This window comes from Rhodococcus sp. WS3 (genome assembly GCF_003797085.1).
Taxonomy (GTDB): domain Bacteria; phylum Actinomycetota; class Actinomycetes; order Mycobacteriales; family Mycobacteriaceae; genus Rhodococcus_F; species Rhodococcus_F globerula.
Genome location: NZ_RKMA01000001.1, coordinates 1261103 through 1317590, shown reverse-complemented (window position 1 = coordinate 1317590; position 56488 = coordinate 1261103). Strand labels below are relative to the sequence as shown.

At 62.9% G+C, this 56488-nt stretch carries 58 protein-coding genes (2 of these 58 cut by a window edge); 40 read left to right on the top strand and 18 right to left on the bottom strand.

Annotated features, from left to right (window positions below; all coding sequences use genetic code 11):
• Window positions 1–395: the beginning of a 13E12 repeat family protein gene (locus tag EEB13_RS06030; RefSeq protein ID WP_261984450.1), read on the bottom strand. The gene continues 769 nt to the left of window position 1, outside the view; 395 of the gene's 1164 nt are visible here — the first part of the coding sequence; its start codon is at window positions 393–395; the stop codon falls past the left edge of the window.
• 79 nt (window positions 396–474) lie between these two features.
• On the bottom strand, window positions 475–1245 hold the full coding sequence (locus EEB13_RS06025) for a DUF2993 domain-containing protein (protein WP_033235524.1): 771 nt from the start codon (window positions 1243–1245) through the stop codon (window positions 475–477).
• Between the two features lie 126 nt (window positions 1246–1371).
• On the opposite strand from EEB13_RS06025, the gene EEB13_RS06020 reads away from it, so the two are divergent.
• From EEB13_RS06020 to EEB13_RS06010, 3 genes are all read left to right on the top strand, one after another.
• Window positions 1372–1950: a hypothetical protein gene (locus EEB13_RS06020; RefSeq protein ID WP_045063905.1), complete on the top strand. Its 579-nt coding sequence runs from the start codon at window positions 1372–1374 to the stop codon at window positions 1948–1950.
• 147 nt (window positions 1951–2097) lie between these two features.
• Window positions 2098–3537 carry an Ig-like domain-containing protein gene (locus EEB13_RS06015; RefSeq protein WP_045063902.1) on the top strand — a complete coding sequence of 480 codons (1440 nt, stop codon included), beginning with the start codon at window positions 2098–2100 and terminating at the stop codon, window positions 3535–3537.
• An 83-nt stretch (window positions 3538–3620) separates the two neighbouring features.
• Complete coding sequence (locus EEB13_RS06010; RefSeq protein ID WP_141484837.1) at window positions 3621–5648, top strand: Ig-like domain-containing protein; 2028 nt, start codon at window positions 3621–3623, stop codon at window positions 5646–5648.
• A 72-nt stretch (window positions 5649–5720) separates the two neighbouring features.
• Here EEB13_RS06010 and EEB13_RS06005 read toward each other — a convergent pair whose 3' ends face one another.
• The 3 genes from EEB13_RS06005 to EEB13_RS05995 are packed head-to-tail and all read right to left on the bottom strand — an operon-like array spanning window position 5721 to window position 7574.
• Complete coding sequence (locus EEB13_RS06005; protein WP_033235520.1) at window positions 5721–6509, bottom strand: hypothetical protein; 789 nt, start codon at window positions 6507–6509, stop codon at window positions 5721–5723.
• 6 nt (window positions 6510–6515) lie between these two features.
• On the bottom strand, window positions 6516–7016 hold the full coding sequence (locus EEB13_RS06000; RefSeq protein ID WP_045063896.1) for a DUF2505 domain-containing protein: 501 nt from the start codon (window positions 7014–7016) through the stop codon (window positions 6516–6518).
• A gap of 60 nt (window positions 7017–7076) precedes the next feature.
• Complete coding sequence (locus EEB13_RS05995) at window positions 7077–7574, bottom strand: DUF2505 domain-containing protein (protein ID WP_033235518.1); 498 nt, start codon at window positions 7572–7574, stop codon at window positions 7077–7079.
• A gap of 74 nt (window positions 7575–7648) precedes the next feature.
• Between EEB13_RS05995 and EEB13_RS05990 the strand changes: the two genes are divergently transcribed.
• From EEB13_RS05990 to EEB13_RS05975, 4 genes are all read left to right on the top strand, one after another.
• Complete coding sequence (locus EEB13_RS05990; RefSeq protein ID WP_141484836.1) at window positions 7649–8692, top strand: UDP-N-acetylmuramate dehydrogenase; 1044 nt, start codon at window positions 7649–7651, stop codon at window positions 8690–8692.
• A 33-nt stretch (window positions 8693–8725) separates the two neighbouring features.
• A complete protein-coding gene (locus EEB13_RS05985) occupies window positions 8726–9922 on the top strand; it encodes an Ig-like domain-containing protein (protein ID WP_033235517.1) in 1197 nt (398 codons plus the stop codon).
• Between the two features lie 86 nt (window positions 9923–10008).
• Window positions 10009–11517, top strand: coding sequence for a hypothetical protein (locus EEB13_RS05980; RefSeq protein ID WP_141484835.1), 1509 nt, complete (start codon window positions 10009–10011; stop codon window positions 11515–11517).
• A 50-nt stretch (window positions 11518–11567) separates the two neighbouring features.
• Window positions 11568–12284, top strand: coding sequence for an ESX secretion-associated protein EspG (locus EEB13_RS05975; RefSeq protein ID WP_261984534.1), 717 nt, complete (start codon window positions 11568–11570; stop codon window positions 12282–12284).
• Window positions 12285–12299: 15 nt separating this feature from the next.
• Here EEB13_RS05975 and EEB13_RS05970 read toward each other — a convergent pair whose 3' ends face one another.
• Together EEB13_RS05970 and EEB13_RS05965 are read right to left on the bottom strand one after the other, a co-directional pair.
• Window positions 12300–13049 (bottom strand): SDR family NAD(P)-dependent oxidoreductase, encoded by a 750-nt coding sequence (locus tag EEB13_RS05970; protein WP_033235516.1) that lies wholly within the window; start codon window positions 13047–13049, stop codon window positions 12300–12302.
• 15 nt (window positions 13050–13064) lie between these two features.
• Complete coding sequence (locus EEB13_RS05965) at window positions 13065–15386, bottom strand: arylsulfatase (protein WP_141484833.1); 2322 nt, start codon at window positions 15384–15386, stop codon at window positions 13065–13067.
• A gap of 317 nt (window positions 15387–15703) precedes the next feature.
• Between EEB13_RS05965 and EEB13_RS05960 the strand changes: the two genes are divergently transcribed.
• Window positions 15704–16966, top strand: coding sequence for an ROK family protein (locus tag EEB13_RS05960; protein WP_033235783.1), 1263 nt, complete (start codon window positions 15704–15706; stop codon window positions 16964–16966).
• Between the two features lie 15 nt (window positions 16967–16981).
• Here the strand turns inward: EEB13_RS05960 and EEB13_RS05955 are convergent, their stop codons facing one another.
• Window positions 16982–17341 carry a YybH family protein gene (locus EEB13_RS05955; protein WP_033235515.1) on the bottom strand — a complete coding sequence of 120 codons (360 nt, stop codon included), beginning with the start codon at window positions 17339–17341 and terminating at the stop codon, window positions 16982–16984.
• 70 nt (window positions 17342–17411) lie between these two features.
• Here EEB13_RS05955 and EEB13_RS05950 point away from each other — a divergent pair, with 70 nt between their 5' ends.
• Window positions 17412–18281 (top strand): LysR family transcriptional regulator, encoded by an 870-nt coding sequence (locus EEB13_RS05950; protein ID WP_033235514.1) that lies wholly within the window; start codon window positions 17412–17414, stop codon window positions 18279–18281.
• On the opposite strand, the gene EEB13_RS05945 is transcribed toward EEB13_RS05950, so the two are convergent.
• The 3 genes from EEB13_RS05945 to EEB13_RS05935 are packed head-to-tail and all read right to left on the bottom strand — an operon-like array spanning window position 18247 to window position 20459.
• Window positions 18247–19251 carry a tocopherol cyclase family protein gene (locus tag EEB13_RS05945; protein ID WP_033235513.1) on the bottom strand — a complete coding sequence of 335 codons (1005 nt, stop codon included), beginning with the start codon at window positions 19249–19251 and terminating at the stop codon, window positions 18247–18249. The two genes, EEB13_RS05950 and EEB13_RS05945, sit on opposite strands and share 35 nt — an antisense overlap.
• Complete coding sequence (locus EEB13_RS05940) at window positions 19248–19640, bottom strand: PaaI family thioesterase (RefSeq protein ID WP_033235512.1); 393 nt, start codon at window positions 19638–19640, stop codon at window positions 19248–19250. Before EEB13_RS05940 ends, EEB13_RS05945 begins: the two co-directional genes overlap by 4 nt.
• Before the next feature lie 45 nt (window positions 19641–19685).
• Entirely contained in the window at window positions 19686–20459 is a 774-nt protein-coding gene (locus EEB13_RS05935) for a PIG-L family deacetylase (RefSeq protein ID WP_033235511.1), read from the bottom strand.
• 101 nt (window positions 20460–20560) lie between these two features.
• On the opposite strand from EEB13_RS05935, the gene EEB13_RS05930 reads away from it, so the two are divergent.
• The 8 genes from EEB13_RS05930 to EEB13_RS05895 all read left to right on the top strand — a co-directional run bounded on the left by EEB13_RS05930 (window position 20561) and on the right by EEB13_RS05895 (window position 29083).
• Window positions 20561–21787: an MFS transporter gene (locus tag EEB13_RS05930; protein ID WP_095886744.1), complete on the top strand. Its 1227-nt coding sequence runs from the start codon at window positions 20561–20563 to the stop codon at window positions 21785–21787.
• Window positions 21733–22560, top strand: coding sequence for an alpha/beta fold hydrolase (locus EEB13_RS05925; protein ID WP_045063884.1), 828 nt, complete (start codon window positions 21733–21735; stop codon window positions 22558–22560). Before EEB13_RS05930 ends, EEB13_RS05925 begins: the two co-directional genes overlap by 55 nt.
• Before the next feature lie 12 nt (window positions 22561–22572).
• Window positions 22573–23931, top strand: a complete 1359-nt coding sequence (gene mshA / locus EEB13_RS05920) for a D-inositol-3-phosphate glycosyltransferase (RefSeq protein WP_187328498.1) — start codon at window positions 22573–22575, stop codon at window positions 23929–23931.
• Window positions 23928–24461: a YbjN domain-containing protein gene (locus tag EEB13_RS05915; protein ID WP_051730615.1), complete on the top strand. Its 534-nt coding sequence runs from the start codon at window positions 23928–23930 to the stop codon at window positions 24459–24461. Before mshA ends, EEB13_RS05915 begins: the two co-directional genes overlap by 4 nt.
• A 134-nt stretch (window positions 24462–24595) precedes the next feature.
• Entirely contained in the window at window positions 24596–26197 is a 1602-nt protein-coding gene (locus EEB13_RS05910; protein ID WP_141484831.1) for an AMP-binding protein, read from the top strand.
• Window positions 26198–26243: 46 nt separating this feature from the next.
• Window positions 26244–26999 (top strand): phosphoglyceromutase, encoded by a 756-nt coding sequence (locus EEB13_RS05905; RefSeq protein WP_172936322.1) that lies wholly within the window; start codon window positions 26244–26246, stop codon window positions 26997–26999.
• A gap of 162 nt (window positions 27000–27161) precedes the next feature.
• The gene (locus tag EEB13_RS05900; RefSeq protein ID WP_141484830.1) at window positions 27162–28397 is read left to right on the top strand and encodes a sensor histidine kinase; all 1236 of its coding nucleotides are present in this window, start codon (window positions 27162–27164) and stop codon (window positions 28395–28397) included.
• A complete protein-coding gene (locus EEB13_RS05895) occupies window positions 28394–29083 on the top strand; it encodes a response regulator transcription factor (RefSeq protein WP_033235505.1) in 690 nt (229 codons plus the stop codon). The genes EEB13_RS05900 and EEB13_RS05895 overlap by 4 nt, the downstream gene beginning before the upstream one ends.
• Before the next feature lie 58 nt (window positions 29084–29141).
• Here the strand turns inward: EEB13_RS05895 and EEB13_RS05890 are convergent, their stop codons facing one another.
• On the bottom strand, window positions 29142–29927 hold the full coding sequence (locus EEB13_RS05890) for a hypothetical protein (RefSeq protein ID WP_033235504.1): 786 nt from the start codon (window positions 29925–29927) through the stop codon (window positions 29142–29144).
• A 66-nt stretch (window positions 29928–29993) separates the two neighbouring features.
• Here EEB13_RS05890 and EEB13_RS05885 point away from each other — a divergent pair, with 66 nt between their 5' ends.
• The 3 genes from EEB13_RS05885 to EEB13_RS05875 are packed head-to-tail and all read left to right on the top strand — an operon-like array spanning window position 29994 to window position 32900.
• On the top strand, window positions 29994–30944 hold the full coding sequence (locus EEB13_RS05885) for a Ppx/GppA phosphatase family protein (protein WP_033235503.1): 951 nt from the start codon (window positions 29994–29996) through the stop codon (window positions 30942–30944).
• Window positions 30944–32062 (top strand): hypothetical protein, encoded by a 1119-nt coding sequence (locus tag EEB13_RS05880; RefSeq protein ID WP_141484829.1) that lies wholly within the window; start codon window positions 30944–30946, stop codon window positions 32060–32062. The genes EEB13_RS05885 and EEB13_RS05880 overlap by 1 nt, the downstream gene beginning before the upstream one ends.
• A gap of 7 nt (window positions 32063–32069) precedes the next feature.
• On the top strand, window positions 32070–32900 hold the full coding sequence (locus EEB13_RS05875) for a sugar phosphate isomerase/epimerase family protein (protein ID WP_033235501.1): 831 nt from the start codon (window positions 32070–32072) through the stop codon (window positions 32898–32900).
• 14 nt (window positions 32901–32914) lie between these two features.
• Here the strand turns inward: EEB13_RS05875 and EEB13_RS05870 are convergent, their stop codons facing one another.
• The 4 genes from EEB13_RS05870 to EEB13_RS05855 all read right to left on the bottom strand — a co-directional run bounded on the left by EEB13_RS05870 (window position 32915) and on the right by EEB13_RS05855 (window position 38903).
• On the bottom strand, window positions 32915–34348 hold the full coding sequence (locus EEB13_RS05870) for an HAD-IB family hydrolase (RefSeq protein WP_141484828.1): 1434 nt from the start codon (window positions 34346–34348) through the stop codon (window positions 32915–32917).
• A complete protein-coding gene (locus tag EEB13_RS05865) occupies window positions 34345–36657 on the bottom strand; it encodes a glycerol-3-phosphate 1-O-acyltransferase (RefSeq protein WP_141484827.1) in 2313 nt (770 codons plus the stop codon). The genes EEB13_RS05870 and EEB13_RS05865 overlap by 4 nt, the downstream gene beginning before the upstream one ends.
• A 3-nt stretch (window positions 36658–36660) precedes the next feature.
• A complete protein-coding gene (locus EEB13_RS05860; RefSeq protein ID WP_141484826.1) occupies window positions 36661–38127 on the bottom strand; it encodes a wax ester/triacylglycerol synthase domain-containing protein in 1467 nt (488 codons plus the stop codon).
• Between the two features lie 128 nt (window positions 38128–38255).
• Complete coding sequence (locus tag EEB13_RS05855) at window positions 38256–38903, bottom strand: TetR/AcrR family transcriptional regulator (RefSeq protein WP_051730614.1); 648 nt, start codon at window positions 38901–38903, stop codon at window positions 38256–38258.
• 135 nt (window positions 38904–39038) lie between these two features.
• On the opposite strand from EEB13_RS05855, the gene EEB13_RS05850 reads away from it, so the two are divergent.
• The 7 genes from EEB13_RS05850 to EEB13_RS05820 all read left to right on the top strand — a co-directional run bounded on the left by EEB13_RS05850 (window position 39039) and on the right by EEB13_RS05820 (window position 44511).
• Window positions 39039–39683 (top strand): MerR family transcriptional regulator, encoded by a 645-nt coding sequence (locus EEB13_RS05850; protein ID WP_141484825.1) that lies wholly within the window; start codon window positions 39039–39041, stop codon window positions 39681–39683.
• Entirely contained in the window at window positions 39683–40528 is an 846-nt protein-coding gene (locus tag EEB13_RS05845) for a thioesterase family protein (RefSeq protein WP_141484824.1), read from the top strand. The genes EEB13_RS05850 and EEB13_RS05845 overlap by 1 nt, the downstream gene beginning before the upstream one ends.
• Window positions 40529–40562: 34 nt before the next feature.
• Window positions 40563–41378, top strand: a complete 816-nt coding sequence (gene proC / locus EEB13_RS05840) for a pyrroline-5-carboxylate reductase (protein ID WP_033235495.1) — start codon at window positions 40563–40565, stop codon at window positions 41376–41378.
• A gap of 127 nt (window positions 41379–41505) precedes the next feature.
• Window positions 41506–41742, top strand: a complete 237-nt coding sequence (locus tag EEB13_RS05835; protein ID WP_003941845.1) for a helix-turn-helix domain-containing protein — start codon at window positions 41506–41508, stop codon at window positions 41740–41742.
• Between the two features lie 244 nt (window positions 41743–41986).
• Window positions 41987–42088 carry a 30S ribosomal protein bS22 gene (locus tag EEB13_RS05830; protein ID WP_003402602.1) on the top strand — a complete coding sequence of 34 codons (102 nt, stop codon included), beginning with the start codon at window positions 41987–41989 and terminating at the stop codon, window positions 42086–42088.
• Window positions 42089–42397: 309 nt separating this feature from the next.
• A complete protein-coding gene (locus EEB13_RS05825; protein WP_141484823.1) occupies window positions 42398–43489 on the top strand; it encodes an NAD-dependent epimerase/dehydratase family protein in 1092 nt (363 codons plus the stop codon).
• Window positions 43486–44511, top strand: a complete 1026-nt coding sequence (locus EEB13_RS05820; protein ID WP_141484822.1) for a lysophospholipid acyltransferase family protein — start codon at window positions 43486–43488, stop codon at window positions 44509–44511. The genes EEB13_RS05825 and EEB13_RS05820 overlap by 4 nt, the downstream gene beginning before the upstream one ends.
• A gap of 76 nt (window positions 44512–44587) precedes the next feature.
• Here the strand turns inward: EEB13_RS05820 and EEB13_RS05815 are convergent, their stop codons facing one another.
• On the bottom strand, window positions 44588–45583 hold the full coding sequence (locus EEB13_RS05815) for an HAD family hydrolase (RefSeq protein ID WP_033235493.1): 996 nt from the start codon (window positions 45581–45583) through the stop codon (window positions 44588–44590).
• 201 nt (window positions 45584–45784) lie between these two features.
• Between EEB13_RS05815 and EEB13_RS05810 the strand changes: the two genes are divergently transcribed.
• The 11 genes from EEB13_RS05810 (at window position 45785) to EEB13_RS05760 (ending at window position 54531) form a co-directional block, all read left to right on the top strand.
• On the top strand, window positions 45785–46045 hold the full coding sequence (locus tag EEB13_RS05810; RefSeq protein ID WP_033235492.1) for a glutaredoxin family protein: 261 nt from the start codon (window positions 45785–45787) through the stop codon (window positions 46043–46045).
• Between the two features lie 141 nt (window positions 46046–46186).
• Complete coding sequence (locus tag EEB13_RS05805; RefSeq protein WP_141484821.1) at window positions 46187–47080, top strand: redox-sensing transcriptional repressor Rex; 894 nt, start codon at window positions 46187–46189, stop codon at window positions 47078–47080.
• Window positions 47077–48438, top strand: coding sequence for a glutamyl-tRNA reductase (locus tag EEB13_RS05800; protein WP_033235490.1), 1362 nt, complete (start codon window positions 47077–47079; stop codon window positions 48436–48438). Before EEB13_RS05805 ends, EEB13_RS05800 begins: the two co-directional genes overlap by 4 nt.
• Window positions 48435–49409, top strand: a complete 975-nt coding sequence (gene hemC, locus EEB13_RS05795) for a hydroxymethylbilane synthase (protein ID WP_141484820.1) — start codon at window positions 48435–48437, stop codon at window positions 49407–49409. The genes EEB13_RS05800 and hemC overlap by 4 nt, the downstream gene beginning before the upstream one ends.
• Before the next feature lie 60 nt (window positions 49410–49469).
• The gene (locus EEB13_RS05790) at window positions 49470–51032 is read left to right on the top strand and encodes a uroporphyrinogen-III synthase (RefSeq protein WP_033235488.1); all 1563 of its coding nucleotides are present in this window, start codon (window positions 49470–49472) and stop codon (window positions 51030–51032) included.
• 77 nt (window positions 51033–51109) lie between these two features.
• Window positions 51110–52084 carry a porphobilinogen synthase gene (gene hemB, locus EEB13_RS05785; RefSeq protein WP_033235487.1) on the top strand — a complete coding sequence of 325 codons (975 nt, stop codon included), beginning with the start codon at window positions 51110–51112 and terminating at the stop codon, window positions 52082–52084.
• A 51-nt stretch (window positions 52085–52135) separates the two neighbouring features.
• Window positions 52136–52786, top strand: a complete 651-nt coding sequence (locus tag EEB13_RS05780) for a hypothetical protein (protein WP_033235486.1) — start codon at window positions 52136–52138, stop codon at window positions 52784–52786.
• Between the two features lie 206 nt (window positions 52787–52992).
• The gene (locus EEB13_RS05775) at window positions 52993–53454 is read left to right on the top strand and encodes a hypothetical protein (protein WP_230590253.1); all 462 of its coding nucleotides are present in this window, start codon (window positions 52993–52995) and stop codon (window positions 53452–53454) included.
• A complete protein-coding gene (locus EEB13_RS05770) occupies window positions 53447–53968 on the top strand; it encodes a hypothetical protein (RefSeq protein ID WP_045063842.1) in 522 nt (173 codons plus the stop codon). The genes EEB13_RS05775 and EEB13_RS05770 overlap by 8 nt, the downstream gene beginning before the upstream one ends.
• A complete protein-coding gene (locus tag EEB13_RS05765; protein WP_033235484.1) occupies window positions 53961–54218 on the top strand; it encodes a hypothetical protein in 258 nt (85 codons plus the stop codon). The genes EEB13_RS05770 and EEB13_RS05765 overlap by 8 nt, the downstream gene beginning before the upstream one ends.
• A 31-nt stretch (window positions 54219–54249) precedes the next feature.
• Entirely contained in the window at window positions 54250–54531 is a 282-nt protein-coding gene (locus EEB13_RS05760) for a metal-sensitive transcriptional regulator (protein WP_033235483.1), read from the top strand.
• A gap of 13 nt (window positions 54532–54544) precedes the next feature.
• Here EEB13_RS05760 and EEB13_RS05755 read toward each other — a convergent pair whose 3' ends face one another.
• On the bottom strand, window positions 54545–55156 hold the full coding sequence (locus EEB13_RS05755) for a TetR/AcrR family transcriptional regulator (RefSeq protein WP_033235777.1): 612 nt from the start codon (window positions 55154–55156) through the stop codon (window positions 54545–54547).
• A gap of 254 nt (window positions 55157–55410) precedes the next feature.
• Between EEB13_RS05755 and EEB13_RS05750 the strand changes: the two genes are divergently transcribed.
• Window positions 55411–56157, top strand: coding sequence for a 3'(2'),5'-bisphosphate nucleotidase CysQ (locus tag EEB13_RS05750; RefSeq protein WP_033235482.1), 747 nt, complete (start codon window positions 55411–55413; stop codon window positions 56155–56157).
• Window positions 56154–56488 carry the 5' portion of a sulfate adenylyltransferase subunit CysD gene (gene cysD / locus EEB13_RS05745; protein WP_045063838.1) on the top strand. Its footprint extends 571 nt past the window's final position, so 335 of the gene's 906 nt are visible here — the first part of the coding sequence; it begins with the start codon at window positions 56154–56156; its stop codon lies beyond the right edge, outside the window. Before EEB13_RS05750 ends, cysD begins: the two co-directional genes overlap by 4 nt.

Below are 56488 nucleotides of genomic sequence, written 5' to 3'. Positions count from 1 at the left end.
ATCAGCTCGTCACCGACATTCGCGGTCGCGGACTCGATCAGCCCGACCCGGTAGAAGTCGAGTTCGCCGCGGGCCATCGCGGCCCGTGTGCGATGCAACCGCGTCTTCAACGCAAACCCCAAACCGATGAGCTTCCCGGCCGCAGCCCGTCCCATCGTCAAGACCGCGCCGACCTCGGATTCGGCCAACTCGTGCGCCGACGACGTCCACGTTCCGCCGTCGACATGCTCAGCGCTGCGGCGGGTGAAGAACTCCGCCACCACAGCCAGTTTCCGCTCGACCAGCATAGCTTCACACGAATGCAACTCGGCCATCAAATCAACGAGGGCGCAATCGGTTTCGGTACCACTCAGCTGTGCTGAGATACCGAAACTTCCCACCCCCGGATCGAACATTCCCCAACCGTAATCGAAATCCTGTTCGAATAGAACGGTTATTCGAAATCAGTCGGAAAAGTCCGATAACAGGTAGAGATCAGGTGAGAATTCCGCAGCTGTCAGGGACTGCCGATGCATTCTGGGCCGAGGCATTGGCAACGGGCATCGCGTAGGCGCCGCCCTCGAGTGAAATCTCGATCGCGTCATCGGTAACGGTGAGCTCGGTGGGCTTCATGTCCAACGGGTAGGTCTGCAGGCTGTCGGTCAGAGTCTGGACGATGCCGTCGACCAGGTCGGTCGGAAGTCCGAATCCCAGGATCTCAGCGCCGACGGTTTGTACGTCGACAACTCCGTTCGAGATAGTCGGCTTGACCGTGAGCTTCGCGAGACCTGCCGGTCCGACGTCGAAGGCCAAAGTTCCCGCGGCGGAATCAGCCGTGACACCGGTGACAAGTCCGCCGAAGGTCTGTTCCTGGAGGGTGGCCAGGATTCCGGCAGTGGACCAGGTGACATCGGCGCTCGAGCTTCCGATGGTTCCGCTGTTTCCGTCGGACGGTTGGAGATTGATGTCGTTGACCTTTGCGTGGACCTGCATTCCCGTTGCCGGCCCGAATGACGAATCGTCACTGTCGATGGTGATGTACGGGACCTTCTTGTCGATGGCCTGAAGCAGGACAGGCTTCCAGCTCAAGCCCACGTCTACCTGCGAGCCGAGTTCACTCTGAAACTGGTCGGCCATGCAGCTTTTGACTTGATTGCGAACGTAGAGTTCTCCGCCGACAAGCGCTGCGACCAGTACAGCGATCACGACGAGCAGGATGATGAGCACACGATTGCGCGGGGGCGCGTTGTTTGCTGCGACAGTCATCTCAGGGATTCTTCCCGACGACTCTGAACGAACTCTGTGAATACGCGCCCATCCGATACTGTGATCTGAAACACAGAATGCCGTAGCCTGGCGGAAAAGCGCTCCAGACGGTCACCGGAGGTGGTCATGGCTCCAGACTATGAAGCACTCGAATCGTTGGCACTGCGCCAATGTGGGTTTGTTGCGACTGATCAGGCCGCCGCCCTGGGTTTTTCCGGCAGTGACTGGGACTGGCTCTTGGAATCCGGAACCTGGATTTCGGAGTGTCCGGGGCTGTTCCGGCTGGATCGGGTGCGCCGCACCGCGATGGACGAGTTTGCCAAATGGTGTACGTGGTTTGCCGGCCGAGCAACCGTTTCGCACTACAGCGCTGCCGAACTTCACGGTCTCGGCCACTTACAACCACGGTTCCTGCACTTGTCCGTCGGAGTGCCCGTTTCGGCGCCGACTCGTCAGCTTGCTCTGCACCGATGCTTGCTCGCGGAATCGGAATGCGAGCAGTTCGGAGCCATTCGAATTACGACGCCGGTGCGTACTGTCCTCGACATTGCGTCGGGTGGCATTTCCCAGGACCTGCTCAACGAAGTGGTGTCCGACGGCGTCGCGATCGGTCGACTCGACGCCCATGAGTTGTACCGCTCGTGCGAGAACGCCGCCGTCGACGTGGCTGTTCGCGTGGAATTGGCACTCACCGCAAGCCTGTAGTGGTAACCGACCTTGTGCCAAATGCACCAATTTGGCGAAAAGGGTAGTTGCGTTACAGGCAAAGGGATAACGTCACGGCATCAAAGCAGATGGACACTTGTCCTAGACACCTGTACTGGACGCCTGTCTGCTCCGTCGTCGAGAGGGATGTCTGTGAGTGGTGTTCGCCGTGTTGTCGGTGGTCTGAGTGTGTTTGCTGTTGCTGCGGGTTTCGTGGCGGTTGCGGGTGTCGGGGTTGCGGGGGCTGCTCCGGTGACGGCTGAGTTCAATTCGAGTGGTTACAAAATCACTCGAACAATCAGTGACGGGACGCCGTCCGAAGGTGATGTGATCACCTCCACCACGGTATTCAAGCGGACCGACTTTGTGGTCAATTATCTGTACGCGGTTCGGGATTTTCATCCGTCGTGCATGACGTATGTCGCGGGTTCGGCGAAGGTGAACGGGAAGGCGTACGCGCCGGAGACTCCGGTGAGCACTGACTCGGTGCGCGTGAGCGCGAGCATCACCGATTGGCCGTTGTATCAGAACAATACGAAGTCGTTCGAATTTCAGTATCGGGTCGGCGCAGGGTGTGAGCGCGGTAATGATTTGGCGAGCACAGTGCATTTCGACGGTTCGGCTTGGGTGAATGACACGACAAGCGGTCGTGGTCCGTCGATCAATGTTCGGAAGAACGTCTCGACGACCACCGTGTCGCCGGTCAGCAGTGCCCAGGTGGGGCAACCGGTGACGTTGAGCGCGACGGTGACCGGTGGCGCCGACGGTGATCCGGTGGAGTTCTTCGACGCCGGTTCCAAGATCGGCGCCGGCACGCTCGCCAATGGTGTTGCCACACTTGACTGGACACCGACCACTCGTGGGAATCACTCGATTACCGCGAAGTTCGCCGGCACCGCGAGAGCTGTCGAGTCGACATCGGCGGCGCTGAACGTGAACGTCTCGCAGGCTGATTCTCCGTCGACTACCGCGCTGGCACCGATCTCGGGCGCTCAGGTGGGTAAGTCGACCACCCTCAAGGCGACGGTGTCTGCGCCGGGAACGGGTGGGACGGTGACATTCAAGGTCGGCGCCACGGTTCTGGCTTCGGTGCCGGTCGCAGGCAATGGCGAAGCCACTTACGCCTGGGTTCCGACGGTTGCGGGCGCGCAGACGGTTGAAGCTGTGTTCGCGGGCCGATCCGGTGTCACCGGGTCGAGCGCCACAGCGAGTACGACAGTTGCCGAGCAACCAGTCGGAACGACAAATTCCACAACAGTTCTCAGCGCCGGAGCGGGTCAAGTCGGTGTTGCGCAGACCGTTTCGGCTCAGATCAACCCGGCAAACGCCGGTGGCACAGTCACCTTCAAGGACGGTGAGTCGGTCATCGGCACTGCAACGGTCGATTCTTCCGGTAAGGCCGGCATTTCGTGGACGCCGGCAACTCAGGGCCAGCGCGTCGTAACGGCCGAGTACTCGGGCGCCGGAACAGTGACGGCTTCGGCCGATCAGGTCTCCGTTCAGATCGCAGCACCCGTCGACGGCGGAGGGCCCGGTACCGGCGGAACAGGTTCGCTCGGCAACCTCGGAAACATCTTCGGCTCCTAAGGCATTCGACACCTGGTGATGCCCCGTCCGCGTGAAGCGGTGGGGCATCACCCATATCGCTCGATTCTCGAGAAGGAAAATCTATGTCTGTTGGTTTTGCACGCCGTGTTGTCGGTGGTGTGAGTGTGTTTGCTGTTGCTGCGGGCTTCGTCGCGGCTGCGGGTGTCAGTGTCGCGGGTGCTGCTCCGGTGACGGCGGAGGGAAATGTGCACGGTTACCAGGTTGTGCGCACTATTTCGAACGGAACGCCCAGTGTGGGTGAGACGATTACCGTGAAATCGGTACTGACTCGAACTGGTTCCCTCGAATACTTGCAGCAGGTCAAGGATGTTCATCCGGATTGTCTTACCTATGTGACGGATTCGGCCAAGGTTGACGGTTCGGCGATCGGCCGTGACAAGGTCGAGGTTGCTGCCGACTACGCGAAGATCTCTGGCAGTTGGGCGGTTTACTGGGATGGTGGTCTGATCAATCCGAAGTACCGAACGGTTGAGTTCAGTTATACGGTCGGTGCGGGTTGTGCTCGTGGTGTGGATTTGACGACTGAGTTGCATGTGAGTGGGACTTTGGGGTCGGGGCAGCTCAAGGGTGTCGGTCCGTCGATCAGCGTCGCGAAGAACGTGTCGACGACGACGTTGTCCCCGGCCAATGGCGTGCAGTTGGGGCAGTCAGTTCCGCTGAAGGCGACGGTTACCGGTGGCGCCGACGGTGATTCGGTGGAGTTCCTGGACGGTGGCACCACGATCGGCGCCGGCACGCTGGCCAATGGTGTTGCCACACTTACCTGGACACCGACCGGCGTCCGCACACACACCGTGACGGCCAAGTACCTCGGCAACACGAAGGTGGCAACCTCGACGTCGTCGGCAGTCGACGTCGTTGTGTCCGAAGCGGACAAGTCCACGGCAACCACGATCACCGGCCCAACGACTGCGGACGCAGGTGAGTCCGTGACTCTCGAGGCTTCGGTCTCGCCTGTTCCGGTGGGCGGCACGGTGCAGTTCAAGGACGGCACAACCGATCTCGGTCGCGCAACGACCGTCGACGCCAACGGCAAGGCCTCGCTGACGGATTCCTATGCAGCCGGTGAGCATTCGATCGTGGCGGTGTACTCCGGTTCCGGTCTTTACCAGACCTCGACGTCGACGCCGCATACCTTGACGGTCGCTCCCGTCGTGGTCGAGCAGAGCACCACGACCACCCTCGTCGGTCCGTCGAGCGCTTCGACAGGAGAGGAATTGTCGTTTACTGCCACGGTGTCGACCGGCGCTGCGGGCGGCACGGTGCAGTTCAGGGAAGGGGCCAGAGATATGAGCTCGCCGATTCCCGTAGACGCCTTGGGTAAAGCCACGATCACACCGACGTTCAACGACGCCGGTGAATACAACATCACCGCAGTGTTCTCCGGTTCGGGGAACTTCCTGGGTTCGACCTCGAGCGTTCAGACTGTGAAGGTCGCCGCGCCGGCTCCCGTCGATCAGCAGACCCAGACGGTCTTGACTGTTCCCGCGAACGCAAAAACCGGTACGGCAGTGGGTCTTTCCGTGACGGTCACGCCGGCTCCGTCAGGTGGCACGGTGCAGTTCAAGGATGGTTCGGGCACTCTCGGCTTGCCCGTGGGGGTTGTCGACGGCAAGGCGTCGATGATGCATGAGTTCGGCAGCGTCGGTACTCACGACATCACGGCGGTGTACTCGGGTGCGAGCGGATTCCTCACCTCTACCTCGGCCGTGCAAGCGATTTCGGTCACGGCTCCGGCCGCGGAAGATCAGGAAACGTCCATCACCGTGAGCGCTCCGGCGTCCGCCACGAAGGGCGCAAAGGTAGATCTGGCTGCTGCCGTTGTACCCACGCTCAACGGCGGGACGGTTCAGTTCATGGACGGCGCCACCCCGATCGGCGGACCGGTTGCGGTAGTGAACGGTAAGGCGACACTCTCGCATGTCTTCACCGAGGTCGGCGATCGTCGGATCACCGCGGTGTTCAGCGGAACTGACGGATACCTCGGTTCCGAGACGCAGACCGGCGTCACTGTCAAAGTAACGGCAGAGCCTGGCACCGGCGCTCCGACCGGTTCGCTCGGAGACCTGGGCGCCATCTTCGGTTCCTAGCTCGAAGCAGCATTGACGAAAGGCCCCGCCGCGGAGAACACCTCCGCGGCGGGGCGATTCGTGTCTGTGAGATCAGGGGTTCGGGGCGACAACGTGCCAGGGCACGGTCAGGATGCAGTCACGCACGCGTCGCCGCGCCGGTTGAACCGGAATGCCCTGACCACGAAGTATTTCCAGTGCCGCAGCCCAGCGGTGTCTGGGGCCGAACGACGCATGGGGCGCCGCAGTGGCCCACGCGCGATCCGCGGCCGTGAGTAGCGCGTGAATCGGTTCTCCCGGAACATTGCGGTGAATGAGGGCCTTGGGCAACCGTTCTGCGATGTCCGACGGTTTCTCGATGTCGAAGGGATCCCACGCCAAGGTGAGGGTCAGGGGTCGGTGCGCATCGAGCAGCACCCAGGCGCACCGACGCCCCAGCTCGTCGCACGTCCCGTCGAGGATCAAACCGCCAGGCGCCAAACCGGACTGAATGTGCGACCACGCCGATTCCACCGCGTCTTCGGGGTACTGGCGCAAAACGTTGAAAGCGCGAACGAAAATCGGTGACAAGCCGGCCAATTCGAACCCGCCGCGCGCGAAACTGACTCCGTTGCGGCTTTCCACCACGCGGGCGGGGTCGATTTCGAGTCCGATGACCCGGCGGTCGCGTCGTACCGCGGTGAGGCGGTCGGCCATCTCGAACGTCGTGTCGGGGCGGGCGCCGTAGCCGAGGTCGACGATCAGTGGGTCGGCAGCGTCGTGCAGTGCCCGTTGAACGGCCCGGTTGTGCACGAGCCAGCGGTCGCTGCGCCGCAGACGGTTGATGCCGGTTGTGCCGCGTGTGATGACACCCTCGATCTTCGGGGGTGGAGCAGTCCTCACCGGGGGTCAGCGAGCGGCGAGCCAGGTCGCGGTGACCTGAGCTTCGGTGCGGAACAGGTCGACAAGATTGGTGAGCATCAGCTCTTCCAACTTTCCGCCGACAAAGGGGATGTGCACTTTGGCTTCCGACGACGTCCGCAAGGTGCAGCCTGTTTCGGTGCCGAACAGTTCCATGGTTCCGGTGAGACTGCCCGGTCCGGCCGGGATGGAGGCCTCGTAGGTTCCGGTTACCGTGTCACCGAACGGGCTGTAGGACTCGGTGCGCGTGATGATCAGGTCGTTGCGCATGACGGTCTGCGCGATATCGGGCAGATCGGTGCGGGGTAGGACGTGGTGCAGGACGAGTTCGATTCCGGAATCGCTGACCTCGAAATGTTCCACCCGATTTTCGGAATGCTTGCGCATCTCCTCGACCCGGGCGTCCCAGTATCCGCGATCGGTCAGTGCTTCGTAGACCTGTTCGGGGGAGTGCTGGTAGCGGGCGGAGTAGTCGATGCGTCGAGCCATGATCGCAAACGATACCGGCTACCTGCTGTTACAGAAAAAACCTACCCCGCCCGCAATGCCCTATTTTGCGATCCAGTCCCGCGTGAAGTCCTGCTCCGCCTCGATCAGACGGGTGACCTCGTCGACGATCGCGCTTTCGATCTTGCCGCCGAAAATCGGGATCTTGACCTCGACCTCACCGGTGGCACTCAAGGTGCAACCCGTGTCGTCTCCACTGAGCACCTGGGTGCCCTCGATGCGGGCAGGGACGCCGTCGACGTGCGCCGAGAAGGTTCCCGTCGCGGTTCCGCCGTTGAGCGGTGCGATGGTCTCGCTGCGCTTGATGACGATGTCACCCTTGATGAAGTTGGAGACCATGGAGGGAAGGTGCTCGGCTGGAATGACCTGCGACATGGTGACTGCGACGGTTTCATCCCGGACAGTCAGTTCGTCGATGGTGGCGCCAGGGCCACCTACTGCGGCGATACGGTCACGCCAGTACTGCTCCGACGTCACCGCCTCATGGACCTTGGCGACGGGGACGGTGTACTTCGATGAATGCTCGATGCGACGGCTCACGATTGTGGAGGCTACCGTTTACCGATGTGTGGGACGTAACCATTGGCCAACGCGTCGTAGATTCCGGCGCTTTCGTGTCCGAGAACATTGACCTGTCCGGATTGACGACGCTCCGGGTAGGAGGACCTGCGCGGCTGCTCGCGGAATGCCCGACGACGCAGTCTCTGGTCGACGTCGTTCGGCTTCTCGATCGTGAAAACGTGCCGACGCTGATCTTGGCGGGCGGGTCGAATCTCGTCATTTCGGACGAGGGTTTCGACGGAGTTGTGGTTCGTGTGGCGAACACCACGGTGACCCTCGACACGGATCGTGTTGTCGCAGAGGCCGGCGCCGTGTGGGACGAGGTCGTCGGCCAATCCGTTGCCGCGGAATTGGGCGGACTCGAAGCCCTGTCGGGAATCCCTGGTTCGACGGGCGCAACCCCCGTGCAGAATGTCGGCGCATACGGCGTCGAGGTGGGCTCGCGACTTCGGCGGGTCCAGTTGCTCGATCGCCGCACCGGAGAGGTGTCCTGGGTCGATCCGTCGACTCTGCAACTCGGCTACCGCTCGAGCGTCCTCAAGCATTCGGACGAAGCGCTGGTTCTGGCGGTCGAACTCGACGCGACAACGGATGGACTGAGCGCGCCCCTGGCTTACCGGGAACTGTTCACGGCACTCGATGCTCAGGAAGGTGATCGATTGCCGTCGTCGCAGGTCCGCGAAGCTGTTCTGGGTTTGCGCGCCGGTAAGGCGATGGTGCTCGACCCTTACGATCACGACACGTGGAGCGCGGGTTCCTTCTTCACCAATCCGGTTGTGCCCGAGGATCGGTTGCCCGCAGTTCTTTCCGCTATTACGACGCAGCTCGGGGATGTGACTGTCCCGCAGTATCCGGGGGTCGGCGGAACCAAGCTGTCGGCGGGGTGGCTGATCGAACGAGCCGGCTTTTCCAAGGGATACCCGGGCGAGGACGCGCCGGCTCGGTTGTCGACTCGTCACACACTCGCCCTGACAAACCGCGGCGACGCGAAGTGCTCGGACATCGTGGCTCTCGCCCGCACCGTGCGAGACGGCGTGGACGCCGCGTTCGGTGTGCGTCTCGAGCCGGAACCGGTCACCGTGGGTTGCCGGATATGAGCTGACAATCGTTAGCGCGGGTAGCCTGTTGAGGTGCATCAGCTGGGTATTCGGAGAAAACGTTCGCGTCTTGCTGCTTTGGTAGCTGTTCTGCTTGCGGCGATGCTCGCTGTTGCGGGATGCACCATCGGTGGCGCCGAGACGGCCGGCGAGGCATCACCAGCTGACAAGGCACCCGTTGCGCAGGTTGTCGAGACGCCGGTTGTCGGTGCCAGGGACGTCAGCCCGATCGCCCCGGTATCCGTCACAGTCACCGGCGGCACTCTCGACGAGGTTGCGCTGAACAACTCGGCGGGTACCCCCGTCGCAGGTCAGCTGTCTGCGGACCGGACGTCTTACGTCGTCAGCGAGGCTCTCGGGTACGCGGCCACGTATTCGTGGTCTGGTTCCGCCACCGGCACGGACGGAAAAACCGTTCCTGTCGAGGGCAGTTTCACAACGTTGGCACCCGATTCGCAGACCGGCGGCACCCTCAACATCGCCGACGGTCAGGAAGTCGGAATAGCAGCGCCGATCACCCTCCAGTTCGACAACTCCGTCGTCGACAAAGCAGCAGTGGAGAAGGCGCTTGTTGTCACGAGCGTTCCGGCGACCGCAGGTTCATGGGCGTGGCTGCCGGACGATAACGGGGGCTCGCGCGCGCATTGGCGTCCCGCCGAGTACTGGGTCCCGGGAACCGTCGTTCATCTGGACGCGAAGCTGTACGGACTGAACTACGGCGGCGGCGCGTACGGCGATCAGGACCTCACTCTCGATTTCACTATCGGTCGTAGTCAGATCGTGAAGGCAAACGCGCCCAGCCACCGTATGCAGGTCGTCCGCGACGGCCAGACGATCATGGACATCCCCGTCAGCTACGGCGAAGGCAACGAGGCCCGCAACGTCACGCGCAGCGGCATCCACATGGTGACCGAGAAGTACGAAGATTTCCTCATGTCCAATCCGCCGTTCTACGAGAACGTTCGCGAACGGTGGGCCGTTCGCATTTCCAACAACGGTGAGTTCATCCACGCAAACCCGCAAACCACGGGAGTTCAAGGTTCGTCGAACGTCACCAACGGATGTATCAATCTCTCGATGTCGGATGCGCAGGAGTATTTCGGAACCGCGCTGTACGGCGACCCCGTCGAGGTGACCGGGACGTCGATCGACCTCTCCGCCGCCGACGGCGACATCTACGACTGGGCGATCGATCTCCCGACCTGGAAGTCCATGTCCGCGCTCGCCTGAGCCGCAAGAATCTTTTCTGTCGGCGGAACCCCTGGCATCACCGATGCGTCTATCCAGGTAGACACGGATGAATTCGGGGGATAGTCGTGAGTCTTCATGATGTTGTGGCGGATGGTCTCGCCCTTGTGGCATCGGTGCCCGGTCGTGTCGCCGATGTGGCATTGGCCCCGACCGCTGTGCTCCAACATTTCACCGACGATCGCGGCGAGTTCGACGACACAATCGCCGAAGCATCGAAGGTCGCCGACCTGGAACGCGAAGTGAACTGGGCAATCCGCGATGCACTGACTCCGCGGGCGACGGCGTTGGAGTACAGCGAACACGCCATTCTTGAAGACGATCCCTTCGACGCGATGTCTCATGCTCAGATTTTTGCGCATGTCGACGAGATGAAGCCCGACATTCTTGTCGCGATCGGTAAGGCCTGGACCGAGATATCGGAGCGGGTTGTGAATGGAATCTCGGCCTTCAACCTCGCCGTCGGATCGGCAATCGGTGACGGCTGGCAGGGCAAGGGTGGATCTGTGGCCTTGGAGGCTGTTCTTGCGTACTCAGCTGACGGCCAGGAACTTCAGACACGAGTGCAACTGGTAGCCAACAAAGTCGAAGAAGCAAAGATCGCACTGGGACAGGCAAAACAGTCGATACCGCGTCCAAGCGACGCATCGCTTGGGGAACAGCTCATCAGCATGATTCCAGGGGAGTCGTGGCGTCAGGCGCAACATGAAGCCGAAGAAGCGGAGCGACTGGCGCGCCAGGTCATGAAGGAGATGTACCTGCCGTACATGAAGCGCGCCGATGATCAGGTTCCCGTCCTGCCGCCCGCATTCAATCCCATCACCTCCGGCGGCGGAACCTCCGGTGGCCGTAGTCCGTTCCAGACCGGTACCGATCAGATGTCGTACGAGCAAGCGGCATCCGCTGCGGGCAACTACCAAACATCTGGCGGTGGTAGCGGATTGGAACAGCGCACAGCTGATTCGCCAGGTGGCGCCGGGACTGACCCGGCGGTCGGCGGCGCGGGTAACGGTGCTTCGGCTGGTGGATCAGGTGCGACGCCAGGCGCCGCGGTCGGCGACAGCGGACGGGTATCCGGGTCGGGAATCGGCCAGGGAGAAAGTGGTTCCGGGCCGGCGACTACCTCGGCGGCGTCCGCTGTGCCGCAGTCTGTCGCCGGTGGAACCATCCCTGGTGTCGGACATGGCGCCGGACTTGGTGGAGGTACCGGTCTCACCGGCGGACCTGGGAGTGGCGGATTTGGCGGTGGCGGATCTGCAGGTGGGGCAGGAGGCGGCATCGCGGGCGGTGGATCAGGCGCCAATGGATTGGGCGGCAGTGGTTTGGGTGGCAGTGTGGCAGGCGGCGGCCTGGGCAGTGCCGGCGGCAGCGGTGCCCGCGGCGGTGCGCCAGGCAGTCTCGGAGCAGCCGGTAGCCGGGGCATGATGGCCGGCGGAATGGGAGGCATGGCAGGCGGCCGCGGACAAGGCGACGACGACAAGATGCACGAGACGCCGGGCTACCTCATCACTCTCGACAACGGAAACGAACTGATCGGGGACCTGCCGATGGTCACGCCGCCGGTGCTGGGGCAGTGAACACTGGTGCCGAAGCAGTGAACACACAGTCACAGTGGCGCTTCACCGGAATGGAATTCCAGATTCTATGGGAAGCCGTAGGTCGGGACAGATTGCCGTACCCATTGAAATTCCGTCCGGCGGCCGAAACCATGACCGAACTGACTATGCAGCGGAAAAACGCGGCACTGCGGATCCGGCAGATTCTCGACGAGAGTATGACCGACGCGTTGCAGATACTGGCGGAGCCCACTGTACGCATCGAAGTGTCAGGATTTCACGGCGCCCGGATGAACATGGTGACACGGCTGCACGGTGCGATCGCCGGCGAGTGGGGAGTGCTGGTTCAGCAGTTGCCCGGTGCGGCAGCTGATTCCGGCTCCGATGTTGTTCTTTCGGTGCAACGGGCATCGGTGCTGGTGTCCGCGATGGTGACGCACCTGCCGCAATGCCCGGCGGGGAAGGTTCGGGTCGCGTCGACTCGGAACACGAAACATATTCCGGGAGAGTCGATCCTGAGTCGAGCCGACGATCCGCGACCAGCGCAGGAGTTGGTGAGGTTCTTTCGTCGGCCGCGCACGTCGATCGGTGAAATCACTATCTCGTCGGGCAGTGCCATAGACAGCAGACCGAACCGGGGCGACGTTGTCTTTCAATGGAACGACTTTGCCGACGACGGTAGGTACATCGTGAGAGGTGGTGAAACGCTCAGCGCTGTTGCGGCTTCCGCCCTCGACGTGGAAACGGCGATCATGGCCGCCGTTTCCACGAAGAGGCAACAACGCTAGGTGGTTGGGCTTGTGCTAGGTCGTAGTGCGGTGGAAGCGTCCAGCACCTGCCTGATCGCGAGGACGCACGACGATCTGATCCAGGTTCACATGTGACGGACGTGCCGCGACAAAGCCGATGATCTCGGCGATGTCCTGAGCCACAAGCGGAGTGATGCCTTCGTACACCTTGTCGGCCTTCTCCTGATCGCCCTCGAAACGGACCAGGGAGAATTCGGTTTCGACGGCGCCGGGAGCGATCTCCGTCAACCGAACGGGCTTGCCCAACAATTCGCCGCGCAGGGTCCGATGCAGAACGGCCTGAGCATGTTTGGCGGTGGTGTACCCGGAACCGTTGTCGTATGCCTCGAGTGCGGCGATCGAGGTGATGGTGACCACCAAACCGTCGCCGGAGTCGATGAGCTTGGGCAGCAACGCTTTTGTGACCCGCAAAGTGCCCAGCACATTGGTTTCCCACATCCAGCGCCAGTCGTCGAGATCGGCCTCCATGACTGTCGCCAGGCCCTTGGCACCGCCCGCATTGTTCACCAGGACGTCGACGCGGGGCAGGACCGCGGCAAATGCGTCGACGGAATCCTCGTCGGTGACGTCGAGTTCGAGCGCAGTGCCGCCGATCTCCTCGGCGATCTTCTCGAGGCGATCGAGGCGCCGGGCCCCGATCACCACGTGAAATCCCTGATCGGCAAGCGTGCGGGCAGTGGCCTCGCCGATTCCGGAGCTGGCTCCGGTGACAACAGCGACGCGGGCATCGGAAGAAATGGTCATGACGCAATCGTAGGGCTAGTCGGCCGCGTACTCTGCCTCCCGCTCGATGGATTCGATGTGACGGGCCGGGACCTGGACGGTTCCCGGGGTGTACGTGACGGCTCGGAGCGCGCCGCTGTAGCGGAAGCTGCCGCGTCGACTGTGCAGGTCCCAGGACACCGGTCCACGCGCATCGACGCCGACCGAGATGCCGGTCCACGGCGCCATGCCCACAAGTTGGACCTGATCGCGGAGGTGGCCGGCCGGAACGCCGTCGACGCTGACGTCGAGGTTCCAGCGCAGGCGCGGCGCGACTCTCACCGCAACGTCGATGCGGGTGCTGCCCACCGCGAGCGGCCCGGTGTCGATGCTTCGGTAGTCCCCGAACGCGTTGTATCCGAGATGGAGATGGCCGTCTTCGACGTACAGGATGTACCCGCCTTGGGGGTCGCCGTGCGCTACGAGGACGCCGGAGTCGTCGCCCTGGTAGCCGCTCAGTTCTACGGTGATGTCGAAGTCGCGGAAGGCGATGAGCCGAGACGATCGGTATCGCTCGAGGGTTGGGGTTCCTGCCAGGATTCGCACCGGCCGCGACAGCACTTGTTCCTCGGGCCGACGCACCGCTCCGACGCCGTTGCCCAACAGCGGGAAGACGGTGTTCGCCCACGCCGAGTTGTCCCAGGCGTCGGCAAGTTCGCGGACCTTGTCCGGGTACTGCGCGGCGAGATTGTTCAGTTCGGTGGGGTCTGCGGTGACGTCGAACAGTTGCCAGTCGGGTTCGTCGATGTTGTCGGGTGCCAGCGCCAGCAGTTTCCAGCCGTCCTTGTAGTACCCGCGGTTGCCGGTCATTTCGGTGTATTGCTCGGTGTGGGAGCTCGGTGCCACCGGTGAATGTAGAACGTGGGCAGCCGAGACTCCGTCGAACTCCTTGGCGGGAAGGCCATGACGCACGGTCGGAACGTCGATGCCCGCAAGATCGAGGAGGGTGGGGGTCAGATCGGTGACGTAGGCAAACTGGTCTCGAATGCCGTTGTCGGCCGCAGCCGGTTTGATACCGGCCGGCCAGGACAGGACAAACGGCACTCGGACGCCACCGGCAAACGATTGGCCCTTGTAGAACCGGAACGGGGTGTTGGACGTCTGTCCCCATCCGCGAGGGTAGTGAACCCCCAACTGCGGACCACCGATCAACGATTCGTCGTGCGGGACATCGCCCACCCACTCGGGATCCTGCACGTGCGCGAACTGCGCGAAGTAGCTGCGCGTGCCGTCCGAACCACCCTCGGCCGTGCCACCGTTGTCGGAGGTGAAGACGATGATGGTGTTGTCCAACTCTCCGAGTTCTTCGAGCGTCTCGACAATGCGGCCAACGCTTTGATCAACCGAATCCACCATGCCTGCATAGACTTCCATGTAACGGGCAAACCGCGACTGTTGCTCCGATGTCAGGGAATCCCATTCGGGAACGTCGAAGCCAGGCTCGGAATTACGCGGTGCTTGCCGCGTACCTTCGGGGAACAGTCCCGCCGCGAGCTGAGCAGCAAAGCGGGATTCACGGATTCGGTCCCAGCCTTCGTTGTAGCGGCCCCGGTACTTGGCTTGATCTTCGGGTTTGGCTTGCAACGGCCCGTGCATGGCGACGTGCGCAAAGTAGAGGAAGAACGGCTTCTCCGCATCGTGTGCCCGAAGGTCCTTGATGTAGCTGACAGCTTTGTCGGTGAGATCGTCTGTCAGATAGTAATTCTCGGGATACTCGTCGACGTCGACGACGGAGTTGTCGGAGATCAATTGATTGGGGTAGTAGAAGGAATTGAGGCCTTCGAGTGATCCGTAGTAGCGGTCGAATCCGCGCTGCGTCGGCCAGGAGTCGCGGCTGCGACCCGGCGCGAGGTTGGCATCACGCACGAGGTGCCATTTACCGACGGCGTATGTGGCGTAACCGGATTCGCGAAGGATCTCAGGCAGGGTCAGGATGTCGTCACCAAGCTCGAGCCGTAAGCCCGGGTAGCCGGGGTCGGCGTTTGCCACGAACCCGTATCCCGCGCGATGTGGATTGACTCCGGTCAGGAGCGCTGCCCGAGAGGGTGAGCACAGCGGCGTCGTGTGATAGTTGGTGAGCCGAACACCTTGTGCAGCAAGTCGGTCCAGGGTCGGTGTCTCGATCTCCGATCCGAACGGGCCGATGTCGCTGTATCCCATGTCGTCGATCAAGACGACCACGATGTTGGGGGCATCCGACGCCGGTGACGCTGTCGACGGCCAAGACGGGATCGAGTCGGCTGCGGTACGGCCGATCCGGCCACCGAACCCCTCGTAGCCGCGTGCGTGTGGTGGGGGAGTGGTGTCTGCGCCGGTCATGTCAGCACTAAAACAGCTGTATTTGCGGTTGGCCATAGTTGCATTCACTGTGATCGTTACCGCACCCGATTTGTGAAACTGGGCAGAGCTGCTATTTTTGGATCTATGTCGACCGACCAGCCTGCCGCTTTGCGCGTCACCTATGTGACCGCTGCGTTGGGGTCGCGTCTGCCTCTGGCACGCGAACTGTGTTGTTGCCGCCGTTCTTTCTGCAGCTAATTTTCTGCGCCGCTCTCCACCCTTTCTTCCTTGACCAGCATTGATGCCGGTCCGAGGGCTGAAGTGTGCGCTTTCTCCTCCTTCTGCAAGGGACTGCCATGTCGACCCCCACACTTACTGCCCCGCAGCTTCGATCACGAACCGTCCTCTCCGGACCGCGGCCTCAGGTTGTTGCACCTGAGCTGCGCATCGCCGACGGACCGGCGGCTACGGTCCTCCGCATCGCTCGGCTGCGAGGCCCGATTTCGCGGGACACTGCTGCCAAGGCCTCCGGGTTGAGCATTGCAACCGTCAATCGGCAGGTCACGAGCCTGCTCGACCTCGGAGTGGTCCGTGAGCGAGCAGATCTGATTGCCTCAGGTGCCATCGGTCGCCCCAAGGTTCCGTTCGAGGTGAATCACGAGCCGTATCTGACGGTCGGCATCCACATCGGTGCAGCCGTCACCAGCATCATTGCCAGCGATATTCGGGGCCGGGTGCTCGGCGCCGTCGAAATCCCGACGCCCACCACCAATTCATCTGTTGCACTCGCGACCATCGCGCGTTCGGCAAAATCGTTCACATCCCGGTGGCACAAACGTCGACCGCTGGCTGTCGGCGTTGCGATCGGTGGACGCGTCGACTCTGCTACCGGCGTGGTCGACCACCCCCGATTGGGATGGAAGGGAGCAAAGGTCGGCGCCGTCATCGGAGCCGGATTGGGCTTGCCGGTTTCGGTTGCCGCGCACGTCGAGGCCATGGCCGCATCGGAATTGCTGCTGAGCGCCGATCGCACCGAGACACCGGCTACCGGGACCACTGCGCTGTACTTCTATGCGCGCGAAACATCAGGCATTGCGATCACTTTCGAGGGTCGCGTGCACACCCCGTCCAGCGGACCGGGCTCGATCGCGCACCTGCCGACGGGGTCGTCGGCCCGGTGCGCCTGCGGTTCCGTGGGGTGCTTGGAAGCGACCATCAGCGATCGAGCGATTGTGACGCAGGCGCTGTCGAGCGGCGCGGTGATTCAGGGTAGCGAGCGCATCACCATCGCCGACGTGTACGCGGCGGCCTCTGCCGGTTCGGCTGCGGCACATGAACTCCTGGTCGAACGAGCACGGGTGCTGGGTCGCACGGTGGCGCTGTTGCGTGATCTGTTCAACCCGGATCGTGTGATCCTCGGTGGCCAGGCTTTCACCGACTACCCGGCCGGCGCGCCGTATGTCGCCGAGGCTTTCTCGACGACATCGTCCCTGGAGCGTAAGGACATTCGGATCACCGGCTTCGGGAATCGGGTGCAGGAATATGCGTCGACCGTGGTGTCGCTGAGCTCGCTGTTCGCTGATCCGGCCGCAGCGATGCGCCGGGCCGCCGTAATCTGACTTCGTCTGTGCCGGTTACAGCTCCGGCCGGTCGAGTACCCGCAACCACCGTCCGTCGGGCTGGCGGCGCGCAACCTGAGTGCGTCCGCCGGTACCGTCGGCCGGCGCAGTGGAGGTCATCGCGAGATCACCGCTGACGACCGTCGGCAGCGCCTTCTCGACGGTGAACGTGGGTGCGGCAGCGAGCATCTGTGCGATCACGTCGCGGATGGCAGAACGCCCGACGGTAAGTGAACCGGGCGGAAATGCCATCACGGCGCCCTCTTCGTAGAGTCCCGCTACTGCGTCGGCGTCACCGGCGTTGGCGAACTCGACAAAGAGGCGAGCGAGGTCTTCCGGGGTCCGGGCTTCTCGAGTTGTGTCTGTTGTTGTCATGCCTCCATCGTGCTGCGATGCTGATGATAAGTCCAAGATCTGGTTTGTCTCGTAGCTAGAATCAAAAGTTATGGAACTTCGGCAACTCGAGTACTTCGTCGCAGTGGTCGACGAAGCGAATTTCACCCGCGCGGCCGAGCGTCTACACGTCGCTCAACCAGGTGTGAGTGCGCAGATCAAACGCCTCGAGCGGGAGTTGGGGCAGGAACTGCTCGATCGAAGCAGCCGGACCGTACGTCCCACCGAAGCGGGGCGCGCTGTGCTGCCCCACGCTCGCGCTGCCCTGGCCTCCGTGGACAGCGTCCGCGACGTCGTGGACGCGCTGAAAGGATTGGTCCGAGGCTCGGTTTCCGTCGGGATGGTGACGGCCTGTGCTTCGGCTGACCTGACAGATCTCCTGGCTCGGCTGCACCTCCGACATCCGGGTCTGGATATCTCTCTGGCCGAAGATGATTCACGCAACCTTCTTGCCGGTGTCGCGGACGGAACCTTCGACATAGCGGTTGTCGGGGTGGCGGGGGAGCTGCCCGAGGGCCTCGAATCCCGCGTGATCACCGATGAGCGACTGGTGGCGGGAGTGGCCGCGAATCATCCACTTGCCGAACGGGATACTCTGCCGTTCGCGGAACTCGGGACGCGGTCCGTGATCTGCCTTCCGTCGGGAACCGGTATCAGGACGTGCCTCGACGCGGCCTGCGCGGCGGTAGGCGTCGCCCCCACAGTTGCGCTCGAGGCCAGCAATCTCGGGATTATCGTCTCACTGGCAGCGCAGGGGTTGGGGATGGCGGTAATCCCGGAATCCGCAGTGGGACAGTTGCATCGGATCAACCTCGAACCTGAGGCCCGGTCCCGCTTGGAACTGGTGTGGCGCGCCTGCGGCGGCAAGAATCCGGCGGCGTCGGCGCTCATAGATCTGGCGCGATCTGCTCCCGTCTCGTGACTTCCGATTGGGCGCGGTCCAACCCGCCGTGCTCGAGGGCCGCGAGGTGAGAAGTGTCGGTCCAGTACACAGCGCCTCGCCGACGTACGGTCACAGTCAACGTGGCACCCAGATGTTCCAGTGCGCCAGGAACGTTGCGGCGCTGCGCGGGAAGAGGTACCGGGAGGATATGGGCGTCCGACAGGGGAGCGCTGCCCTCGATCTCGACACTCCAGAGGTGATTGCGGCCGCGTAGTGTCCAGCGGTCGTCGGCAACCACTGTGGTCACGGGCGAGGTGACCGGGTTTCCCAGCCGGAATACGGTTCCGTCGGGCAGTGCGACAACAACGGCGGTGACTTCGGTGCGAAGCGGCCCCGCGCTGATCTGCCCGCCTGCGAAGGCGATACATGCATTCGGGTCGGTGAACCCCTGAGCCTGGCCCCACCACCAGGATTCGGGGAAACCACCCTTGCCCCAGTTCTTCTCGCCGTACACCTGTGCTCCGGTGAGATCCCAGGTCTCGCCGTCGATGATCGCGGCGCCCTCGGCTCTGCCACCGAGAAGCCACGGATGCCAGTACTGATTGAGAGCGGGAACAGACTGGAAATAGCTGGAACCGCCGAAGCGTCGACGCGGCCAGAATCGCTGGTTCGAGATGCGAACGTCCAGACGCGCGGTCTCGAGATCGGCGTGTACCTGATCCGTCGTGCCGCGAAAAGCGTTGTCCGCATAGGCCCCTAGCCGGTCAGGATCGGCATATCCGCCGGGATGCTCTGTGTCGCTGAGGAAACCGCCGGGATGCGCGGCTATCGCGAGCGTCGACCAATGGCCGTCGGCCGCTCGATTGATTCCGGCCAGTGCAATGACAACGCGGCCGCTTTCCGGCAGCGTGAACCGCCAGAAATAGCCTTCCATCGCAACATCGTGCGAGGCAAGTAGATTGCCGTACGGCGCGGTGGCGCCGGATGACCGGTACCCGGGAAGGTTCACGGCCCCAACACTGCCTGGGATGCCGTGACCTGAGCGACCAGACGGCCCTCGTCGTCCCGGAGTTCGGTGACTATCGCGATGGTGCTGCGGCCGGCATGCAGTGGCCGGGCAGTTGCAGTGACGGTGCCCTTGCGGACACCCCGAGTGAAGACCGTCGACGAACTGGTAGTCGAGGTGCCGGCGCCGGGTGGCAGGTTGAGGAATGCACAGACGGCGCCGACGCTGTCTGCCAGCGTCATCAAGGCGCCGCCGTGCATTCCGTTACCGGCGGTGGTGCGGTGGTTGTCCCAATCGAGGTGCCCGACAACCTCTTCGGAGGTCGCACTGTCCAACTGCACTCCGGTATGAACGGCAAAAGGCATGCTCGCGACAAGCTGTTCGAGGTCCATGCCTACCGATGCTAACCAGAAGTCGAAGCCGATGTGGAGCTTCGGCTACAGCGGAAGCGCAGTTTCCGACAGGCCGTCCGGGGCGTTGCGTCGACGGAACCACTCGGTACCGAATGCCGCGGTGAGCTGCTCGGTGGGCATTTCGAGGAACGGCCCGAAATCCCCGACCTGTGTGGCGTGCGCGTACATGGCCGCGCGCTTCGAGCTGATCACCGAACTGACGTCGACGGCCGTGGTGAGCTGTTCGGCTGGAAGGCCGAACGTCTCGATGTCCGGTGGCTGTGCTTCTTCCGTCCACTCCGGGTTGGCAAGCATCAGCATCTTCATGTGATCGCGGTTGGTGGACGCCTCGTAGACGAGCGGTGTGCCCGCGAGCTCAGCCGCCCGAATGCCGACGTAGTGCACCTGAATGTGGTCCGGGTGTCCGTAACCACCATTGGCGTCGTAGATCGTCAGGATGTCGGCGTTCTCCTCGCGAAGAACTTCTGCCAGACGCTCGGCCGCCTCGTCGACTTCGGCATTGCAGAAAGCGTCGGGATTCTCGTTCTCGGGGGTGCCGACCATTCCGGAATCCGGATAGTGCAGCGACACGACACGGCTGGCACCGAGGGCATCGGTGGACGCCTCGAGTTCGCGGCTGCGACGCTCCGCCAATGATTCGTGCTCGTCCAACAGGCCGTCGGGATACTCACCCAGCGCACCGTCGGTGGCCGTGACGACAACAACGCGATGACCCGCGTCGGCAGCCATTCTCATGACGCCACCCGTGATGAATACTTCGTCGTCGGGATGGGCGTGGAAACACACCAGGACACTCATTCGCGCAATCGTAGGGCAAGCTACCGACAGGTCAACTCGAGCCGGGATTTGTGGTGGCTGCACATATTCTGTGAACCTTGTGGGGTGCACGAGAATCAGTCATGACCAGTTCCGACGATAAAGGCCTGATGGGGGCATATCGCGAAATATTCGCCGCCCCTGGCGCCATTGCCTTCTCCGCCGCCGGTTTCATCGCGCGGTTGCCGATCGCGATGATCGGCATCGGAATCGTGACGATGATCTCGCAACTTCGTGGTGACTACGGGCTGGCCGGCGCGCTCGCAGCAGTATTTGCGCTGTCCTGCGCCGTCATAGCGCCGTTGGTGTCCCGCACGGTGGATCGATTCGGGCAGCGCGCGGTTCTGCCCCTGGCCGCTGCGGTCAGCGCCATCTCGATCGGTGCGCTGCTGCTGTCCGTGAGATTCGAAGCGCCGGACTGGCTGCTGTTCGCTCTGGTGATCCCGGCCGGTGCGACCCCGACGATCGGTGCGATGGTTCGCGCCAGGTGGGTTGCGATCTACGTCGGAAAACCTGAGTTGCGCACAGCTTTTGCGTTCGAATCCGTCGTCGACGAACTCTGTTTCGTGGTGGGGCCGGTGCTCTCGGTCGGTCTGAGCATCGGGTTGTTTCCCGAAGCCGGTCCGCTCGCGGGAGTAATTCTTCTTGTGGTCGGCACGCTCCTACTGGTGGCGCAGCGATCGACGGAACCCAAGATTCATCCGCGCATACCGGGCCGGGGACGCTCGGTTCTCGCGAACCCGGCGATGTGGATCGTCATCATCGTGATGGTGATGCTGGGAACCATGTTCGGCGTCATCGACGTCGGTGCCATCGCGTTCACCCAGGAACAGAACTCGCCCGGGTCGGCGACCGTCGTCCTCGCCCTGTTTGCCGGCGGATCGGGAATCGTGGGCTTGGTGTTCGGGTCCCGGCACCCGACGCGCTCGCTACGCGGACAGCTGATGATCGCGTCCATTGCCGTCACCGTGCTGAGCATTCCGCTCCTGCTGGTCGGCAACGTCGCGGGACTGGCAGCGGCCTACATCCTGGCCGGCGCGACAATCGCGCCGACGCTCATCATCGCCACAGCTCTTGTCGAGCAGATCGTCCCACCCGAGAAACTCACCGAAGGTATGACGCTGACGGTGACCGGCCTGGGCGTCGGCGTGGCGCTCGGATCCGCGCTGGCGGGGCAGCTGATCGACCGCTACGGAGTCTCGTCGGCGTACACGCTTGCCGTCGGCGCAGCGGTCACAGCCTCTATCGTGACGGCATGTCTATTCGTGAAGCCGTCAGCGTCGACGGCACGTCCATCGTCTACCGAGTAACCGGAAACCCGGAAGCAACCCCGCTGGTCCTGCTGCACGGCTGGGCACAGTCCTCGCAGTGCTGGGGTGAGCAGGTTCTGAGCGAACTGGCATCCTCGCACCGGTTGATCGCCGTTGATCTACGCGGCCACGGATACTCCGACGCCCCCGAAGACGGTTACGACAACAGCGCGAACTGGGCCGGCGATGTTGCCGCTGTCCTGGCAGCCGAGGGCATCACCGAGAAAGCCGTGTTGCTCGGGTGGTCGTACGGCGGGCTCGTGATCTGCGATTACCTGGCAGCGCACGGAACGCACGCTGTGGCCGGCGTTGTCCTGGTCGGCGCGATCACGAGCATCGGACGCGGTGAGAAGGGCGGCAAGGTGGGTGCGGCAATGCGCAGCGCTGTTCCCGGTGCCATGTCGGAAGATCCCCGCGAGGCGATTCGGGCACTCGGCGCGTTCGGCAACGCGCTCACCGGCCCGCCGGAAGGCAAAGGGGCCCAGTCGCAGGCCCTGTTCGGTGCGAGCCTCGCGACCCGCCCGCGAGTGCGGGCGGCACTGTTCAACCGTGCGGTCGGTCACGACGAACTGCTCCGTTCCCTCGACATCCCGGCGCTGGTTCTGCACGGCACCGAAGACTCCGTTGTCGACGTGAGTGCAGGTAAGCACGCCGAAGAGCTGATTCCGAAGTCGCAGGCGTCGTACTGGGACGGCTGCGATCACGGGCCGTTCGTGGAGGATCCGACCCGATTCGTGTCCGAAGTGAGAACGTTCGTCTCCAGCCTCGGTTAGAGTTCGCGCCCGGTGAGGGGGCACTATGGAGTCGTGACACCCACGCACACTTCGCGCCCTCGCCGGGTGGCCGTACTGTCGGTCCACACCTCGCCCTTGGCGCAACCAGGCACCGGTGATGCAGGTGGGATGAACGTCTACGTCCTGCAATCCGCGATTCAGTTGGCAAAACGTGGTGTCGAGGTGGAGATTTTCACCCGCGCGACGTCATCGGCAGACGCTCCCGTCGTCGAAGCCGCACCGGGGGTTCGGGTGCGCAACGTCGCCGCCGGTCCGTTCGAGGGCCTCGACAAGGCAGATCTCCCGACGCAACTCTGCGCGTTTGTCGCCGGAGTCCTGCGAGAGGAAGCGCGTCGTGAACCGGGCTATTACAGCCTGATTCACTCGCACTACTGGCTGTCCGGGCAGGTCGGCTGGTTGGCTCGGGACCGCTGGGGCGTTCCGCTCGTCCACACCGCGCACACTCTTGCCGCCGTCAAGAACCTGTCGATGGCAGAGGGGGACACGCCCGAACCCGCCGCTCGACAGATCGGTGAGCAACAGGTTGTGGCCGAGTCCGATCGACTTGTTGCCAACACCACCGACGAAGCCAAGGCTCTCCACGAGTTGTACGGGGCCGACCCGACGCGCATCGACGTCGTCGCGCCTGGCGCGGATCTGACGCTCTATCGTCCGGGCGATCGTGATCGGGCCAGGGCGTCGTTCGGCCTGAATCCCAACGAAGTGATCGTGACGTTTGTCGGTCGCATTCAACCCCTCAAGGCGCCGGACGTCCTTCTGCGTGCAGCTGCGGAAGTCATCAGCCGCCATCCCGGATTGCCGCTACGCATCCTGGTCGTCGGTGGTCCCTCCGGCACCGGGTTGGCTCAGCCGGACGTCTTGATCGAACTGGCGCGCACCCTCGGCATCACGGCGCAGGTGACCTTCCTGCCGCCGCAAGCGCCGACGCGCCTGGCCGATGTGTATCGGGCGTCGGATCTTGTTGCGGTGCCGAGCTATTCGGAATCATTCGGCCTGGTGGCCATCGAGGCTCAAGCCTGTGGGACTCCCGTGATCGCCGCTGACGTCGGTGGTTTGGGTGTTGCCGTTCGCAACGGTGAGACGGGCCTACTGGTGCAGGGGCACAAGACTCAGGATTGGGCAGGCGCTCTCGAAGCGCTGGTCACCGAACCCGCGCGTCTGGAAACTCTTGCCGAGCGCGCTCCGCGTCACGCGGAGAACTTCTCGTGGGAACACACCGCGGACGGACTTCTCGAGAGCTACCGCAAAGCCGCCGTCAACTACAACAACGGAACCGGTCCCAGCGACTTCTCGCCCCGCCGCGCGCGGGGACTGTGGCGTCTGCGGCGGACCGGAGGAGTGCGTACATGAGCAGTGTTTCCGACATCATCGAGCAGGCCCTCACCGAGCGTGAACTCGAATTCACGAAGCGCGACGGCACCCATTTCATCGTCGAACTTCCCGGTGAGCACAAACTCAAGACGTCGACTTTGCTGACCGTCGGGAACCACGGTGTGCGGGTCGAAGCCTTTGTGTGCCGCAAGGTCGACGAGAACTTCGAGGGTGTCTACAAGTTCCTGCTCAAGCGGAACCGTCGCCTGTACGGGGTGGCGTACACGCTCGACAAGGTCGGGGACATCTACCTCGTCGGCAAGATCTCCGAACATGCGGTGACCGGTGACGAACTCGATCGAGTTCTCGGCCAGGTCCTCGAGGCTGCGGACGGCGATTTCAACGTCATCCTCGAACTCGGATTCTTCTCGTCCATCAAGCGTGAATGGGCATGGCGCGTCTCGCGTGGGGAGTCGCTGGCGAACCTGCAACCGTTCAAGCATCTGATCGAAGAAGCGGACGGCGAGAAAGCGGACGCTGAAGAATTGGACACTGCCGCCGAGAAGTGATGCGTGAGACATATCGGCGATGTGTCCCGTAGGGTGTTCTTTACTTTGTGACTACCATCACGGAATAATGCTGTTTCCGTAAGTCACAGTAAATTGTTCGTCACCTTGCCGCGCAACCTTCACGAGGAGCACCGTTGAGCTTCAAGAGTCCGTTCCCCGACGTCGACATCCCCAACGTCAGTGTCTACGACTTCCTGTTCGGAAACATCGAACCCGCTGATCTCGACAAGACTGCGTTTGTCGAGGGCGCTTCGGGCACCGTCACCACGTACGCCTCGCTGATCGCGCAGATCAACGGCGTCGCTGGAGCCCTCGCCGCGCGCGGACTCGCTGTGGGGGATGTCGTCGCTCTGCATTCACCGAACGTCCCGGCGTTCGGATCCGTCTTCCACGGCATCTTGCGTGCCGGTGGCGTTGCGACCACCATCAACGCTCTCTACACCGCCGAGGACATCGCCAAGCAACTCACCGACTCGAAGGCCACGTTCCTCTTCACGGTCTCGCCGCTGCTTCCGCAAGCCGAGGCGGCGGCCGACGAGGTCGGCATCCCGGCCGAGAACGTGATCGTCCTCGACGGCGCCGAAGGCCACCTCTCGCTGCGCGATCTGCTCGGTGAAGGTGCGACGCCGCCCGAGGTTTCCTTCGATCCGGCCACCCAACTCGCGGTGCTGCCGTACTCGTCAGGCACTACCGGTCGACCCAAGGGGGTCATGCTCACCCATCGCAACCTGGTCGCGAATGTCTGCCAGATCATGCCGCGGATGGGCATCGGCTCCGACGACAAGATTCTCGCAGTCCTGCCGTTCTTCCACATCTACGGCATGACGGTGCTGCTCAACGCCGCGCTCTTCGCCCGCGCGAGCCTGATTACGATGCCGAAGTTCGATCTCGTCGAATTTCTGCGGATCCTCGCCGAGCAGAAATCGACATACATCTTCGTCGCGCCGCCCGTCGCGGTCGCGTTGGCGAAACATCCACTGGTCGACCAGTACGACCTGTCGAGTGTGCACACGATTTTCTCCGGCGCCGCCCCGCTCGATGCCGCCCTCGGCAAGGCCGTCGCCGATCGCCTGAACTGCCGGGTCCGTCAGGGCTACGGCATGTCCGAGATGAGCCCGGTCAGCCATGCAATTCCGTTCGACCGGGACGACATGCCGCTCGACTCGTGCGGCCCGACCATCGCGAACATGGAATGCAAGCTCGTCGATCCGGGCACCGGTGAAGAGGTTGCATACCCCGCGGCCGGTTCCGGCGAGGTCAGTTCGCCCGGTGAGCTGTGGTGCAAGGGCCCGAACATCATGGCCGGGTACCTCGGGAACGAGCAGGCAACCAAAGACACCCTCGACGCCGACGGTTACCTGCGTACCGGCGACATTGCGACCGTCGACGACGAAGGTGTCGTCACCATCGTCGACCGTCTCAAGGAACTGATCAAGTACAAGGGCTACCAGGTTCCGCCGGCCGAACTCGAAGCGTTGCTGCTCACCCACCCGCAGATCGCCGACGCCGCCGTCATCGGAGTGCTCGACGAGGAGGGCGAGGAAGTGCCGAAGGCGTTTGTCGTCCTGCAGGACGGTGCCGCGTTGTCCGAGGCCGACGTCATCGCTTTTGTCGCCGAGCGCGTCTCACCGCACAAGAAGGTTCGCCAGGTCGCCTTCATCAGCACGGTCCCCAAGTCCGCGGCCGGAAAGATTCTCCGTAAGGATCTGCGCACCGCAGAAGCAGCGCAAAGCTGATTTCGCGGCAGGGTTGATCAAGACGTGTTCCGGTACTCATGCCAGGATGAACGGCATGAGTATCGGAACACTGGTCCTGCTTCGCCACGGCGAGAGCGAATGGAATGCACTCAATCTGTTCACCGGCTGGGTGGACGTACACCTGACCGACAAGGGCATGGCCGAAGGCAAGCGCGCCGGCGAACTGCTCGCCGAGCACGGCCTGCTGCCCGATGTCCTCTACACCTCGCTGCTTCGCCGCGCGATCAGCACAGCCAACCTCGCACTCGATGCGGCCGATCGCCACTGGATCCCCGTCGTCCGCGACTGGCGCCTCAACGAGCGCCATTACGGCGCCCTGCAGGGCAAGAACAAGGCTCAGACCAAAGAGGAGTACGGCAACGATCAGTTCATGCTGTGGCGTCGTAGCTACGACACGCCGCCGCCGGCCATCGAAGCGGGCAGCGAATACAGCCAGGACACCGATCCGCGTTACGCAAACCTCGACGAGGTGCCGCTGACCGAGTGCCTGCTCGACGTCGTCAAGCGGTTGATCCCGTACTGGGAAGACACGATCTCCCAGGAACTGCTCGCAGGTAAGAACGTTCTGGTCACCGCTCACGGCAATTCGCTGCGCGCCTTGGTCAAGCACCTCGACGGTATTTCCGACGAGGACATCGCCGGTCTCAACATCCCGACGGGCATTCCGCTGCGTTACGACCTCGACGAGAACCTGCAGCCGCTCAACCCGGGCGGCACCTACCTCGATCCCGAGGCGGCCGCCGCAGGCGCTGCCGCAGTGGCGAATCAGGGCGCGAAGTAGCGCCATCATGATGACTTCCGAAGCCCCTCGAACTGACTGTTCGGGGGGCTTCGGCGAACAGCAGATGAACGGCGCGCCAACGCCGCCCACCGGGCGGATGACGTGGGCGGAAATGCTCGAACCCGCCGTAACCCACTCGACGCGCGAACGTACGATTGCGCCGTGAGTGTCGCAACTGCAGTGCTGCTGATCGTGGTTGGCGGCTTGATCGGATACCTCGTCGGAGGTGTGCTGATTCCGAGGCTGAGCTCACGGCACCGGGAACGTGCTGCAGAACAGACCGGGTTGACAATGTCGCAGGTCCTGGACCTGATCGTGCTGGCGTCCGAGAGCGGTATCGCCGTTGTCGACGGCTATCACGACGTGGTGCTGTTCAATCCCCGCGCGGAAGAGTTGGGGCTTGTCAAGAATCGCCGCGTCGACGAGCGGGCGTGGCAGGCAGCCCTGAAGGTGCTCGAGACCGGGCAACCCGTCGAAGTGGATCTGACGGCCACAACCGTCCAACGCGGACGCGACAAGATCGCGGTTCGCGGGGTGGCGCGTCTGCTCAGCAAGGACGAGCGCAATTTCGTGGTCCTGTTCGCGGACGACGATTCCGAGCAGGTTCGCATGGAGGCGACGAGACGCGACTTCGTTGCGAACGTCAGTCACGAACTCAAAACCCCGGTCGGAGCGATGAGTTTGCTGGCAGAAGCACTGCTGGAATCCGCCGACGATCCGGAGTCGGTGCGGCACTTCGGCGAACGAGTGCACAGCGAGTCGATTCGCCTCGGCAAGATGGTGACGGAACTGATCGCGCTTTCACGATTGCAGGGAGCCGAGAAACTTCCCGACCTCGATGTCGTGGACGTGGATACCGTTGTCTCCGAAGCGTTGTCGAGGTCGAGGTTGTCGGCCGAGGCGGCCGAGATCACCGTCACCACCGATCATCCGAGTGGACTCGAAGTTCTCGGCGATCAGACGTTGCTCGTTACCGCACTGTCCAATCTCATCGAGAATGCGATTGCATACTCGCCCAAGGGTTCTCCGGTGTCGGTCAGTCGCTCGATGCGCGGTGGCAACGTCGCCATCGCCGTGACCGATCGCGGCGAGGGAATCGCAAAATCCGACCAGGAACGCGTATTCGAGCGATTCTTCCGGGTCGACAAAGCACGATCGCGCCAGACCGGAGGCACCGGACTGGGGCTCGCGATCGTCAAGCACGTAGCGGCCAATCACAACGGCTCCATCGACGTATGGAGCAAACCAGGAACCGGGTCCACCTTCACCTTGCAGATACCAGCGCATGTGGAGGAGACCGACGACCTCGACGACGGCGACGCGGGAACACTCGGTTCCGGGCGAAGCGGTAGACGAGATTCAGGCAGTAAAGACACAGGCATGGAGGCCAAACGATGACGAGGGTGCTGATCGTGGAGGACGAGGAGTCGTTGGCGGATCCGCTGGCGTTCCTGCTCCGCAAGGAAGGGTTCGAGACCACCATCGTCAACGACGGCCCGTCGGCCTTGGCGGAATTCGATCGTTCCGGCGCAGACATCGTGCTGCTGGACCTCATGCTTCCCGGTATGAGCGGTACCGACGTGTGCAAGGCGCTGCGCACTCGTTCCGGTGTGCCCGTCATCATGGTGACGGCACGCGACAGCGAGATCGACAAGGTAGTCGGCCTCGAACTCGGTGCGGACGACTACGTGACCAAGCCGTATTCGGCCCGCGAACTCATTGCCCGTATCCGGGCCGTGCTGCGCCGCGGCGTCGAGAACGAGGCAGACCTGGGTTCGGAAAACGGTGTCCTCGAAGCCGGACCGGTCCGGATGGACGTCGAACGCCACGTCGTCCAGGTGGGTGGGAATCCGATCACGTTGCCGCTCAAGGAGTTCGATCTCCTCGAGTACCTGCTCCGCAATTCCGGACGCGTGCTCACCCGCGGCCAGTTGATCGATCGTGTGTGGGGAGCGGACTACGTCGGCGACACCAAAACCCTTGACGTGCACGTGAAGCGGCTACGTTCCAAGATCGAAGCGGACCCGGCCAAGCCGGAACATCTCGTGACCGTACGTGGTCTGGGATACAAGCTCGAAGCCTGAAAGAACGACGAAAAAGTTCAGCCGCCCCACACGTCGTGAGGGGCGGCTGAAGTTGTTTTTACGCCTGAGCTTTGTTCTGAGCGATCGTGGTTGCCGGGTGGACTGCGATAAGGCCGAGCCCGGCCCGGCGCCTGCAGAGGCGAGCCAGCTCGTCGTAAACGGCCTTCCCGAGTAACTCGGTCAACTCCGGGGCGTACGACTGCCACACCTGCTTCTGGCCGACATGAGCGTCGGGCGAGCCCGAGCAGTACCAGGACAGGTCGTCGCCGCCCTCGCCCCAGCCGCGGCGGTCGTACTCGGTGATCGTGGTCTTGAGGATCTGAACCCCGTCCGGGCGGTCCACCCAGTCCTGGGTACGACGGATCGGAAGCTGCCAGCACACGTCCGGCTTCACCTCGAGCGGCTCGATGCCCTTCTTGAGCGCCATCGAGTGAAGCGCGCACCCCTGGCCGCCCGCAAAACCCGGCCGATTCAGGAAAATGCACGCGCCCTTGTAGCGGCGGGTGCGCAGCGCCGGCTCGTCCTCGAGGTCGTCTTCCTCGACGTAGCCCTTCTTGCCGAGACCCTTCTCCATGAACTGCCAGTCCTCGGCTGTGAGCAGTTTCACTGACGCATCGAGCTTGTCCTGATCCTCCTGATCGGAGAGAAACGCGCCGTGCGAGCAACATCCGTCGTCGGGACGATCGCCGAGAATTCCCTGGCATGCCGGAGTACCGAACACGCAGGTCCAGTGCGAGAGCAGCCACGTCATATCGGCGGCAATGAGGTGTTCGGAGTTGTCGGGGTCGACAAATTCGACCCACTCGCGCGGGAAATCGAGGTCGACCTCGGGGCTTGGAGTCATCTTGTGGGACCGGTCTGGGTTACCTGCTGTCACAAGGGCAGACCGTAGACCCAGTAACGTGGCGATGTGCGACTAGGGGTACTCGACGTCGGAAGCAACACCGTTCATCTACTGGTAGTGGACGCCCACCGTGGCGGCCACCCAACACCCATGAGCTCCACCAAGGCGACTTTGCGGCTCGCGGAAAACACCGACGACCGGGGCGACATCACCGTCGTCGGGGCTGATCGGCTGGTCTCCACAGTCGGGGAATTCGCCGGTATCGCCAAAATGTCCGGATGTGAGGAAATGATGGCGTTTGCCACCTCCGCCGTGCGCGACGCCAACAATTCCGAAGCGGTGCTCGCCCGGGTTCGCGCGGAGACGGGCGTAGGGCTCGAGGTGCTCTCCGGTGTCGACGAAGCCCGATTGACTTTCCTTGCGGTCCGCCGTTGGTACGGCTGGAGCGCCGGACGCATCCTGAACCTCGATATCGGTGGAGGTTCGCTCGAGCTCACCGCAGGCGGCGACGAGGATCCGGACGTCGCGTTCTCACTCCAACTCGGCGCAGGCCGGCTCACCCGGGACTGGCTCCACGCCGACCCGCCCGGCAAGCGCCGCGTCGCCGTGCTTCGCGACTGGTTGGACGCAGAACTGCTCGGACCAGCCAAGGAACTCCGCAGCGCCGGTGACTGGGACCGGACCGTCGGCACCTCGAAGACCTTCCGTTCCTTGGCCAGGCTCACCGGCGCGGCACCGTCCGCAGCCGGGCCGCGTGCCAAACGGACCCTGACCGCCAGCGGACTCAGGCAACTCATAGCCTTCATATCCAGGATGACGGCGTCAGACCGTGCAGAATTGGAAGGAGTGAGTGCAGATCGGTCACAGCAGATTGTGGCCGGCGCACTCATCGCAGAAGCAACCATGCGAGCGCTCGGAGTGGACGAACTCGAAATTTGTCCGTGGGCATTGCGCGAGGGTCTGATTCTGCGGAAGCTCGACACAGAAATGGGCGGTGAATTGGTGGTGAGTGCTTGATGACCGAGGACAGTCAGCAGATTTCCGTAGCGGAACTGCTCAAGCGGAACGGTCAGACGGTCGAGTCCCGCGGTGGGCGTCGTCGTAGGGGCGTGGCCGGAGGTATCTCCGTAGCTGAACTCACCGGCGAAATTCCGATCGTTCGGCCTGCCGGTTCACGTTCGGTAGCCGAATCGGACGCACCCACGGCACCGCCTGAAACCAAGCCTGCCGAGACCGAGATCGTCGAGACCAAGACCGTCGAGACCAAGACCGTCGAGACCAAGCCTGAGTCCACTCAGGCTCCGGTGACCGAGTTCACGCAGTCGGTCGAGAACGACGAGTCGGACGACACCAAGATCGACCTTCACAAGCCGATCTCCAAGAGCGCGCCGGGGCAGTGGGTCAGCCGCGCACCCGTCGAGCCGAAGAAGGCTGCGCCTCTCGCGCCGACCCAGGCTGTGCCGGTTGTGTCGACCCAGGCTGTGCCGGTTGTGTCGACCCAGGCTGTGCCGGTTTTGTCTCAGCAGGACGTGCCCGAGACCACGACCAGGAAGCCGGTGCCGGCTGGGCCACCGAAGGTGACGCAGGAGCCTGCTCTGCTGTCCGGTCAGACGTTGGCAGGTGACCTGATGCGGCAAGAACGCGAGGTTTCCCAGAATCCGTCGATGCGCTCGCCGATCCTGCCTCCGCGAGTCGCGCCAAGCCCGGCTGACGCCGATGTCAGTACCGAGATGATGGCCTCGATCAGCGACGAACCCGCCGAGAATGCCGGTTCGACGGAACCAGCCGCCGCAGCGCCGGAGCCCTCGCCTGCTTCCGTGGAAGAGGTTGCACCGGCCGAGCCTGCCACTGCAGAAGACACCGGTGATCGGAACTCGATCCGTGAATGGGCGATCCTGGCCGGACAGGTTGTTGTTGCGCTCATCATCGGCGGCGCGATGTTCAAGGGTTTCGAGAAGCTCTGGGACATGCTGCCGTGGGTGGCGCTGGTACTTGCCCTGATCGTTATCGTCGGTCTGGTGGCGGTTGTTCGAGTTCTGCGGAAAACGGACGACATCACGAGTTTTGTGATTGCGGTCGTTGTCGGCATGATCGTGACCTTGGGTCCGCTGGCGTTCTTGTTGACCTCGGGTTGATCCGACGATGATCGCTGTGGGCTTGTCGACGGCATCGGTTTATCCCGAGAACACCGAAGCTGCGTTCCGCTACGCGGCCGATTTGGGATACGACGGCATCGAATTGATGGTGTGGGCCGAGTCGGTCAGCCAGGACGTCGGTGGCGTTGCGGCGTTGGTGCGCAAATACGGAATTCCGGTGCAGGCAGTTCATGCGCCGTGTCTGCTGATTTCGCAGCGTGTGTGGGGAGCCGATCCGATCGAGAAGCTCGAGCGGTCCGTCCGCACTGCGGAGACGTTGGGCGCCACCACTGTGGTTGTGCACCCGCCGTTTCGGTGGCAACGCAAATATGCCGACGGATTTGCGGATCAGGTCGTCGACCTCGAATCGCGAAGCAGCGTAGTCGTAGCTGTCGAGAATATGTTCCCCATGCGTGCCGACAGCTTTTTCGGCGGCAAGGACCGCTCGGCCGAGCGACTGCGTAAGCGCGGCGGTCCCGGTGCGGCGTTGTCGGCGTTCAGTCCGTCGTACGATCCCACCGATTCCGATCATTCCCACTACACACTCGACTTGTCGCACACCGCAACTGCCGGCATGGACGCGTTCGAACTGGCTGCGAGAATGGGCAAGGGACTCCAGCATCTGCACCTCGCGGACGGGCGAGGCGCGTCGATGGACGAGCACCTGATTCCCGGCCACGGATCACAACCCTGTGCCGAGATATGCCGACACCTGGCCGCAACAGGTTTCACCGGCCAGGCCGTCCTCGAGATCAATACCCAGAATGCTCGCACGCGGCGGGAAAGATCCTCGATGCTGGCGCAGGCACTCGCGTTTGCACGCGAGCACCTGGCCTGAATCTTTGGTGGCTGTTAGCGATGCCCGGCAGTGAGCGCTGCGTCGAACTGTGAGCGCACTTCCTCGATGTGGGAATCGAGGTCGTCGAGTTGCCATCCGGTAGTGGAGATGGGGTCGAGAACCGAAACGTAGACCGGGCCCGGATGGGCGACAAGGGAATTACGCCACATGCGTTCACCGGCATTGTGGATCACAACCGGCACGATGGGAACTCCCGCTTGCATGGCCAGGTGGAACGCGCCCTTCTTGAATGCCCCGAGTTTTGGTGTGGCGGAACGTGTTCCCTCGGGCGCGATGACTATCGAGACGCCGTTTTTCAGCTTGTCGACGGCCGGTTGCAATGCCGCCTTGGCCTTGGCAGTGTTGGATCGATCGATGTACGCGACGTCCAACAGGGCGCCGATCGGCATGAACCGAGGATCGTTTGCCGCTTCCTTCTTCGCCACTCCCGTCACGTCGCGTTTGATAACGGTGCCCAGTACCAGCAGGTCCAACGAGCTTTGATGATTGAACATGAAGACGGCCGGGCGGTGATCCCATATATTGTGCTCACCGTCGATGTCGACGTCGATGCCCAACAGTGACAGGGAGATATCCGGGCCGTAGGTGCCTACGAGGTTGGCTCCCAATTGCCGGTTGCCGGTGACCAAGCCGGCCGAGAAGCCCACCACAGCAGTGGCAGCCAATGCTCCCATCGCGGTGGCGGTGCGCACCGTCGAGAGGGGAGTTGCTCCGCGTTGTGGTTTACGCAGCGTGACGGAGGGCCAGCCCTTGCGCCTCGCGACACTCGCCAGGGTGCGATCCGGATTCAAGGCGACGGGGCGGCCGACGGATTCGAGCATCGGAACATCTTCGGCACCATTGGAATACGCAAAGGCATTCCGCAGATCGACGCCGCGCTTCTCGGCGTAGGCCGCGAGTGCGTCGGCCTTCGCGGGACCCCATAGTGCCGGCGCCGACAGGTCGCCGGTGAGCATGCCGTCGATCACTTCGATTTCCGTGCACAGCACGTCTTCGATGTCGAGATCCGCGGCAACCCCTCGGGCCTGGAACGGCGTGGCCGATGTGGCCATCACAACGGTGTGACCGGCCTTTCGATGCGCCGCGAGAATCTCGCGAGCGTCGGGGTAGATCATCGCGGCGATTTCCTGCCTGAACAGCCGCTCGCCCCAGTCGTTCAGTTCTTCCTCGGTGCGGCCGGTAAGCGCGCGGACTGCGATGTCCATGAGCGCGCCGACGTCGGCACCGCGAAACTGGGTGTCGATGGCGGCACCGGTGGTCCGCAGCAGTTCGCCGAGGCTGATATCGAAGCGCCGCAGTCGATCACGGTAGACAACGCTGGCGGAGTACCCGCTGATGAGGGTGCCGTCCAGGTCGAACGCGGCAATGGTGTCGGGTCCGGCTGGGGCCGCTTTGATCGCGGCGTGCAGACGCTCGAGTCCGGTCACGGTCCTGCTTCCTCGTGAGGGGTGGGATTGGGAGTGGCTGCGGCGCCATAGGATCTGGTTGCCGCGTCGAGGCGGGAGTGGGCGAGTTCGCGGATCCGCCGCAACCGGTCGACCAATACCCGGAGTTCCTCGGCGAAGGCGACTCGACGCGCGGTGACCCCGTCGTCCACGGCTTCCACGAGATTGCGATTGCGGGCCAAATTGAGTGCGGTGGCAAACAATTCGCCGGATACCGATTCGCTGCTGGCGATCTGCTGGCGCAACCGACGCTCGTGGGCCACGTCGATGCAGTTGCGGGTGAACGACTTTTCGTCGAAGGACTTCGACACCGGCGCGAGGACCAATTGGTCGGCCACCACCTGGTACGCCTCGAGGAACGGTTGCAGTACACGGTGGGCTAGGTAAGGGCGAACGCCTTCGATGATGTGCGCGGTGCGGTTCGGGTCGGCGGTGACCGAGCTCCAACTGGGGTCGATCAGGTCCAGTTCGGTGCGCATCTCTTCTTCGAAGGTGTCCCGGTCGCTGAAGAAGAACTCGAACTTCATCAGGTCCCGAATGCGTTTGGCCTCATTCCAGCCGTCGAGGATCGGGTCGGTGAACTGCTCGTCTACCGCCGCCTGCAGAACCAGTTCCGCGATTGCCCGGGCAACGAGGAAATGAATGGTGTTGTTGCGGTAGAACGCTGCAACAAGACCTTGATCCTTGCCCAGGTAGAAGACCTTTTCGCCGCCCTTGTCGAAATGCATCAGCACGCCCGACTCGACATGCGTCTGCAGTGCCTTGTCGATGACGTGCGGATCGTCGAGTTCCACATCGCCGGCGAGCGGTAGTTTGCGCGCCGTGATGTATTGGAACAGGGGCGTGAGGATGAGGGTGAGTTCCGTGACGGTGAGCGCGCGATCCTCGATTCCGAGGAAGGGGAGCATTGCGAGAGAGGACACCGTAATCGGTGTCACCTCGTTGATGCGGTGGCACACCTCGATCGCAGCCTTCTGAATGGCCAGGCGCTGGTCGGGTTCTTGCCGGAGTGCTTCGGCAAAGGAAAGCGGTCGCCCGATCGTGACGTGTGCGACGCCGTTCCTCTTGCCTTGCGCTCGAACGTATCCGAACATCCAGCGCAGGCCTTCAGGCTTCTTCTCGGCGCCGAGGGCTTCGGCGGCCATGGCACCGACTTCGTAGAGTTGGTCGTAGCTCAGCGCCACCGGCACCAGGTAGACGTCGGAGGCGCCGCTGACGTGAAAAGCCTTGGCCAGATACGTCATCAACCCGAAACGCGGCGGACGAAGTTTGCCGGTGCGTCCACGACCGCCTTCGATGTACCACTCGAGATTGAATCGTTTGGTGAGCAGGTACCGCATGTACTCGTGCATCGACCACTTGTAGACCTCGTCGTCGCCGATGCTACGACGGATGAAGACGGTGCCACTGCGCTTGAGGATGGACCCCATTGGCCAGAAACTGATGTTGAGTCCGCCCATCACGTGATTGAGCGGAAGGCCGTTGTTGATCAGTGCGGGGCGGAGCACCAGCGGATCGAGATACGAGCGGTGGCTGGGAAGGAAGACAAGTGAATGTTCCTTGTTGAGCTCCCGCAGTTCGTCGAATCGGCTGGTGTCGACATCGATCGTGTACGCGCGAGCGAAGTAGCGTCCCAAACGATCCCACACCGCGATTGCCTGACGGCTCTGGGTGGCAACCATTTCCTCGAGTGCTTCGCGCGCACGCCGGTCCACTTCGGCAACGGCGATGCCGAGACGGTCGGAGAGGGCCATGGTCTCGGTGGTGAAGCGCCGGGTGTCGGTGATTTCGTCGACGACAAATCGCGACACCTTGTACTGCCCGCCGATCAATTCGAGTTCTGCTCGCTCGAGGGAGAGGGCAGCCTGACGGCGGATGAACTCGGGCAAAGATCCGCCGCCGCTTTCGTCGAGGCGGCGTGACAGGTCGCTGAGCGGGGCGGGCCGGCCCTCGATGACCTGGCACCGGTCGGGGTCGGTACGCAGTGTGCGGCGCTGCGCGCTCCGGCCGGGGTGCAACGGATCTCGCGGGGCGAGCGCATTGCGAACGCGCCCTGCTACGTTCTGTTCGGTTCGGTTGCTGGGTAGCCACACCACTCGCAACGGAGCGAGCATCGGGTCGTCGGTTCGGCGGGACAGTTCGCCGAGCGTGCGATCGGTGATCGCGACGGTAGTCGACGGCTGCGCTGTGCCGCGAGCTTTGTCGGCCAACCACTTTCGCAGCACGCCTGCTTCGGCCTCGGTCATCGGCTCGGTCAGGTAGACATTCTGTCGGGTCACGTCTGCGGTCATGACTCACGCACCTTCCGCAGCGGTTCCGAGGGCCGAGATCTCATCGAGGCTGTCTTGGATGCACTGCATGAGTAATGCAGGTTTGGTGACGGCTGCAGTGTCGATGTTGATTCCGATGCAGCAGATTCCGACGTGCGAGACCAGCGTTGCCATCACGGCGCAGCCAGGGGCGGGACCGAACGGGAACATCCGCTCGATCTTCGCGCCGGCAAGATAGACCGGGACGGGAACGCCCGCAACGTTGCTCGCTTGCAGATCGAGTCCGGTGGACTGGGACAGGTACCAGCTCGCGAGGAGCTGATTTGGCAGGCGCGCGAGGACGGGCGCAGCCAGGTCGACGGCGTCGAGTGCCGGCTCTTCGCGAAGGTTCAGAACGATTTCGCGGACCTGCCGGATTCGTTTGGCCGGGTCCGTCTCCGAGATCGGGCCGCTGAAGCGAACGGCGGCAAATCTGTTGCCGCCGGACGGATCCGAACCGGTGCGCATGCTGACCGGCATCCCCATGGGAACACTGTCGACCGATTGACCGAACGCGTCGTGATAGCGACGGAATCCGCCGAGTAGAGCTGCGACGTACGCGTCGTTGAGTGAGCCGCCGGCCGCTTTTGCGCCCGCTTTGAGTTCGGGCACACCAACTTCCAAGGTTCCGAACCAGCGACCGAGACCGCGTTCACGTAGGAGTGGAGAACCGGAACTGGCGGGCGGAGTGACAATTCGGCGCAGCGAGTTGGCGTAGTCCAGGACCTCGGTGGTTGTGGTGATCGGTTGTGTGATCGCGGTGGCCGCGATGTTGGTGACGCCGCGCAGGAGTCGTGCCACTCGCGACGGCGCCCGACGGATCTCGCCGATAACTTCTTCGCCGAAAGCACCGATCGAGGACAGATGCTCTGCCGGCGGCGGGGTGCGATCGGGCTTGTCCGGCGTGGGATCGGCGCGCCTGCTGTGCAGGAGCGTCATCATCTGGATTCCGCCCATGCCGTCCGTGATGGAGTGGTGGGTTTTGACGACAAAAACCGCGCGGCCGTCGTCCAGTCCCTCGATGAGCAGTGCGCTCCACGGCGGGCGAGCCTTGTCGAACGGTTCGGTGGCGAGGTGGCGGCACATACGCAGTGCGTGATCGAAATCGGCAGGCGCGGGTAGACGGACGCGTCGCAAGTGGTACCCGATGTCGAATTCGGGATCTACCGACCAGACCGGGTTACCCAGGTTCAGGGTGGGTTCGACAGCGCGCATCCGGATGCGGGGTACGACGTGCGACGCCCATTCGACAGCCCCGCGAAGACGATCCCAATCGGGCGCCTGGTCGAGGACTTCTACCGCGACGATCGGCGAGCGCAATTGTGGTTGCGCTTCTTCCATCCGCCACATCCCGGTCTCGAAATCGGACATCGTCCGGTTCGCGCCCCACGCGACCGCAGAGAGGTCGACGTCGACCGCACTAGGAGGAACAAATGGATTGTTGTCGGCCATACTTCAAGAACTCCCTCGGTCTTCGGGTCCACCCCGTCGTTCTGTATCTAAGTGTGGACCCGAGACCGTCGGCGCGTCCCGGTTTCGGTGGCAGTGAACAGATGTGACGTTCGACTGGACCGGTCAAATCAGACAGTGGCGACGGCGCCCACTGCGTTGAGTGCGATTTCTCGATAGAAGACACTGACTTCGTGCGGTGTCTGCGGACCGTCCGGCCGGAACCAGAGCGCCACCGATTGGCACATACCCAGCATGGCGCGCCCGGTGCCGGCGATGTCGGTGACGGTGAACTCGCCCTGTTCGACACCGGCGCTCAGGACGTCGGCCAGAAGGTTCTCGAGATGCTTTCGCTTGGCCGCATAGGCTTTTCGCTCTGTGTCTTCGAGGTAGCGCAGTTCGGAATCGAGGAAAGCGATGTCCGTTCGGCTGGTCATGTGCAATACAACGGCCTCGACAAGGTTTCCGAATTGTCGGGTAGGGGAGGGTCCGGCAGCGTCGACCGCTTCGCGTGCCCGGACGGTGACCGCTTCGATGCCGGTCATCATCAAGGCGACAAGAATGCCCTGCTTGTTTTCGTGGTGGTAGTACAGCGTCGGAACGGTGACGCCGGCGCGTTTGGCGATATCGCGGACGGAGGCGCCGTGGTACCCGAATTCGTGGAAGGTGGCCAGGGCTGCTGTGAGGAGCGGCGTCAGTGTCAGTGGTTCGACGGTGCGCCACCCTTCGTCCTGGGACAGTGCAGCGTCCTGGGGCGGTGCAGAAGGTTTTCTTGCCATTGTGCCTGTGAGCTCCGCTCGACAATCGTTTCTTAGTGTTCGCTAGAACGTCCGAGGATAGTCCACGCAGGGGTGGGATCACGGGCGCATTTCGGTTGGATAGTGTCGGTATCTAGTGGGGGGGCGAGGAGAGCGATGAAGATTTCCGAACTGTCGGCCAGATCCGGCGTGGCACTGCCCACTGTGAAGTACTACCTGCGTGAGGGTCTGCTGATGGCGGGCGAACCCACCAGTGCGACCGGCGCACAGTACGGCGACGATCACATTCGTCGCCTCGGGCTGATCAGAGCGCTCTCCGGGGCGGGCCTCTCCATTCCGCGCATACGTGCGATTCTCGATCTCGTCTCGGCGACGGACCTCTCCGAATTCGAGCGGATCGGACGCGCCATCGCCCAGTTGCCACCCCACGTCGACAACGATCCGGTGCACGAATTTCCGCGGGCGCAGAAGGTGCTGGAGTTTCTCGGGCAGGTGTACGACCCGCGGTATGCCGCCGTCGCTCATCTGGAACAAGCGCTGATCGGTCTCGAAGGAGCAGGTCTGACGTTGAGCGAGGAACGACTGCGGGCTTACGGAGAACACATTCGAGGAATTGCCGAAGTGGAAATCGATCTGATGCCGCTCGGTTCGACGGAAGAGGCAGTTCGGTACGCGGTCCTCGGGACCGCGATGTACGAACCGGTCCTGACAGCACTACGACGCTTGGCGCACCAAGACCTAGGATCCGCAAAGTTCACGTCACCTGCGGAGCATACGACAAACCGGATGAAGGAAAATTGATGAGCACCAGCCCTTTTCGTGATCTGAACCGACTGGAATCGCTCGGTGGCGGCCGTTTCCGCGCAACGATCGACCCGATCTGGACCATCGGACCCAAGGTTCACGGCGGGTCGATGATGGCAGTGTGCGCGGCGGCTGCGAGAGCGGCGTTGCGCGACAATGCTTCCGGCAACGACGGCGTGCGGGCGATGCAACCTATTGCCGTCAGTGCGAATTACCTCGCCGCACCCGATCCGGGTGACGTGGAATTGGCAGTGACAGTGCAGAAGCAGGGGCGCCAGGTGTCGCTGGTGGACGTCGAGTTGAGTCAGGCGGGAAGGATTGCCGTCCGCGCCGCGGTCACACTCGGCATTCCCGACGGCGACGTTCCTGCCTTCGTGAGCACCTCGTCGATCGACGACATGCCTGCGGAACCGTCGGAGCACGCCGCCGCGGTAGAGGGTGATCATCCGATGGCGCAGATCGTGCATGTCGGTCAAGGTTGCGACATGCGGATCGACACGACGTCCGCGCACTTTCTCACCGGCGCTCAGGGGGAGCCGGAGGTGCGGATGTGGGTGCGCGCTCGGCCCGATGACGAAGCGGATGTCGACACCGCGGTGTTGTTCGCGATCATGGCGGGAGACATCAGCGCTCCGGTCACGATGAACCGTGGACTGTTCGGCTGGGCGCCGACCGTGCAGTTGACGACGTACCTGCGCAGGCTGCCTGCACCGGGCTGGCTGCGGGTTCGGGCAAGTTCGGATGTGTTGGGCAGCACGTGGTTCGAAGAGGATCACGACATTCTCGATTCCACCGGGGCCGTGGTGGTGCAGAGTAGGCAGTTGGCCATGATGCCCCGGTAATTCCCCTCGATGTCGTCGTGGCAGGCTTGACGGCATGACAAGAATTGCGATTATCGGTGGCGGCAAGATCGGCGAGGCGCTGATCTCCGGGTTGCTGCACGCAGGCCATGCGATCAAGGATCTGGTTGTTGCCGAGCAGTATCAGCCGCGCGTGGAGGAACTGATTGCCGAGTACTCCATCCGCGTCACCACGATCGAGGACGCGGCCGACGGTGCTGACGTTATCGTGATCGCCGTCAAGCCGAACGACGTCGAGGCAGCTCTGACAGCGCTGTCGAAGGTGGATCTCGACGGTGATCTCGAGCAGTTGATCGTCTCGCTCGCCGCCGGTATCCCCATCGGGTTCTACGAAACGCGGCTTCCTGCAGGGTTCCCGGTGATTCGGGTCATGCCGAATACACCGATGCTGGTCGGCGAAGGCGTCAGCGTTCTGGCGCCGGGCCGACACGTCAAGCCGGAGCACCTGGAATTGGTGCGCGGAATTCTGGGCAGCGTCGGCAAGGTCGTCACGGTGCCCGAATCGCAGATCGATGCTGTCACGGCCGTATCCGGTTCTGGTCCGGCATACATGTTCCTGGTGGCCGAAGCGATGATCGATGCCGGTGTCAGTCTCGGTCTCACTCGTGCAGTGGCGTCTGAATTGGTTGTTCAGACGATGGTCGGTTCGGCCGCGATGCTCGATCGCACCGGAGACAGCGCCGGCGATCTTCGGGCTGCCGTGACCTCGCCAGGTGGCACGACAGCCGCAGCGCTTCGCGAACTTGAGGCAGGCGGTCTTCGAACCGCGTTCTACAACGCTCTCGAGGCCGCTAAGACGCGTTCAGTCGCAATGGGTGCCGCTGTCGAATAGTCGCCCATTACGCCACACCCGTCGCTTTAACCCCACAAGTACAGCTAAGCTCGGGGTTAGTACGTACGTGTCTGTTCCGCCGGAGGGGAAGCCGGCGGCGCGAGTCGTACTGGAGGTATGTGGATTTATGGTGTCTGCAAACAAGCCGTCCATGGGTTCGTCCCACGACGGGAAGCCGGCCGTGGCCGGAACACAATTCCTCACGGTTGCCGAGGTGGCAACGTTGATGAGGGTGTCGAAGATGACTGTGTACCGTTTGGTACACAGCGGCGAATTGCCCGCTGTTCGAGTGGGACGTTCGTTCCGTGTACATGCGAAAGCGGTGCACGATTATCTCGAAACCTCGTACTTCGACGCAGGCTGACCAGCCGATTCGGAGAGGACGACCTCGGCGTAAGCCCTGTCGCGGGCACAGCAGAAGCTGTGCCGGAGGCTCGGTTTATGTCGAGTGAGTCCGCACCGGTACGATAATCAACTGTCGTACCAGCAAGCTGGTGTCGTAAGGCGCTGAGCTAGTTAAAACGAGGGCCAGGCGCCAGTTGCTTGGCGCAGGCGTACGTGACCGGCGTGCGCAGGAACGCTATAGAAGAACGTGAGGGACACCCGCTATGGGTTCAGTGATCAAGAAGCGTCGCAAGCGCATGTCCAAGAAGAAGCACCGCAAGTTGCTTCGTCGTACCCGAGTGCAGCGCAGGAAACTCGGTAAATAAGCAGTACTGTGCACTAAGCGTCGATGCCCGCCACTTCTTCGGAAGCGGCGGGCATCGTTGTCTGTTCGGGGCCTGTTCGGGGGGTTATGGACACGCCGTCCCACTCCGTGGGAGATATGTCTTGAATGAGTGTGATGCGGGTAAACAGCGCGAGACCCCGACTGGCCGTATGGTGGGGGAAACTTGTCACAAAAGTGATTCGGGAACGATCGTTCGTCCTGGATAGGGGGGTACTTGGTGGTAGTTCGTGACACAGCAGCCGACGAAAAATCAGCAGGCGACACGAAATCGGACAATGTAGTTCCCCGCGTGGTTCTCGTGACCGGCACAAGCCGATTTCTGGGCGGTTACCTGGTAACCCGACTGGCGCAGAATCCGGCAATCGAGCGAGTGATCGCCGTTGACTCCGTGAGCCCGAGCAAAGACATGTTGCGCCGAATGGGCCGTGCCGAATTCGTGCGCGCCGATATCCGCAACCCCCTCATCGGCAAGGTCATCCGAGGCGCCGAAGTTGATACTGTCGTACACGCGTCGACCCTGCAGAAGGCCCCCAAATCAGGTTCACGCGCAGCGATGAAGGACATGAACGTCATCGGTGCAATGCAGTTGTTCGCTGTGTGCCAGAAGGCCCCTACCGTTCGCAAAGTCGTTCTCCGATCCGCGTCGGTCGTGTACGGGTGCAGTGCCAAAGATCCCGCCCAGTTCACGGAAGAGATGAGCGCGCGTCGGCGCCCGCCCGGAGGCTACGCCAGGGACACCCTCGAAATCGAGGGGTACCTCCGAGGCATGGGACGTCGCCGGCCCGACATCGACGTGGCAATTCTGAGACTTGCTCCGCTGATCGGCCCCCAACTCACCGCAACGGTCGGGCACTACATCAGTGCACCGGTGGTTCCCACCATTGCCGGACGTAACGCACGTCTGCAGTTGCTGCACGCCGAGGACGCGCTTGCCGCGCTCGAATGCGCCACCGTTACCCCGGTGGCGGGAACGTACAACATCGCAGCAGACGGGGTTGTGATGATGTCGCAGGCCATCAGGCGAGCCGGACGCATCGAAGTTCCGATGCCGCTGGCGCTGTTCCGCAGCGTCGGCAACGCCTTGGTGGGTTCGTCCATGCGGTTGTACACCGACGAACAACTCGAGTACTTCCGGTTCGGGTGCGGTCTGGACACCACACGAATGCGCAGCGAGATGGGATTCGAGCCGAGGTGGACGACGATGCAGGCGCTCGACGACTTCGTCCGGGCCATGCAGACGCGGCGGATCATCGGGCCCGAGTGGATCGACCGGGCGGAGAAAACGTTGACCGCGATAGTCGGCGGCAACGGAGCCGTGGCGTCACCGAGCGCCGACGTGATGTCGATGACGACCCCGGACCGAGGTGTGGTGGAGCGATGAGTGACGTGGCAAAGGTAATTCCGTTGCGGCCGCACCCAACCCGAAGCGAAGCAAGCTCACGTGAATCGGTAACCGGCGCGCAACGATTGGTGCGAGAGCAGAGCGAGCGCCGGCATCCTTCGAGTGGGGCGTTGCCACCCAAGACTCCGAACGACGGGTCGTTTGTCGACACCGTCCGCTCGGGACTGGTCGATCAGATCGCGTCGACGGCGGAGTTCCTACGGCGCCGGATGGCCGGTGACTACGAGGTCGACGAGTTCGGGTTCGATCCGCACTTCGCGGACCACATCGTCATGCCGGTGCTGCGGCCACTGTTCGAGAAGTGGTTTCGTGTCGAGGTCAGCGGAATCGAGAACATCCCCCTTACCGGCGGCGCTCTGGTGGTCGCGAATCATGCCGGCGTGATTCCGATCGACGGGTTGATGACGTCCGTTGCCGTACACGATCACCACCCGGCGCACCGGCCACTGCGAATGTTGGCTGCGGACATGGCATTCGAAATGCCGCTGGTCGGCGGACTTGCGCGCAAAGCCGGGCACACACTGGCTTGCAACCCGGATGCCGAGCGACTTCTGCGTGAGGGTGAAGTGGCGGCGGTCTTCCCCGAAGGGTTCAAGGGAATCGGAAAACCGTTCAGTGAGCGCTACAAGTTGCAGAGGTTCGGACGCGGCGGATTCGTTTCGGCCGCAATGCGTACCGGAGTTCCGATCATCCCGTGCTCGATAGTCGGCTCGGAAGAGATCTACCCGAAAATCGGCGACTTGACGACGCTGTCACGGTTGTTGGGCCTTCCTTATTTCCCGGTCACTCCGTTGTTTCCGCATCTGGGACCGCTCGGGCTGGTTCCGCTGCCGTCGAAATGGCACATCGAATTCGGGACGCCGATCGTCACGGACACGTACGACGCAGGTGCAGAAGAGGATCCGATGGTTCTCTTCGAAGTGACCGACCACGTGCGCGAGACCATCCAGCAGACGCTCTACCGGCTGCTGGCCAAGCGCCGCAACATTTTCCTGGGCTGAACTGAAAGCGGGGCTGGGCTGAAAGCTGGGCTGAACTGAAAGTCCGGATCGGATTCGATCCGGACTTTCGATTCCGTCAGGCGTTCTGTTCTTTCCGACGTGCAAGGATGACGGCGAGTGCACCACTGATCGCCCCGAGCACCAGCGCCGTGGGAACACCGATCTTGGCCGCTTTGCGCGCGGTGCGGAAATCACGCACTTCCCAGCCGCGGTTCTTTGCGAGTTCGCGAAGATCGGCGTCGGGATTGATCGCAACAGCGGTACCGACGAGGGACAGCATCGGGACGTCGTTGTGAGAGTCGGAGTACGCGGAGCACCGCTTGAGGTTGAGGCCCTCGCGAACCGCCAGCGTGCGGACGGCATGCGCCTTGCCCATTCCGTGCAGGATGTCACCGACAAGACGGCCGGTGAAGACGCCGTCCTCACTCTCCGCGACTGTGCCCAAGGCTCCCGTCAGACCCAACTTCTCGGCGATGACCTGCGCGAGTTCGACAGGGGTAGCCGTCACCAACCAGACCTGCTGGCCCGCGTCCAAGTGCATCTGAGCCAACGCACGCGTGCCAGGCCAGATCTTGTCCGCGATCACCTCGTCGTAGATTTCCTCACCGAGGCGGGCGAGTTCAGCCGTTGACCGGCCGGCGACAAACGAGAGAGCCTTCTCGCGGCCCTCGGCAACATCGTCACTGCTCTCGCGTCCGGTTACCCGGAATTTGACCTGTTTCCAGGCGAAATCCACCAGGTCCGACGTTTTCAGGTATTTCCGGGCGGCCAACCCACGTGCGAAGTGAATGATGGACGCACCTTGGACCATGGTGTTGTCGACGTCGAAGAATGCCGCAGCAGTGAGGTCTCGCGGCACCGCCGGTACAGCGTCGTCGGCCGTGGGCTCTTCCGCTTGGGCGGCCGCGGTGAGTGCCAGGGCCGCGTCCGCACTGGCCTCACCGGCGAGGTTGGCTCGAACTTCCGATTCGCTCGGTCCCAGCGGATTCTTGACCCGGCGACGGCCAGGGAGAATGACCCCGGCCAGCCCCGACCCGAATCCGGAACCGTTCGGTAGTGATCGCGCAGGCACCCGCACCTCCCGTGTTGCACCGTTGAGCAGAGAACTCTTGAAGTCAGCCTATCCTCCGCGGTGAGGCTCCAAGGCGTGGATGGCGATGAGTGTCCGTGTGTGTGACCTTCCTCTCGGGCGATTTGGTATCGGGGTGGGCACAAAAGGCACACTTGACCGACTGATAGATGAACATCGCGCCTGAGGAAGGGTCCTTACTCGATGACTGTGAACACCCATGAAGTGACCTTGTTGACCCGTGCGGGATGTGCCTCCTGTGTAGGCGCGGCGGAGGTGCTGGCGCGGGTCTGCAGCGAGTTCGAGCTTGAAGTGACGTGCATCGACGTGGACGAAGCCGCAGCAAGCGACCCGGAACTGAGGGCCGAGTACGGAGACCGGCTACCGGTCATTCTTCTCGATGGGCGCGAGCACGGTTACTGGGAAGTCGACGAAGAGAGACTTCGAGCCGATTTACGCAAGTAAGGCAATGCTAAATATGGGGAAATCTGCCGCTCTGCAGGTTAAAGGCACATCGAACCCGTTCCAAGCAACTTTGTGCATGGGTTCACAAGCGGTTACCGTGGTGTGAACATTCCCCCCGGAGCATCGTGGAGGTCGACAACTGTGTCGGTCGGACGAGGAGCCAACGACGTGACCGAACCGCACCAGACGCACGAGCCATCGGCTCAGCGCGTCACCGGCGCTGCGGGCCGTCCTGTCACCACTGCTGCTCCAGTCGCTGCTGAGGTCGATTCCGCAACTACGCAGGATCGCGTCATCCCCCAGGCTACGGTGACCCGGTTGGCGGCATACCTGCGGGTCCTCGGAGTCATGTCCGATCGCGGTACGTCCATCGTCTCCAGCGAAGAACTGGCGCAGGCATCAGGCGTCGGATCAGCGAAGTTGCGCAAGGATCTTTCGTTCCTCGGTCCCAACGGTGTTCGCGGCGTCGGGTACGACGTCACCAAACTTCGCATCCGCATCGAGCGTGCGCTCGGGCTGGACCGCGGACACAAGGTTGTTCTGGTGGGCGTCGGAAACCTCGGGAAAGCACTGGTCGGCTACGGCGGGTTCAGCCGTCGTGGATTCGAGATGGTCGGACTCTTCGACAGCGACGCCGCTCGCGTCGGAACCCAGGTGGGGGATCTGACCGTGCGGGACACCGCCGAACTCGAATTCGCGTGCCGCGAACTGAAGGCCACCATCGGCGTCATCTCCACTCCGGACGAGGCCGCGCAGGACGTATGCGATCAGTTCGTTCGCGCCGGCCTCCTCTGCATCATGAGTTTCTCGCCGATCGCTCTCGACGTTCCGGATCACGTGGAACTACGACGGGTCGACTTGGCAGTCGAAATGCAGGTTCTCTCGTTCAACAGTGCACGCAACGCAGATCAGGCGTCAGCTGCACCAAGAGTGCGCGTCGCTCATGCGGCACCCGCTTCGTCCCGTCCCTCCACAAGTTCACCCGCTCCGGTCGGAGCAGGTTCGACAAGAAACGGATCAGTGATCGCGCCGTGAGTGTTTTGCTTGTCGGGGTTTCGCATAGAACTGCGCCCGTGCCGGTTCTCGAGCGAGTGGCGGTGACCGACACCGACCGTCCGAAGTTGATCGACAAGCTTCTGGCGTCGTCGCACATCACCGAGGCGATGATCGTCTCCACCTGCAACCGGGTAGAGGTATATGCAGTCGTGGACGCATTCCACGGCGCTCTCACCGAGGTCGGCGAGATCCTCTCCGACCATTCCGGTCTGGACCTGACGGCCCTGCATGCCCACGCCTACGTGCGGTACAGCGAAGCTGCCGTCGAGCATCTCTTTGCCGTCGCGAGCGGACTCGACTCGATGGTGATCGGCGAGCAGCAGATCCTCGGCCAGATTCGTACTGCCTACGCGTCGTCCGACGCGCAGCAGGCGGCAGGGCGGGTTGTGCACGAGCTTGCCCAGCAGGCACTGCGTGTCGGCAAGCGGGTGCACTCCGAAACCGGAATAGATTCTGCCGGAGCATCAGTGGTGTCGGTGGCGCTCGACCGCGCTGCCGGAATCCTCGGTGACGGTGGATTGGTCGGACGCACCGCAGTGGTTGTCGGCGCAGGTGCGATGGGCGGACTGTCGGTCGCGCACCTGACCCGCGCCGGAATCGATCGCATCATTGTGGTCAACCGCACCCGCGAGCGTGCCGAGCACTTGGCGGACACCGCTCGTTCCAACGGCGTCATCGCCGAAGCTGTTGATTTCGAGCAGCTTTCAGCGGTCATGGCGCAGGCGGACGTGTTGGTGACCTGTACCGGTGCGGTCGGAGCAGTAGTCACATTGGCCGACGCGCACCGCGCGCTCGCCGAACCCGATCGCAACCCGAACAAGCATCTTGTCATCTGCGACCTCGGTCTGCCCCGCGACATCGACCCTGCAGTATCGGGTCTGCCCGGCGTCACGGTCCTGGACATGGAAGCGCTGCAACGGGATCCGGCTGCGGGGGCTGCGGCATCGGATGCCGACGCTGCCCGCGCCATCGTTGCCGGTGAGTTGGCGATGTACCTGGCCGGTCAACGACTCGCCGAGGTCACACCCACGGTAACGGCTCTGCGGCAGCGCGCCGCAGATGTCGTCGAATCCGAACTGATGCGCCTCGATTCGCGGTTGCCCGATCTCGACGATCCGCAACGCGACGAAGTAGCACGCACCGTACGACGCGTCGTGGACAAACTGCTTCACGCACCTACCGTGCGCGTCAAGCAACTGGCGTCGGCGCCTGGCGGAGATTCATACGCGGCCGCGCTGCGTGAACTATTCGAACTCAGCCCGGCATTGCCCGCGGCAGTGGCCGCACCCACCGATCGGGTGGACGGCGATCGCGGTGGAAGGGACAAGCAGGTATGAGCACCACACCACTGCACTCCGAGGGCACCCTGCGGATCGGTACTCGCGGAAGCCTTCTCGCCACCACACAAGCCGGAACCGTGCGCGACGCACTCATTGCGGCCGGGCACCCGGCTGAACTGGTCATCATCAAGACCAAGGGTGATCAGTCCACCGATCCAGTGCAGAAGATCGGCGTCGGCGTGTTCACGGCGGAGCTTCGAGAAGCGTTGGCAGACAACCGCGTCGACGTTGCCGTGCATTCGTACAAGGACTTGCCCACTGCGCAGGACGAGCGTTTCGTGATCGCCGCGATCCCGCCTCGCGAAGATCCGCGTGATGCGCTGGTTGCCCGTGACGGCCTGGTGCTCGGTGAACTTCCGGCGGGATCCAAGGTCGGAACCTCTGCGCCACGACGAGTGTCACAGCTCGCGGCCCTCGGTCTCGGGCTCGACATCGTGCCGCTGCGCGGAAACCTGCAGCGCCGGCTCGGCAAGGTCGAATCCGGTGAACTCGATGCCGTGATCCTCGCTCGCGCCGGTCTGTCCCGCATCGGCCTCCTTGATCTCATCACCGAGAACATCGAGCCCGTTCAGATGCTTCCGGCGCCGGCGCAGGGTGCGCTGGCAGTCGAATGTCTCTCTGCCAATGAAGAATTGGTGGCGATACTCGCAGAGCTCGATCACGCGGACACACGTGCGGCGGTCATCGCCGAACGCGCCCTGCTGGCCGAACTCGAAGCGGGATGTACTGCCCCCGTAGGGGCACTCGCCGAAGTTGTCGAATCAATCGACGACAACGGCGGAATTTTCGACGAACTGTCGATCCGCGGCTGCGCAGCCGCATTCGACGGTTCGGACGTCATCCGTACCGGTGCAGTCGGTGCACCGGACAACGCCGAGGAACTCGGCAGAGCGGTGGCCCGAGAGTTACTCGAACTCGGCGCCCGAGAGTTGATGAACGTGACCACAGGCGAGGCCGCCGATGTTTGACACAACCTATTGCACTTGCACCAAGTTCCCATTTCGATACAGCGCACTGGAGAATCACCGATGACCCGAGTCCGAAAGAACACTCCCGGACGGATCCTGTTCGTGGGATCGGGACCGGGCGACCCCGCCCTGCTCACCGTTCGCGCACGCGACGTCCTCACCGGCGCAGCCTTGGCATTCACCGATCCTGATGTGGACAAGGGCGTCGTCGCTCTCGTGGGCATCGACATGGGTCGCGACGAGGAAACCGGCGAACTGATCGCCGACGTGCGTCCCGCACTCGGGGAACCGGCCGAGGTCGCCAAAACTCTTGTGCACGAAGCCAAGAACGGCCACGACGTAGTCCGTCTCGTCTCGGGTGATCCGCTTACCACGGATTCCGTGATCGCCGAGGTCACCGCGGTGGCACGCACCCAGGTTCAGTTCGAGGTCCTGCCAGGACTGCCCTCCGGCTCAGCGGTTCCCAGCTATGCCGGCATGGCACTGGGATCGGGACACACCGAAGCCGACGTGCGCGGCGAGGTCGACTGGGCCGCACTGGCCGCAGCACCGGGACCGCTGGTCCTGCACGCAACCTCCGGACACCTCGCCGAGACCGCCAGCGCGCTGGTCGAGAACGGCATGGCTCCGCAGACCCCCGCAGCGATCACCGTGCGCGGCACCACCCGGCAGCAGCGCACCGTCGAAGCAACGTTGGCGACGCTCAACGAGGCCGGCTCCGAACTGGTCGGCTCCTTGGTCATCACGGTCGGCAAGGTTGTCGCCCAACGCAACAAGATGTCCTGGTGGGAATCACGCGCACTGTACGGCTGGACCGTCCTCGTGCCGCGCACCAAGGATCAGGCCGGCGAGATGAGTGACCGTCTGGTCACCCACGGCGCCATCCCGATCGAGGTCCCGACCATCGCCGTCGAACCGCCGCGCAGCCCCGCTCAGATGGAACGCTCCGTCAAGGGACTCGTCGACGGTCGTTACCAGTGGGTCGTCTTCACCTCCACCAATGCTGTTCGCGCAGTGTGGGAGAAGTTCGAAGAGTTCGGCCTCGACGCCCGCGCATTCTCCGGCGTGAAGATCGCCTGCATCGGCGAAGCCACCGCAGCCAAGGTCCGCTCGTTCGGTATCAACCCCGAACTGGTACCGAAGGGTGATCAGTCCAGTGAAGGGCTGCTGGCCGAATTCGCGCCGTACGACGACGTTTTCGACCCGGTCAACCGAGTTCTGTTGCCCCGCGCCGACATCGCAACCGAAACCCTCGCCGAAGGCCTGCGCGAACGTGGCTGGGAAATCGACGACGTCACCGCCTACCGCACAGTGCGCGCCGCACCGCCTGCCGCCGAGACCCGCGAGATGATCAAGACCGGCGGATTCGACGCCGTGTGCTTCACCTCGTCCTCGACGGTGCGCAACCTTGTCGGTATCGCCGGCAAGCCGCACGCTCGCACTCTGGTTGCGTGCATCGGCCCGAAGACCGCCGAAACTGCCATCGAGTTCGGACTGCGCGTCGACGTGCAGCCCGAAACCTCGCAGGTAGGGCCGCTGGTCGAGGCACTGGCCGAGCACGCCGCTCGCCTGCGCGCCGAGGGTGCATTGCCGCCTCCGCGCAAGAAGTCACGTAGGCGCTAAAGCGCCTGTGCGCCTTTCTGGTAGTGCCCACTACCGGAAAGGCGCACAGCAACGTCCGACGAAGGAGAATCCGTCTCGTGTTTCCCACCCATCGTCCGCGCCGACTCCGGCGAACCCCTGCGCTTCGGCGACTGGTAGCGGAGACGACCCTCGAACCGCGGCACCTCGTGCTGCCGATGTTCGTTGCGGACGGTATCGCCGCCCCGCGTGAGATCTCCTCCATGCCCGGCGTGTACCAGCACACTCTCGACTCGTTGCGAGCAGCGGCTACCGAGGCGGTGAGCGCCGGGGTCGGCGGTCTGATGCTGTTCGGTGTGCCCAAGCCCGAGGACAAGGACGCACAGGGATCGGGCGCCATCGACCCCGACGGAATTCTCAACGTCGGATTGCGGGCTCTCGCAGACGAACTCGGTGATTCGACGGTCATCATGGCCGACACGTGTCTCGACGAGTTCACCGATCACGGGCACTGCGGAGTGCTGACACCGGCCGGCGCCGTCGACAACGACGCGACATTGATTCGATACGTCGAGATGGCGTTGGCTCAAGCAGATTCGGGTGCTCATCTCCTCGGACCGAGCGGAATGATGGACGGGCAGGTCGGGGCGATTCGCGGCGCACTCGACGCGGCGGGGTACACCGAGGTCGGTCAGTTGGCGTACGCAGCGAAATACGCGTCGGCGTTCTACGGGCCGTTCCGCGAAGCAGTCGGATCCTCGCTGCAGGGTGACCGTCGTACCTATCAGCAGGACGCGGCCAACCGTCGTGAGTCGTTGCGCGAAGTTGATCTCGACATTGCCGAGGGCGCGGACATGGTGATGGTGAAGCCCGCCATGTCGTATCTCGACATCCTGCGCGAGACTGCGGACCGTTCACCGGTGCCGGTGGCTGCGTATCAGATCTCGGGGGAGTATTCGATGATCACAGCGGCTGCGCAAAACGGCTGGATCGATCGCGACGCCGCAGTTCTCGAATCGCTGACCAGCATCCGACGTGCCGGTGCCGACGTCGTTCTCACGTACTGGGCGTCCGAGGTCGCCGGTTGGTTGTGAGCTCGGACCAAGCCGGATGATCATGAAGTGCCGGACAGATAGGCTGTCATCATGACCGAGCCGTGGCAGCCTCCTCGCCAGGAACCGCCGTACGACAACCAACCGTCGTACGACAATCAGCAGTATCAGAACCAGCAGTTCCAGAATCAGTTCCATCCGCTGGGCCCGATGCCGACCAATCCGTCGTCGCATCCTTCGGGCACGCAGAAGTCCGAGCCGCCGACCGACGTGGTGACGGCGATTCAGCTGTGGTGGGCAGTGGCTGTGCTCGGTGTGGTGCAGGGCGGCGCGATGATCGCGATGATGCTCGGTCAGAAGTCGTCGTTCATCGACGAGATGATGAGCAATCCCGCCGCCGCCGACGCGGGTCTCACCCGCTCGGACATCGAGAGTGTTTTCCCGATGGCTGTGGTGGTGTCGGTGATCATGATTTTGGTGTTCACCGCGCTTTTCCTGCTGGTCGTGCGATCGATGAGCCGCGGCAAGAACTGGGCGCGCATGCTGTTGACCTTTGGTGGGGTCTTCATGGTCGTCTCTGCGATTCCGGTGATTCTCGGTCTCGGTGGGGGCGGTGACGGTGCCACCCTGCTGTTCGGCGGCGCGCAGATCCTGCAAGCTGTCGCGGCCGTCGGTGCCATCGTGATGATGCATCGCAAGGAGTCGAATCCGTACTTTCTGAGGTTCCCCCCACAGTCCCGGTGAGGCGCCATGCGGGGTAGTGTGAATCAGGTCACGACGGTAGTTGGGAGAGGCAAGCGCAGTGCATTCTCGAGACGCTTTGAACGCCGAGGGCACACATGACGCCCCACGACCGCGACGCAGCTCGCGAACCGAAATGATCGTATTTCTGCTGTTGGGTATATCCGTGATCGCCACTGCACTCCTGGTTGTCGTGCCAGGAGTCGTGAGTGGCTAGCGCGGACTCGGCACCTGTGACGACGTCGAAGAAAGTCCGGCCCCCCACCGCTGTCAACGCTGCCTTCTGGTTGTGGATAGCAAGTGCATTCCTCCTGATCCTGTTCGGCTTGATCAGTATGTCCAGCGCGTCGTACGAGCTCCGCGAACAGTTCGCCGATCAGGGGGTGTCGGCGGACAACATCGATACCTATGTCACGTTCGTTCGTGTGTCCGGTGTGGCGCTGTTGCTCAGCGGATTGATCATCGGCGGCTTGGCCGGACCGACGCGGCTCGGCCGGAGGTTGTGTCGACGGATACTCGTCATCTATTCGGGAGTCTTTGTGTGGCTCCAGCTGGCACTGGTGATCACCGGTATCAGCACCGCTCTGGCGTTGGTTGTTCCGGTGATGCTGATCAGCGCGGGGGTGTCGATTTATCGGGGCTCGACGCGCAGCTGGTTTGCTCATGGCTGACAACGCGTCCGAGGTTCTGTTCTACGAGCCTGGTTCGCGGATGTCGGCTGTTGCCCTCGGTCCGGCGTTCTGCCTGGTGGCTCTGGTGATCGAATTGTTTACCGGGCCGGTGGTGCACTGGTTCGGATTGGCAATGTTCGCGGTGATTCTGACGGGCTTGGTCTACGTGCAGGTCACTGCCGCGCGCCGGCATGTGAGCGTCGAGTTGACCGACGCGATGCTTCGTCAGGGCACCGAGGAGGTTCCGGTCGACGAAATCGCCGAGGTGTTTCCCGAATCGGACGACTCCGCCTACGAAGACGAAATGGAGCCGTGGGAAACCGCCCGAGCGCTCGGCGAACTGTCCGGAGTGCCACGTCGTCGTCACAGCATCGGCTTGCGGCTGACGACGGGTGGTCTGGTCCGGGCCTGGGCGAAGGACGACATCGCGTTGCGTGAGGCGTTGAATCAGGTAATGGCGCGCCGCGGCGAAGCGGAAAGTGCGCGAGATTCCGAGAGGGTGTCCGATGACTAGAAAAGTCGATGCCAAGACCTTGGTTGGTGTTCTCGGTATGGTCGCGGCGCTGACGCTGGCGCTCGTGTGCTGGCGATCAGGGCTGACCACGTCGACCTTCGGTCCGATTATCGAGGGCGCACCGTCGTTCGAGGGCACCCACTACGACGGACTGTGGATCTCCGGTGCCGGTCTGGCTCTCTTGCTGGCCGGGCTCATGGCGATCGATGTGACGCGTCGGCTCCGTATGGCCTACGTCGCATCCGACTAAGCACTATACGGGTAGGGGGTATAGTGGCCTTATGAGTGGTTACAGCCCCGAGCAGGACGATCTGCTCAAACGTCTTCGCCGCATCGAAGGTCAGGTCGCGGGTATCTCGCGCATGGTTGCCGACGATCGGTACTGCATCGACGTCCTGACGCAGGTTTCGGCCGCAACCAGCGCGTTGCAGTCCGTGTCCCTGAAGCTTCTCGACGCGCATCTTGCCGGCTGTGTTGTCGAAGCCGCCAAGCAGGGCGGTCCGGAAGCCGACGCCAAGATCAAGGAAGCTCAGGCAGCGATCGCTCGCCTCGTTCGTTCCTGAGTAGCTGTTCGGTTCACTCCGTGATGGCCCGCGCGAGCGCGCGGGCGGAGAAGTTCACGAAATGCTCGGGTGTGATTTCTTTGGCGACGTTGATGACGATGGTGTCCGACAGGCCTTTGAGTCCGGAGAGCACAAGATGGATGAGCGCGGGGTCTTCGATCAACCGGCTGCCTTCGGCTGCAGCAGATTCGGTGAGCGCTCGAATCAATGCCGAGTTGAAGACCGCAACTGATGCGTGAAGTTCCCGCATACTGTCGCGGTCGGATCCGGCCATTCCCTCGATGTCGCGCCACGTGGTGGTGAGTCTGCCGACTCGCGCCCAATGCCGCGCAAATTCGGGAATCATGGACTCGAGTAGCGGCGTCAGTCCTTGCTCGCGGGGGAGCGAGCTCACAAAGTCCGCCATTTCCAGTTGGCTCTCGCTGAGCAGGGCGGCGAAGATGTCCTGCTTGTCGACGAAGTACTGGTAGATCAGGCCGGTGCTGGTTCCCGATCGTTTTGCCACCGCGCGAATAGTGAGCGCGGAGTAGCCGCCTTCGTCGAGGAGTGCGATCGCCGCGTCCAAGGTACGGCGTCGGCGCGCTTCGGCGTCGCCGTAGATCGAGTTAGTGCTGGTACTGCTCATTTGATCACCGTAGTCGGGACAGGCCGCAACCTCAATTGCAAATGAACGTCGTTCATTCTTGACCATAGGGTTTGCTATTCAGTGATACCAATCACAGAAAGAACATTGTTCGAAATAGAATGAACATCGTTCATTCTGGTGCTACGCTATGGCGCAGACCACATCGAGACCAGTGCGTAGCGCTGGACACTCTGCGGTCGGCCTGACGTTTCTTCCCGTATCCATCGGGAGGTCTACACAGTTGTGGAGTACCTATGACACGCACCAACGATGAACGCGCGGCGATCGAGATCGCCGCTGCGGCTGGAGAACTTCTGCTCGAACACCGGAAATCCCTCGGTGCGAACGACGTCGATGCCGCGACTTTCAAGGACGCTGCCGATCGGCTCAGTCACGACTTCATCGTCGCCGAACTTGCCCGACGCTTCCCTGCGGATGCGGTGCTGTCGGAGGAAGGCGCTGACGACCTCGCGAGGTTGAATGCGGATCGGGTGTGGATCGTCGACCCGCTCGACGGCACCCGTGAATACGGGGAAGCCGGCCGATCGGATTGGGCCGTGCATGTTGCACTGACCGAAAACGGTGTCCTCACAACAGGTGCGGTCGCGATGCCTGCCCTCGGCGTCACCTATGCAAGTAGTGATGATCGAACCGATCGCGGCGCTACGACGCCGGTACGCGTCGTCGTGTCGCGGACGCGGCGTCCGGAACCGGTCATGCGAATGGCTGACTCGATGGGCGCGGAGCTGATCGAGATGGGCTCTGCCGGCGCCAAAGCGATGGCGGTTGTATCCGGAGAAGCAGATATCTATGCACATGCGGGTGGGCAGTACGAGTGGGATTCGGCGGCCCCTGTTGCCGTCGCACGCGCTGCGGGACTGCATGTTTCGCGTATCGACGGCAGCGAACTTCGCTACAACCAGGAAAACCCGTGGCTGCCGGATCTGCTGATCTGCCGACCTGAACTCGCCCCGAAAGCACTGGAGGAACTGGGCCGATGACCACGACACTGACGCACCTCGAACGGCTCGAAGCCGAGAGCATCCACATCATGCGTGAAGCCGCCTCGCAGAGCGAGAACCCGGTGATGCTGTACTCGGTGGGCAAGGACTCCGCCGTGATGCTGCATCTGGCACGCAAGGCCTTCTACCCGTCGAAGCTGCCGTTTCCGCTGCTGCACGTCGACACCACGTGGAAGTTCCGCGAAATGTACAAACTTCGTGACAGTACCGCTGCTGCGGGCGATCTCGATCTGATCGTCTACACCAATCCGGACTGCGTGAAGCAGGGGATCAACCCGTTCACTCACGGCTCGGCCGTCCATACCGACAT

Coding starts and splice junctions, on each gene's coding strand:
- EEB13_RS06025 (WP_033235524.1), bottom strand. CDS start 1,245: ATGACTGTCGCAGCAAACAACGCGCCCCCGCGCAATCGTGTGCTCATC.
- EEB13_RS06020 (WP_045063905.1), top strand. CDS start 1,372: ATGGCTCCAGACTATGAAGCACTCGAATCGTTGGCACTGCGCCAATGT.
- EEB13_RS06015 (WP_045063902.1), top strand. CDS start 2,098: ATGTCTGTGAGTGGTGTTCGCCGTGTTGTCGGTGGTCTGAGTGTGTTT.
- EEB13_RS06010 (WP_141484837.1), top strand. CDS start 3,621: ATGTCTGTTGGTTTTGCACGCCGTGTTGTCGGTGGTGTGAGTGTGTTT.
- EEB13_RS06000 (WP_045063896.1), bottom strand. CDS start 7,016: ATGGCTCGACGCATCGACTACTCCGCCCGCTACCAGCACTCCCCCGAA.
- EEB13_RS05975 (WP_261984534.1), top strand. CDS start 11,568: ATGGAATTCCAGATTCTATGGGAAGCCGTAGGTCGGGACAGATTGCCG.
- EEB13_RS05970 (WP_033235516.1), bottom strand. CDS start 13,049: ATGACCATTTCTTCCGATGCCCGCGTCGCTGTTGTCACCGGAGCCAGC.
- EEB13_RS05965 (WP_141484833.1), bottom strand. CDS start 15,386: ATGACCGGCGCAGACACCACTCCCCCACCACACGCACGCGGCTACGAG.
- EEB13_RS05960 (WP_033235783.1), top strand. CDS start 15,704: ATGTCGACCCCCACACTTACTGCCCCGCAGCTTCGATCACGAACCGTC.
- EEB13_RS05955 (WP_033235515.1), bottom strand. CDS start 17,341: ATGACAACAACAGACACAACTCGAGAAGCCCGGACCCCGGAAGACCTC.
- EEB13_RS05950 (WP_033235514.1), top strand. CDS start 17,412: ATGGAACTTCGGCAACTCGAGTACTTCGTCGCAGTGGTCGACGAAGCG.
- EEB13_RS05940 (WP_033235512.1), bottom strand. CDS start 19,640: ATGGACCTCGAACAGCTTGTCGCGAGCATGCCTTTTGCCGTTCATACC.
- EEB13_RS05935 (WP_033235511.1), bottom strand. CDS start 20,459: ATGAGTGTCCTGGTGTGTTTCCACGCCCATCCCGACGACGAAGTATTC.
- EEB13_RS05930 (WP_095886744.1), top strand. CDS start 20,561: ATGACCAGTTCCGACGATAAAGGCCTGATGGGGGCATATCGCGAAATA.
- EEB13_RS05925 (WP_045063884.1), top strand. CDS start 21,733: ATGTCTATTCGTGAAGCCGTCAGCGTCGACGGCACGTCCATCGTCTAC.
- EEB13_RS05915 (WP_051730615.1), top strand. CDS start 23,928: ATGAGCAGTGTTTCCGACATCATCGAGCAGGCCCTCACCGAGCGTGAA.
- EEB13_RS05905 (WP_172936322.1), top strand. CDS start 26,244: ATGAACGGCATGAGTATCGGAACACTGGTCCTGCTTCGCCACGGCGAG.
- EEB13_RS05895 (WP_033235505.1), top strand. CDS start 28,394: ATGACGAGGGTGCTGATCGTGGAGGACGAGGAGTCGTTGGCGGATCCG.
- EEB13_RS05890 (WP_033235504.1), bottom strand. CDS start 29,927: ATGACTCCAAGCCCCGAGGTCGACCTCGATTTCCCGCGCGAGTGGGTC.
- EEB13_RS05880 (WP_141484829.1), top strand. CDS start 30,944: ATGACCGAGGACAGTCAGCAGATTTCCGTAGCGGAACTGCTCAAGCGG.
- EEB13_RS05875 (WP_033235501.1), top strand. CDS start 32,070: ATGATCGCTGTGGGCTTGTCGACGGCATCGGTTTATCCCGAGAACACC.
- EEB13_RS05865 (WP_141484827.1), bottom strand. CDS start 36,657: ATGACCGCAGACGTGACCCGACAGAATGTCTACCTGACCGAGCCGATG.
- EEB13_RS05860 (WP_141484826.1), bottom strand. CDS start 38,127: ATGGCCGACAACAATCCATTTGTTCCTCCTAGTGCGGTCGACGTCGAC.
- EEB13_RS05855 (WP_051730614.1), bottom strand. CDS start 38,903: ATGGCAAGAAAACCTTCTGCACCGCCCCAGGACGCTGCACTGTCCCAG.
- EEB13_RS05850 (WP_141484825.1), top strand. CDS start 39,039: ATGAAGATTTCCGAACTGTCGGCCAGATCCGGCGTGGCACTGCCCACT.
- EEB13_RS05845 (WP_141484824.1), top strand. CDS start 39,683: ATGAGCACCAGCCCTTTTCGTGATCTGAACCGACTGGAATCGCTCGGT.
- proC (WP_033235495.1), top strand. CDS start 40,563: ATGACAAGAATTGCGATTATCGGTGGCGGCAAGATCGGCGAGGCGCTG.
- EEB13_RS05835 (WP_003941845.1), top strand. CDS start 41,506: ATGGTGTCTGCAAACAAGCCGTCCATGGGTTCGTCCCACGACGGGAAG.
- EEB13_RS05830 (WP_003402602.1), top strand. CDS start 41,987: ATGGGTTCAGTGATCAAGAAGCGTCGCAAGCGCATGTCCAAGAAGAAG.
- EEB13_RS05820 (WP_141484822.1), top strand. CDS start 43,486: ATGAGTGACGTGGCAAAGGTAATTCCGTTGCGGCCGCACCCAACCCGA.
- EEB13_RS05810 (WP_033235492.1), top strand. CDS start 45,785: ATGACTGTGAACACCCATGAAGTGACCTTGTTGACCCGTGCGGGATGT.
- hemC (WP_141484820.1), top strand. CDS start 48,435: ATGAGCACCACACCACTGCACTCCGAGGGCACCCTGCGGATCGGTACT.
- EEB13_RS05790 (WP_033235488.1), top strand. CDS start 49,470: ATGACCCGAGTCCGAAAGAACACTCCCGGACGGATCCTGTTCGTGGGA.
- EEB13_RS05780 (WP_033235486.1), top strand. CDS start 52,136: ATGACCGAGCCGTGGCAGCCTCCTCGCCAGGAACCGCCGTACGACAAC.
- EEB13_RS05770 (WP_045063842.1), top strand. CDS start 53,447: ATGGCTGACAACGCGTCCGAGGTTCTGTTCTACGAGCCTGGTTCGCGG.
- EEB13_RS05765 (WP_033235484.1), top strand. CDS start 53,961: ATGACTAGAAAAGTCGATGCCAAGACCTTGGTTGGTGTTCTCGGTATG.
- EEB13_RS05760 (WP_033235483.1), top strand. CDS start 54,250: ATGAGTGGTTACAGCCCCGAGCAGGACGATCTGCTCAAACGTCTTCGC.
- EEB13_RS05755 (WP_033235777.1), bottom strand. CDS start 55,156: ATGAGCAGTACCAGCACTAACTCGATCTACGGCGACGCCGAAGCGCGC.
- EEB13_RS05750 (WP_033235482.1), top strand. CDS start 55,411: ATGACACGCACCAACGATGAACGCGCGGCGATCGAGATCGCCGCTGCG.